The 43,584-nt window shown below is 63.0% G+C and carries 47 protein-coding genes, 1 tRNA gene, 1 pseudogene and 1 riboswitch; of the genes and pseudogenes, 5 read left to right on the top strand and 44 right to left on the bottom strand.

The features are described from left to right. Nucleotides 1-25: 25 nt before the first annotated feature. Nucleotides 26-391: a plasmid replication initiator TrfA gene (gene trfA, locus BGP02_RS15100; RefSeq protein WP_353744111.1), complete on the bottom strand. Its 366-nt coding sequence runs from the start codon at nucleotides 389-391 to the stop codon at nucleotides 26-28. Between the two features lie 620 nt (nucleotides 392-1,011). On the opposite strand from trfA, the gene BGP02_RS15090 reads away from it, so the two are divergent. Further along, complete coding sequence (locus tag BGP02_RS15090) at nucleotides 1,012-1,716, top strand: helix-turn-helix transcriptional regulator (RefSeq protein WP_286798797.1); 705 nt, start codon at nucleotides 1,012-1,014, stop codon at nucleotides 1,714-1,716. Nucleotides 1,717-1,764: 48 nt separating this feature from the next. Here the strand turns inward: BGP02_RS15090 and BGP02_RS15085 are convergent, their stop codons facing one another. The 8 genes and pseudogenes from BGP02_RS15085 to petA all read right to left on the bottom strand — a co-directional run bounded on the left by BGP02_RS15085 (nucleotide 1,765) and on the right by petA (nucleotide 7,094). After that, entirely contained in the window at nucleotides 1,765-2,811 is a 1,047-nt protein-coding gene (locus BGP02_RS15085; RefSeq protein WP_286798796.1) for a tyrosine-type recombinase/integrase, read from the bottom strand. Between the two features lie 97 nt (nucleotides 2,812-2,908). Continuing rightward, nucleotides 2,909-2,984: transfer RNA gene (locus BGP02_RS15080), tRNA-Thr, on the bottom strand. 126 nt (nucleotides 2,985-3,110) lie between these two features. Next, nucleotides 3,111-3,569, bottom strand: coding sequence for a ClpXP protease specificity-enhancing factor (locus BGP02_RS15075; RefSeq protein WP_026132067.1), 459 nt, complete (start codon nucleotides 3,567-3,569; stop codon nucleotides 3,111-3,113). Between the two features lie 76 nt (nucleotides 3,570-3,645). Further along, a complete protein-coding gene (locus BGP02_RS15070) occupies nucleotides 3,646-4,257 on the bottom strand; it encodes a glutathione S-transferase N-terminal domain-containing protein (RefSeq protein WP_023593906.1) in 612 nt (203 codons plus the stop codon). A gap of 83 nt (nucleotides 4,258-4,340) precedes the next feature. Then, entirely contained in the window at nucleotides 4,341-5,060 is a 720-nt protein-coding gene (locus BGP02_RS15065; RefSeq protein ID WP_026132066.1) for a cytochrome c1, read from the bottom strand. Then, complete coding sequence (locus tag BGP02_RS22440) at nucleotides 5,057-5,296, bottom strand: Bbp19 family protein (RefSeq protein ID WP_502688485.1); 240 nt, start codon at nucleotides 5,294-5,296, stop codon at nucleotides 5,057-5,059. Before BGP02_RS22440 ends, BGP02_RS15065 begins: the two co-directional genes overlap by 4 nt. Next, nucleotides 5,236-6,330: pseudogene (locus BGP02_RS15060) on the bottom strand (cytochrome b); the annotation flags it as partial. The pseudogene BGP02_RS15060 and the gene BGP02_RS22440, both read right to left, overlap by 61 nt. A 149-nt stretch (nucleotides 6,331-6,479) precedes the next feature. Further along, on the bottom strand, nucleotides 6,480-7,094 hold the full coding sequence (gene petA, locus BGP02_RS15055; protein WP_017234586.1) for a ubiquinol-cytochrome c reductase iron-sulfur subunit: 615 nt from the start codon (nucleotides 7,092-7,094) through the stop codon (nucleotides 6,480-6,482). Nucleotides 7,095-7,511: 417 nt separating this feature from the next. Here petA and mscL point away from each other — a divergent pair, with 417 nt between their 5' ends. Continuing rightward, a complete protein-coding gene (mscL, locus tag BGP02_RS15050) occupies nucleotides 7,512-7,958 on the top strand; it encodes a large conductance mechanosensitive channel protein MscL (protein ID WP_017234585.1) in 447 nt (148 codons plus the stop codon). Nucleotides 7,959-8,003: 45 nt separating this feature from the next. On the opposite strand, the gene BGP02_RS15045 is transcribed toward mscL, so the two are convergent. Next, the gene (locus BGP02_RS15045) at nucleotides 8,004-8,753 is read right to left on the bottom strand and encodes a Nif3-like dinuclear metal center hexameric protein (RefSeq protein WP_017234584.1); all 750 of its coding nucleotides are present in this window, start codon (nucleotides 8,751-8,753) and stop codon (nucleotides 8,004-8,006) included. Nucleotides 8,754-8,771: 18 nt separating this feature from the next. Here BGP02_RS15045 and BGP02_RS15040 point away from each other — a divergent pair, with 18 nt between their 5' ends. Continuing rightward, nucleotides 8,772-10,016 (top strand): Do family serine endopeptidase, encoded by a 1,245-nt coding sequence (locus BGP02_RS15040; RefSeq protein ID WP_017234583.1) that lies wholly within the window; start codon nucleotides 8,772-8,774, stop codon nucleotides 10,014-10,016. A gap of 227 nt (nucleotides 10,017-10,243) precedes the next feature. Here the strand turns inward: BGP02_RS15040 and tatC are convergent, their stop codons facing one another. The 26 genes from tatC to BGP02_RS14910 all read right to left on the bottom strand — a co-directional run bounded on the left by tatC (nucleotide 10,244) and on the right by BGP02_RS14910 (nucleotide 29,044). Further along, on the bottom strand, nucleotides 10,244-11,035 hold the full coding sequence (tatC, locus tag BGP02_RS15035; protein ID WP_017234582.1) for a twin-arginine translocase subunit TatC: 792 nt from the start codon (nucleotides 11,033-11,035) through the stop codon (nucleotides 10,244-10,246). 65 nt (nucleotides 11,036-11,100) lie between these two features. Next, a complete protein-coding gene (tatB, locus tag BGP02_RS15030; protein ID WP_017234581.1) occupies nucleotides 11,101-11,643 on the bottom strand; it encodes a Sec-independent protein translocase protein TatB in 543 nt (180 codons plus the stop codon). A 12-nt stretch (nucleotides 11,644-11,655) separates the two neighbouring features. Further along, nucleotides 11,656-11,901: a Sec-independent protein translocase subunit TatA gene (tatA, locus tag BGP02_RS15025; protein WP_017234580.1), complete on the bottom strand. Its 246-nt coding sequence runs from the start codon at nucleotides 11,899-11,901 to the stop codon at nucleotides 11,656-11,658. A gap of 279 nt (nucleotides 11,902-12,180) precedes the next feature. Continuing rightward, entirely contained in the window at nucleotides 12,181-12,555 is a 375-nt protein-coding gene (locus BGP02_RS15020; RefSeq protein ID WP_017234579.1) for a histidine triad nucleotide-binding protein, read from the bottom strand. 55 nt (nucleotides 12,556-12,610) lie between these two features. Beyond that, nucleotides 12,611-13,033 (bottom strand): DUF4870 family protein, encoded by a 423-nt coding sequence (locus BGP02_RS15015; protein WP_017234578.1) that lies wholly within the window; start codon nucleotides 13,031-13,033, stop codon nucleotides 12,611-12,613. Between the two features lie 65 nt (nucleotides 13,034-13,098). Next, nucleotides 13,099-13,455 carry a phosphoribosyl-ATP diphosphatase gene (locus tag BGP02_RS15010; protein ID WP_130027390.1) on the bottom strand — a complete coding sequence of 119 codons (357 nt, stop codon included), beginning with the start codon at nucleotides 13,453-13,455 and terminating at the stop codon, nucleotides 13,099-13,101. Between the two features lie 5 nt (nucleotides 13,456-13,460). Then, nucleotides 13,461-13,859 carry a phosphoribosyl-AMP cyclohydrolase gene (hisI, locus tag BGP02_RS15005; protein WP_286798795.1) on the bottom strand — a complete coding sequence of 133 codons (399 nt, stop codon included), beginning with the start codon at nucleotides 13,857-13,859 and terminating at the stop codon, nucleotides 13,461-13,463. 17 nt (nucleotides 13,860-13,876) lie between these two features. Next, the gene (hisF, locus tag BGP02_RS15000; protein WP_286798794.1) at nucleotides 13,877-14,650 is read right to left on the bottom strand and encodes an imidazole glycerol phosphate synthase subunit HisF; all 774 of its coding nucleotides are present in this window, start codon (nucleotides 14,648-14,650) and stop codon (nucleotides 13,877-13,879) included. 38 nt (nucleotides 14,651-14,688) lie between these two features. Then, nucleotides 14,689-15,438: a 1-(5-phosphoribosyl)-5-[(5-phosphoribosylamino)methylideneamino]imidazole-4-carboxamide isomerase gene (gene hisA, locus BGP02_RS14995; RefSeq protein WP_017234574.1), complete on the bottom strand. Its 750-nt coding sequence runs from the start codon at nucleotides 15,436-15,438 to the stop codon at nucleotides 14,689-14,691. A gap of 193 nt (nucleotides 15,439-15,631) precedes the next feature. After that, nucleotides 15,632-16,270 (bottom strand): imidazole glycerol phosphate synthase subunit HisH, encoded by a 639-nt coding sequence (gene hisH, locus BGP02_RS14990; protein WP_017234573.1) that lies wholly within the window; start codon nucleotides 16,268-16,270, stop codon nucleotides 15,632-15,634. Continuing rightward, the gene (locus BGP02_RS14985; RefSeq protein WP_017234572.1) at nucleotides 16,267-16,893 is read right to left on the bottom strand and encodes a MarC family protein; all 627 of its coding nucleotides are present in this window, start codon (nucleotides 16,891-16,893) and stop codon (nucleotides 16,267-16,269) included. Before BGP02_RS14985 ends, hisH begins: the two co-directional genes overlap by 4 nt. Before the next feature lie 112 nt (nucleotides 16,894-17,005). Further along, entirely contained in the window at nucleotides 17,006-17,593 is a 588-nt protein-coding gene (hisB, locus tag BGP02_RS14980; RefSeq protein WP_017234571.1) for an imidazoleglycerol-phosphate dehydratase HisB, read from the bottom strand. A gap of 27 nt (nucleotides 17,594-17,620) precedes the next feature. After that, nucleotides 17,621-18,685 (bottom strand): histidinol-phosphate transaminase, encoded by a 1,065-nt coding sequence (gene hisC, locus BGP02_RS14975; protein WP_017234570.1) that lies wholly within the window; start codon nucleotides 18,683-18,685, stop codon nucleotides 17,621-17,623. A 49-nt stretch (nucleotides 18,686-18,734) separates the two neighbouring features. Next, complete coding sequence (locus BGP02_RS14970) at nucleotides 18,735-19,151, bottom strand: hypothetical protein (RefSeq protein WP_286798793.1); 417 nt, start codon at nucleotides 19,149-19,151, stop codon at nucleotides 18,735-18,737. A gap of 148 nt (nucleotides 19,152-19,299) precedes the next feature. Further along, on the bottom strand, nucleotides 19,300-20,622 hold the full coding sequence (hisD, locus tag BGP02_RS14965; protein WP_150563311.1) for a histidinol dehydrogenase: 1,323 nt from the start codon (nucleotides 20,620-20,622) through the stop codon (nucleotides 19,300-19,302). Next, entirely contained in the window at nucleotides 20,619-21,299 is a 681-nt protein-coding gene (gene hisG, locus BGP02_RS14960) for an ATP phosphoribosyltransferase (protein ID WP_017231788.1), read from the bottom strand. Before hisG ends, hisD begins: the two co-directional genes overlap by 4 nt. Further along, on the bottom strand, nucleotides 21,296-22,621 hold the full coding sequence (gene murA, locus BGP02_RS14955; protein ID WP_286798792.1) for a UDP-N-acetylglucosamine 1-carboxyvinyltransferase: 1,326 nt from the start codon (nucleotides 22,619-22,621) through the stop codon (nucleotides 21,296-21,298). The genes hisG and murA overlap by 4 nt, the downstream gene beginning before the upstream one ends. Then, nucleotides 22,618-22,857 (bottom strand): BolA family protein, encoded by a 240-nt coding sequence (locus BGP02_RS14950; protein WP_017231786.1) that lies wholly within the window; start codon nucleotides 22,855-22,857, stop codon nucleotides 22,618-22,620. Before BGP02_RS14950 ends, murA begins: the two co-directional genes overlap by 4 nt. Before the next feature lie 18 nt (nucleotides 22,858-22,875). Then, nucleotides 22,876-23,643, bottom strand: coding sequence for an ABC transporter permease (locus BGP02_RS14945; RefSeq protein WP_017231785.1), 768 nt, complete (start codon nucleotides 23,641-23,643; stop codon nucleotides 22,876-22,878). Next, a complete protein-coding gene (locus BGP02_RS14940) occupies nucleotides 23,640-24,566 on the bottom strand; it encodes an ABC transporter ATP-binding protein (RefSeq protein ID WP_017231784.1) in 927 nt (308 codons plus the stop codon). Before BGP02_RS14940 ends, BGP02_RS14945 begins: the two co-directional genes overlap by 4 nt. 354 nt (nucleotides 24,567-24,920) lie before the next feature. Further along, nucleotides 24,921-25,178 carry an STAS domain-containing protein gene (locus tag BGP02_RS14935; RefSeq protein ID WP_017231783.1) on the bottom strand — a complete coding sequence of 86 codons (258 nt, stop codon included), beginning with the start codon at nucleotides 25,176-25,178 and terminating at the stop codon, nucleotides 24,921-24,923. Nucleotides 25,179-25,182: 4 nt separating this feature from the next. Beyond that, a complete protein-coding gene (locus BGP02_RS14930; RefSeq protein WP_017231782.1) occupies nucleotides 25,183-25,803 on the bottom strand; it encodes an MlaC/ttg2D family ABC transporter substrate-binding protein in 621 nt (206 codons plus the stop codon). A 188-nt stretch (nucleotides 25,804-25,991) separates the two neighbouring features. After that, entirely contained in the window at nucleotides 25,992-26,858 is an 867-nt protein-coding gene (locus BGP02_RS14925) for an MlaA family lipoprotein (protein ID WP_017231781.1), read from the bottom strand. 5 nt (nucleotides 26,859-26,863) lie between these two features. Beyond that, nucleotides 26,864-27,418 (bottom strand): outer membrane lipid asymmetry maintenance protein MlaD, encoded by a 555-nt coding sequence (gene mlaD, locus BGP02_RS14920; protein WP_017231780.1) that lies wholly within the window; start codon nucleotides 27,416-27,418, stop codon nucleotides 26,864-26,866. A 49-nt stretch (nucleotides 27,419-27,467) separates the two neighbouring features. Further along, complete coding sequence (gene mlaE / locus BGP02_RS14915) at nucleotides 27,468-28,235, bottom strand: lipid asymmetry maintenance ABC transporter permease subunit MlaE (RefSeq protein WP_017231779.1); 768 nt, start codon at nucleotides 28,233-28,235, stop codon at nucleotides 27,468-27,470. Beyond that, on the bottom strand, nucleotides 28,232-29,044 hold the full coding sequence (locus BGP02_RS14910; RefSeq protein ID WP_502688484.1) for an ABC transporter ATP-binding protein: 813 nt from the start codon (nucleotides 29,042-29,044) through the stop codon (nucleotides 28,232-28,234). Before BGP02_RS14910 ends, mlaE begins: the two co-directional genes overlap by 4 nt. A gap of 269 nt (nucleotides 29,045-29,313) precedes the next feature. On the opposite strand from BGP02_RS14910, the gene BGP02_RS14905 reads away from it, so the two are divergent. After that, nucleotides 29,314-29,898 carry a GNAT family N-acetyltransferase gene (locus BGP02_RS14905; RefSeq protein ID WP_315973476.1) on the top strand — a complete coding sequence of 195 codons (585 nt, stop codon included), beginning with the start codon at nucleotides 29,314-29,316 and terminating at the stop codon, nucleotides 29,896-29,898. A gap of 20 nt (nucleotides 29,899-29,918) precedes the next feature. Here the strand turns inward: BGP02_RS14905 and BGP02_RS14900 are convergent, their stop codons facing one another. The 4 genes from BGP02_RS14900 to BGP02_RS14885 form a co-directional block, all read right to left on the bottom strand. Beyond that, nucleotides 29,919-31,112, bottom strand: coding sequence for a thiamine phosphate synthase (locus BGP02_RS14900; RefSeq protein WP_261939640.1), 1,194 nt, complete (start codon nucleotides 31,110-31,112; stop codon nucleotides 29,919-29,921). A 64-nt stretch (nucleotides 31,113-31,176) separates the two neighbouring features. Next, nucleotides 31,177-32,022 carry a thiazole synthase gene (locus BGP02_RS14895; protein ID WP_150563307.1) on the bottom strand — a complete coding sequence of 282 codons (846 nt, stop codon included), beginning with the start codon at nucleotides 32,020-32,022 and terminating at the stop codon, nucleotides 31,177-31,179. A gap of 1 nt (nucleotide 32,023) precedes the next feature. Continuing rightward, nucleotides 32,024-32,221, bottom strand: coding sequence for a sulfur carrier protein ThiS (thiS, locus tag BGP02_RS14890; protein WP_017235755.1), 198 nt, complete (start codon nucleotides 32,219-32,221; stop codon nucleotides 32,024-32,026). A gap of 15 nt (nucleotides 32,222-32,236) precedes the next feature. Then, nucleotides 32,237-33,367, bottom strand: coding sequence for an FAD-dependent oxidoreductase (locus BGP02_RS14885; RefSeq protein WP_286798790.1), 1,131 nt, complete (start codon nucleotides 33,365-33,367; stop codon nucleotides 32,237-32,239). 193 nt (nucleotides 33,368-33,560) lie between these two features. Further along, nucleotides 33,561-33,689: riboswitch (TPP riboswitch) on the bottom strand. A 254-nt stretch (nucleotides 33,690-33,943) separates the two neighbouring features. On the opposite strand from BGP02_RS14885, the gene BGP02_RS14880 reads away from it, so the two are divergent. Continuing rightward, nucleotides 33,944-35,728, top strand: a complete 1,785-nt coding sequence (locus tag BGP02_RS14880; RefSeq protein ID WP_286798789.1) for an ABC transporter ATP-binding protein/permease — start codon at nucleotides 33,944-33,946, stop codon at nucleotides 35,726-35,728. Here the strand turns inward: BGP02_RS14880 and BGP02_RS14875 are convergent. The 4 genes from BGP02_RS14875 to BGP02_RS14860 form a co-directional block, all read right to left on the bottom strand. Continuing rightward, nucleotides 35,725-36,627 carry an SMP-30/gluconolactonase/LRE family protein gene (locus BGP02_RS14875; RefSeq protein ID WP_261939638.1) on the bottom strand — a complete coding sequence of 301 codons (903 nt, stop codon included), beginning with the start codon at nucleotides 36,625-36,627 and terminating at the stop codon, nucleotides 35,725-35,727. The genes BGP02_RS14880 and BGP02_RS14875 overlap by 4 nt on opposite strands. Then, complete coding sequence (locus tag BGP02_RS14870) at nucleotides 36,624-37,448, bottom strand: NAD-dependent epimerase/dehydratase family protein (protein ID WP_017235759.1); 825 nt, start codon at nucleotides 37,446-37,448, stop codon at nucleotides 36,624-36,626. The genes BGP02_RS14875 and BGP02_RS14870 overlap by 4 nt, the downstream gene beginning before the upstream one ends. A 495-nt stretch (nucleotides 37,449-37,943) precedes the next feature. Then, nucleotides 37,944-39,410, bottom strand: coding sequence for a glutamate synthase subunit beta (locus BGP02_RS14865; protein ID WP_268566988.1), 1,467 nt, complete (start codon nucleotides 39,408-39,410; stop codon nucleotides 37,944-37,946). 96 nt (nucleotides 39,411-39,506) lie between these two features. Beyond that, nucleotides 39,507-43,584 (bottom strand): glutamate synthase-related protein (locus BGP02_RS14860; RefSeq protein WP_286798788.1); only part of this gene is annotated, 4,078 nt, incomplete at its 5' end.

Here is a 43,584-nt window from a genome sequence, read left to right as displayed (position 1 = left end):
CGTCTGAGCTGAGGAGCCATTATCTCTAGATTCCTTTGGTACGAAATTTCCCGGACAGGTCATCATCCGACTGCCGGAGTTCTTCGCCCGTGTGGCGGATCTCGATTGACGCATCCATGGTTCCCACCAACTCGTTTCTGAAATACCGTCGAGGTTGCTTTCGGTTGCGGGCATTGAAAAGGGCTGATCGGAGAACATCATTGGGGATGCCGCGAACCGGATCTGGCCAATCCGGTAACCGCGCCAGAGAATCGCATGCTGGTAAAACAACCGGCGCGCTATTTCTTGGAGCAGCCAGCGCTCGGAGACGAATACGCTCCACGAGCGATACCAGGTCATTCTCTCGCCCACCAATACCGCTACCGGAAAGTGATGGCGTGCTCACCGTCATTGGTCGTCGCTCAGAATTTGCGCAATTTGGGACGTTCTGAAATAGACCCTACGCCCGAGACGCAGCCTTGCCGAATTCACTCGCCCTACCCATGCGCCGGAGGATCGCAGGCTAATACGCAACCCCTCAGGTGAGCGGTCCAATATCTGCGCCAATTGGGCGATACTCAAAAGGGGGCCGTAATGCTTGATCAGGGTTTCTTCGATCGTCATTTCGTAGTCAACCTATCGTTTTCGTAATCAATGGTTGAACGATAGCGATCGTTCCGATAAGGTTCAGCCTATTGGGTTACCAACAAGGTTGACACTTTGAAACACCGCAGAGTCCGTGTGTGGAAGCACTGCGCACCTGTCATCGCATCCGCTGTCGAACGTTTTTCTGACGATTGGGGGCCGTACTCATTCAAGTCGCGCCGATACTCCATTTATCGCCTTCTACGGGAATTGATCGATCCGGCCTGGCAGACTTACCTAACGCTCCTTCCGAGCACGCATAGGGCAAGAGACCTATGCACGTCCCATTCGATCAGCGAAACGGCCCGGTCGATAGGTTTTCGCGCTTTGGAAGATCGGATAATTTCGCTTGGCTCGTCACCCCATATGCAGGGCCAAGATAGCGACATGATTGGCCGAGGATCTGCGTCCGAACGGGCCGACGATTGCTCATACAGAACGGCCACGCTGGTCGATGAGATAGAGTTTGACTCGACGATAGACACGCTGCGCGAACTCATCCTGCGTTGCCGCCTGAAGCGACCAGCAAAGGAACGAGTTAGCGATCTAACCGCAAGCTCCTTTTCATCGATCTGCGAGCTATGCGGCCTTCATACGGAGTTCGAAGCATACCGTCGAGGAGCGGATTGGTCGCTGCGCGATTCCGACCTAAAGATGCGACTAAGTAGGCGATATTGCGCACACCATCGACCTAAGAGTCTGGACGGCGCGCTAAACCCATTCTATCGGCGCGCGATGAGAAGCCGACACAAGTTTGAAGAGGAAGCCACGCGGCTCGCGTTTCAGACTACCGGGATGTCGGCAATCCGCACCCGCACTGAAGGCACAGCCACCGAATTGTTTCTCTCCAACGTTGCTGTTAACCAAGCGCTTTACTTCGATGAAGAATCTGAGATACGCACCATAGCGCGGAGCCTGGTAGACGCGAGGCTGAGCGACCGGAAGAAACAAATTGTCATGCTCTCGGCAGCCGGTTTGACACAGCAAGAGATCGCTCTGCGCCTAGGCATTAGTCGCCAAGCCGTTTGGAAAGCTTTGAACTCGATCCCCGACGTTTATCGTCTTGATCGTTTCAGCGTGCCTCGAAAATGATCTGCTGCCGGCGGCACTGTCGCCGCCACCGCAGAAACCTCGACCGATTCATTCGACAGCATCAAGACGATCAAGCTTGCTCACCAAATCCTCTGCGCGAAGGTGCGTATAGCGCTTCAGCATCTGCATCGATTTGTGCCCGCTAATCGCAGCGACCTCCTGGTCACTCATGCCAGCCTCGACTAAACGGCTAACGGCTTCGTGTCGCAGGTCGTGAAAGTGAAGATCGTCGAAGCCCAATTCGTGGACGATGCCCGCCCACAGCTTCTGAAAGACGTAGGGCTTTCTTCGCTTGTCCCTTCCCGGCTCACCGAAAAACACGAGATCCGTATCATTCGGACGCAGCGGATTATCCAACGCCGACTGCAGAACCACAGTCGCGGCCCGCGTTAGCGGAACCAAGCGTGCAGAACCGTTTTTCGTATCCGTCAATCGAACGATTCGTCGCTCCAAATCGATCTGCGAGCGACGTAGTCCCGCGATCTCTGATGAGCGCATGCCAGTCTCTACCGCGAGCCTGACAATCCAGCCGAGCATGGGGTTACTGTGCGCATTCACGGCATCAAATAACAGCTTTTGCTCAGGCACACTCAATCGCCGATCACGACCGGCGCCTGGACTCGGCTTGCGGATGTTAGCAACCGGGTTGAACGTCAGGCCGATTCCCCACTCTTGAATGGCGATTCGAAACAAGTGCCCAAGCATCGCCAACTCGATTCGGACCGTGTTGTTCGATTTTCCCTCGGCAAGCCTCTCATCCCTGTACTTGGCCACCAATTCGGCGCTGACGGCTGCCATCGAGTACTTGCCAAAGAATGCGCCCAAGCGCTGCGCAGAAAACCGCTCGCTCCGCTGCGTCGTTGGCTTCTTGGTGACCGACACCTCTTCCATATAGCGTTTCAGCGCGCCGGCCACGGTCAATTTTTCGGATGGCGCACGCGAAAGGTAAACGCCCCGGACCATCTCATCTTCGGTTCGGCGAGCCCAATCTTCGGCATCACGCTTTGTGCGAAATGTCTTTGCCGTAGTCGGCCATCCGATCGTTCGGATTACGGCCTTCCAAGTACCTGAGGGAGTCTTGACGATGGTTGCCATGTACCGTTCTCGATAGCGCACCGTACCGAAAATGTACCTTTGGCCGACCAGAAAGACAAACGGGTTACGTGAAAATCACGTAACCCGTTGTTTTATTTGGTGCCGGCTGCAGGACTCGAACCCGCCACCTGATGATTACAAATCAACTGCTCTACCAGATGAGCTAAGCCGGCGAAGTCGCGTATTGTAACCGATTCATCGGTTACTGACGACCCCCTGTCAGGGCGAAATCATCCGGCGACGGAGGCCTTTGGGGAAACACGCACAAAGCGCCCACCCCGCTCACCCGCGCTCTCGAATTACTTCACCACCTTCAGGCGAGCCCGTCCGGTGCTGCCACCCGCCGCGCCATTGCCACCTGGGCGCGTCGGATCCGAATCGTCGTCGCTCGCGGCCTGCACCGACGGCACCGCTTCCAACTCGGCACCCTCCTCCGCCGACGCCTGCTTGTCGACCGGGAATGCCATCCCCTGGCCATTCTCGCGAGCATATATCGCCAGCACGTTCGGCACCTGCACTTCCACTTTCTGTGAAATGCCGCCGAAGCGGGCGCTGAATTCAATCCAGTCGTTGCCCATCTGCAATCCGCTCGTGGCATCGAAGCTGATGTTCAGCACGATCTCGCCATCTTTCACAAACTCGCGCGGTACTCGCGTCCTGGCATCGACATGCACGGCCAAATACGGTGTGTACCCGTTGTCGGTACACCACTCGTACAGCGCGCGCAAAAGGTAAGGCTTGGTAGACGTTTCAGGCATATGACCAACTTATCCCGCCGCGAAACCCGCCCACCGCACTCGGCAGGCCAGCCTCGCCAGCGGTTCAATCAACGCATCAGCGACGCATGACCTTTTCGGACGGCGTCAGCGCTTCAATGTAGGCCGGACGGCTGAAAATCCGCTCGGCATACTTCATCAACGGCGCGGCATTCTTCGACAACTCGATGCCATAGTGATCCAGACGCCACAACAACGGCGCAATCGCCACGTCGAGCATCGAGAACTCCTCGCCCAACATGTACTTGTTCTTCACGAAAATCGGCGCAAGCTGCGTCAAACGATCGCGAATCGACGCACGCGCCTTCTCATGCGTCTTCTCCGCCGCCTTGCCCTTTTCGTTCTCGAGCGCGCTCACATGCACGAACAGCTCTTTCTCGAAATTGAACAGGAACAAACGCGCACGCGCACGCTGCACCGGATCGGCCGGCATCAACTGCGGATGCGGGAATCGTTCGTCAATGTACTCATTGATGATGTTCGATTCGTACAGAATCAAGTCGCGTTCAACAAGAATCGGCACCTGACCGTACGGATTCATCACCGCAATGTCTTCCGGCTTGTTGAACAGGTCGACGTCACGGATTTCGAAATCCATGCCTTTTTCGAACAGAACCAGCCGGCAACGCTGGGAGAAGGGGCACGTAGTGCCCGAGTACAAAACCATCATAGCGCGTCTTCCTTAAAAACCAACGGGGCCGGGGCGGGAAATCGACGCTCCCCAAACCCTGGCCCCGTCGTACAGACGTTATTTTACTTCACGTCCTTCCAATAGGCCGCATTCAGGCGCCAGGCAAGTACCGTAAAGAGTCCCAAGAACAACAAAACCCAGACACCCAACTGCCGGCGTGTGCGTTGCGCCGGTTCCGACATCCAATCCAGATAAGATACCAGATCAGCCACGGCAGCATCGAATTCCACCGGTTTCATCGTCCCCTGCGTAATCTGCACGAACTGGGCCGGACCATGCTCCGCCCCCTCCCCATGCTTCAATCCCCGCTGTCCCTGCAACTGCCAAAGCGGGTTTGGCATGCCCACATTCGGGAACACCAGGTTGTTCCACCCCGTCGGCCGCGCATCGTCTCGATAGAACGTACGCAAGTAGGTATACAGCCAGTCCGTCCCCCGCGCCCGGGCCTCGACCGACAGATCCGGCGGCGGTGCACCAAACCACTCCTTGGCATCCGCCGCACGCATGGCCACGGTCATCGTGTCGCCAATCTTGTCCGTCGTGAAAAGCAGATTGTTCTTGATCTCTGCATCCGACAATCCCAGATCCTTCAGGCGCGAATACCGCATCGACGCCGCCGAATGGCAATTCAGGCAGTAGTTCACGAACAGCTTCGCGCCTCGCTGCAGCGAGGCCAGGTCGTCGATCCGATTGGGCGCCGTATCCAGCGCCATACTTTCTTCAGCCAAGACCGGCGCCGCGAAACCACTCAGGAGCGCCAGGACAAGCAACAGTTTTCTCATCGTGATATCCCTAGTCGTCGTTGGCGTGCGCTCAATGCGCCGCGAAGGTCACGCGATCCGGCACCGGCTTGAACGTGCCGCGTTTGCTCCACAGCGGCATCAGCCAGAAGAATCCGAAGTAGTACAGCGCGCCGACCTGCGAAATCGCGGTCTTCATGGGCGTCGGTTCCTGAATGCCCAGATACCCCAGCACCGCAAAAACAACGACGAGAATACCCAACAACACTTTGTGGAATCCCGGACGGTAACGAATCGACTTCACCGGGCTATGGTCCAGCCACGGCAGGAAGAACAGCGTGACCACCGCGCCGCCCATCACCACCACGCCCCAGAACTTGGCCTCAGTCAGATACATCGCCAGCAGCAGCAACACGACACCGCCAGACGCCGCCACCTTCGTGGTCGCGGCCGCTTTGCCCTTGACCCACCAGATCGCCGTAACGATCACCGCCAGCCCCATCAACAAATGCTTGAAGTCGTCGGTCGTGGCGCGCAGCATCGAGTAGAAGGGCGTGAAATACCACACCGGCGCAATGTGCGGCGGCGTTTTGAGCGAGTCGGACGGAATGAAGTTGTTCGCTTCCAGGAAGTAACCGCCCATCGTCGGCGCAAAGAACACGATCGCCGAGAACACCATCAGGAACACGCCCACCCCCATGATGTCGTGCACCGTGTAATACGGATGGAACGGAATGCCATCGAGCGGCCGGCCGTTGGCGTCTTTTTTGTCCTTGATCTCGATGCCGTCAGGGTTGTTGGACCCGACTTCGTGCAACGCGATGATGTGCGCGACGATCAACCCGATGAGCACCAGCGGAACGGCGATCACGTGGAACGCAAAGAAGCGGTTGAGCGTGGCATCCGACACCACGTAGTCGCCGCGAATCCACAGCGACAGGTCCGGACCGATGAACGGAATCGCCGAGAACAGGTTCACGATCACCTGCGCGCCCCAGTATGACATCTGCCCCCACGGCAGCAGATAGCCCATGAACGCTTCAGCCATCAGGCACAGAAAGATCAAGCATCCGAACACCCACACCAGCTCACGCGGCTTGCGGTAGGAACCGTACAACAGCCCGCGGAACATGTGCAGATACACCACGACGAAGAACATCGATGCGCCCGTCGAGTGCATATAGCGAATGAGCCAGCCCCACGGCACTTCGCGCATGATGTACTCGACCGACGCGAACGCGAGATTGGCGTCGGGCTTGTAGTTCATCACCAGGAAAATACCGGTGAGGATCTGAATCACCAGCACCAGCATGGCCAGCGATCCGAAGAAATACCAGAAGTTGAAATTCTTGGGCGCGTAATACTCGGACGCGTGCTCCCTCCAGAGCTGGCTGAGCGGAAACCGGCGATCGATCCAGCCCAGCAAGCCCGTCGTGTCGACCTGTTTGTCGGCGGCCATGATTACGCTTCTCCTTTTTCGTCTTTACCGATCACGAGCTTGGTGTCGTTCACGAACATGAACCGGGGAACGTCGAGATTCTTTGGCGCCGGCTTGTTCTTGAAGACACGGCCAGACATATCGTAGGTCGACCCGTGGCACGGGCACAGGAAACCCGGATCGGGGCCCAGCGCGGCGTTGGCGTTCGCCTGGTAAGGGCCGGAAGGGATGCAACCGAGGTGAGTGCAGATGCCGACGACCACGAGCAGATCCTTGTGCTCGACACGCGCGCGGAACGCGTTCTTGCAATAGTCGGGCATCGGGTAGGAAAACGTTTCCTTGGAGTCCGGATCGGCCAACTCCGCCGTCACTTTGGACAGCGAAGCCATCTCGTCAGGCGTGCGACGCACGATCCACACGGGCAAGCCGCGCCAGGACACGGTCATCTTGTCGCCTGGCTTGAGATTGCTGATGTCTGCCTCGACGGGCGCCCCGCCTGCCTTGGCGCGCTCCGAGGGTTCGAGCGAACTGACAAAGGGAACCAACGTTGCAACGCCGCCCACGCCTCCCGCTACGGACGTTGCAATCAACAGATTCCGACGGCTACTGTCGACGGCCTTTTCTTGATTGTCACTCATCACAAGCCCCACACGGTTGAATTGGTATTTCCGTCAACCTTAAATCATACGCGAGCGTGAATGCCTGAAACAACGGCAAAACGCCCCAGCCTCCTAGTGGTTTTCGCGTATTTTCAAAGGATTAACGTACCCTGCGGGTGGCCAGCGCTCACCCGGGGTTTCGCTTCTGGGATGCTGCACGAGAACCGTCATGATCGCCGCTTTCGTTGACGCGTGCACGACATTTAGTCATCATTTTCCCTGTCTCGTCCCGGTGACATCGTGCGCGGCCTGTGGCATTCGCGTGACATTATTTGACGCGACCCCCGCCGCAGCCGTGCGGCCCGCATGGAATTACCGGTCAATCAATGCCAGTTCATGAGTCCCGGTGTAGCGCGATGCTCCTCCGGGTCACGCAACATAACAGGGAGAAATGGCATGAGCTTCATGTCGGAATTCAAGGAATTTGCCGTCAAGGGCAATGTGATCGATCTGGCCGTCGGCGTGATCATCGGCGGGGCCTTCGGCAAGATCGTTGATTCGGTCGTCAAAGACTTGATCATGCCGATCGTGGGTGCAATCTTCGGTGGCCTAGATTTCTCGAGCAAGTTCATTCTGCTTGGCACCATCCCGCCCGACTTCAAGGGCAACCCGACGTCCTACGCCGATCTGACCAAAGCCGGTGTGGCCGTCTTCGGTTACGGCAACTTCATCACCGTCGCCCTGAACTTCCTGATCCTGGCCGTGATCATTTTCCTGATGGTCAAGCAGATCAACCGGCTCAAGCGTCCGGAGGCGGAAGCCCCGGCAGCCCCCGCGCCCACGCCGGAAGACATCGTTCTGCTGCGCGAAATCCGCGACAGCCTCAAGAAGCAGAACGGGTAAAGCTGCGCAGGGCGGCCTCGTGCCGCCCCCGAAAGGCGCCTCAGGTCAAGCCGGGTTCGGCATATCGAAGAATCGATGCGTGAGCCCGAACCGGGCTGCGACATGCTCGCCAATGGCCTTCGCGCCGCCACGCTCGGTCGCATGATGGCCCGCCGCCAGATAACCCACGCCGCTCTCGAGCGCGAGATGCTGGGTAGGCTCGGAGACTTCGCCGCTGATATACACATCCGCGCCCGCCCCGATGGCAGCCTCGAAGAAGCCCTGCGCGCCGCCGGTGCACCACGCAACACGGCGCACCTCGCGATTCGGGTCGCCCAACAACAGCGGCGCGCGCCCCAGCCTTGCTTCAACGTGGGCCGCAAGCGCCGCCAATGTCGTCGGCGCGGCGGGTGCGCCAAGCCATCCAAGCTGATCCGGGCCAAAACGGCCGCCGTCGTCGGAGAAGCCCAGCAACTTGCCGAGTTGCGCGTTGTTGCCCAGTTCGGGATGGGCATCGAGGGGCAGGTGGTAGGCGAACAGGTTGATGTCGTGACCGATCAACACCCCCAAACGACGTCGCTTCATCCCGGTAATTCGGGCATCTTCGCTCTTCCAGAAGTAACCATGGTGAACGAGGACGGCATCGGCGCCCCAGTCGCGGGCGGCTTCGAGAAAAGCCAGGCTGGCGGTCACGCCGCTGGCGATTTTCTGAATCTCGCCGCGCCCTTCGACCTGTAGGCCATTCGGGCAGTAATCGCGAAATTGCGCGATTTGCAGGGTATCGTTCAGATACAATTCGAGTTCAACACGATTCATATAAGGTCTCGCTCTTTCATGCTCAGACGCTTCTGGCTACTGTTCGCGCAAGCGGTCACCGTGCTGCTTGCGTTGCTCTTCATCGTCGCCACCCTCAAGCCTCAGTGGCTGCAACGCCAGGGTTCGTTCGGCAAGCAACTGGCCAATCCCATCATCGCCCTGCAGGAAGTCGCGCCGAGTCTGTCCGAGAAGCCGTCGACCGGCTCGTACGCCGATGGCGCACAAAAGGCGATGCCTGCGGTCGTCAGCATTTTTTCCAGCAAGGAACAAAAGCAGAATCGCGATCCGCGCCTCGATGATCCGTTGTTCCGGTATTTCTTTGGCGACGGCGGCGGCACAATGCGGCAAGACCCGGTCTCGAGCCTCGGCTCGGGCGTGATTGTGAGCAGCGAAGGCTATATTCTCACGAATCATCACGTGGTGGACGGGGCCGACGAGATCGAAGTCGCCCTTGCCGACGGCCGCAAGGCCCGCGCCAAGCTGGTCGGCAGCGACCCCGAAACCGACCTCGCGGTGCTCAAGATCACGCTCGACAACCTCCCCGCCATCACGCTGGGCCGCATGGAACAGGTGCGCGTGGGTGACGTGGTCCTCGCCATCGGCAACCCGTTCGGCGTCGGCCAGACGGTTACGATGGGCATCATCAGCGCGCTGGGGCGCAATCACCTCGATATCAGCACGTTCGAGAACTTCATCCAGACGGACGCCGCCATCAACCCCGGCAATTCGGGCGGCGCGCTGGTCGACGTCAACGGCAACCTGCTCGGCATCAACACGGCGATCTACTCGCGTAGCGGCGGCAACATGGGCATCGGCTTCGCGATTCCCGTGTCGACGGCGCGCTCGGTGCTCGAGAGCATCATCACCACCGGTTCAGTCACGCGCGGCTGGGTCGGGGTCGAGCCGCAGGACATCACCTCGGATATCGCCGAGTCGTTTGGCCTGCAGCAGGATTCGGGCGTCATCATCGCCGGCGTCGTGCAGGGTGGCCCCGCCGACAAGGCCGGCGTCCAGCCGGGCGACATCCTGACAAAGGTGAACGACGCATCGATTCGCGACACCACCGAACTGCTCAACGTCATCGCCCAGATCAAGCCGGGCACGCAGGCCAAGCTGAACGTCACGCGCAAGAAGAAAGCGATGGATCTTACCGTGACGATCGGCAAGCGCCCGCCGCCGCCCAAGCGACCGGCGCAGGACGGTGCGGACGGTGGAGACGGTACCGACGGCGGCGATGGCACCGACGGGAACAGCGCCGACTGAGGGCATCGGACCGCCCGGAAGGACACAACGGCTGCGCCTGGGCGCGGCCGTTTTCATTTGCGTCGCCGCGACGGGCTTCGCCCATTGTCACGCCTGCCCTCGTGCATCTTCGGCCCTCGCCTGCGGCGATCGCCTACAAAAAAAGCACGGGCCATGAGACCCGTGCTTTTCTGTATCTGCATTATCGATGTCGCGAGCCGACTGTGCCGCGGCAAGCCACGCCAAGGTTACGGCGTCGCTTCGCCGTTCCCCTCGCTGCCTTCGTCTTGCCGATGGCCCTGTTTGACGAACAGCCGCGCCGCGATCAAGCCCAACTCATAAAGGATACAGAGCGGGATCGCCAACATCAGTTGCGAGAGCATGTCCGGCGGCGTCACGACGGCAGCCAGCACAAAGGCACCCACCACCACGTACGGCCGAATCTGCTTGAGCTTCTCGATGCTCACCACGCCCATGCGCGCGAGCACCACGACGACCACCGGCACTTCGAAGGTCACCCCGAAGCATAGGAACATCGTGAGCACAAAACTCAGGTAATTGTCGATATCGGTGTTCATCTCCGCACCCAATGGCGCGTTGTAATGCGCCATGAAGTGGAACACGGTCGGGAACACCAGGAAGTAGGCGAACGACATGCCCAGCAGGAACAGCGTGTAGCTGCTCACGACCAACGGCATCACCAGCTTCTTCTCGTGCTGATACAACCCTGGCGCCACGAACGCCCAGGCCTGGTACAACACCACGGGCAGCGCAATGACGAACGCCACCATCATCGTGACCTTCATCGGCACGAAGAACGAGCCGGTAATATCGGTGACGATCATCTTGCCGCCCGCGGGCAGCGATTGCATCAGCGGGCGAGAGAGCAGGCGGAAGATGTCCGGTGCCCAGTAGACCAGCGAGAGGAACGCCACGATCACCGCCGCGCCCGCGCGAATGATGCGATTGCGCAGCTCGATCAGATGCGAGATGAAGGTCTCTTCGGAGCCCCCGTCGGGGATTTGCTTGTCGTCGCTCACGTCGACTTATCCAGGAATGAAGCCGGCACAGTGCCAGATGGCGGGAAGTTCGGTGCGCAAGCGCCTCAGAAGAACTTGACGGGCCGGCGCAACTTGGCCGGTGTGTGACGCGCCACACGCGCCGCCCCCGACTGCACCTGCGTGCGCGTGGCGCTGGCCTGCTTGAACCAGATCGGCGTAGCAGTCCGGCGTACGCGCCAGTTGCGGCGCTTGGTCGACGCGCGGATACCGGACGTCACGACGGGTTCGGAAAGGTAGCTGTCGGAATACCCGGTCGCCGCATCCGTACCGCCGCCGGCGATCTCGCCGGACGACGTGCCCGTGGCACTCGCCCAGGCGTCGTTGAGCGACGCCTCCTGCTCGTGCAGTTGCTTCTGAATGGTGTTCTGTGCGCTGCGGGCCGCGTCCTCGAACTGCGTGCGCATATTGCGCAACTCGTCGAGTTCCATTTCGCGGCTCACCTCAGCCTTCACATCGTTGATATAGCGCTGTGCGCGGCCAAAGAGCGCGCCCGCCGTGCGCGCCACTTTAGGCAAGCGCTCGGGCCCGATTACGACCAGCGCAACAACGCCGATCAACATCAGTTTGGAAAGACCGAGATCGATCATGTCGACGCCGGCTTAGCCTTGCTTGCGATCGCTCGTGTCCTTGGCCTGCACGTCGATCGTGGTCGAGTCGCGCAGTTCCTTGGCAGTCGCCGGGTCATCCTTGGCGGCCGGGGCACCTTCGCCCTCCTTCATGCCGTCCTTGAACCCCTTGACGGCGCCTCCCAGATCGGTGCCGATGTTGCGCAACTTCTTGGTACCGAAAACCATCATCACGATCACCAGCACGATCAGCCAGTGCCAAATACTCAACGAACCCATGACCACTCTCCTTGCGTTTCCCCACCCCTGCCGCGTCGCGACGGGATCTTGTCGTGCACGGTTGCCCCGGCGTGACAGCCAGGAACAAGCGCTCCATGTTTGCCGCCGTGCCCGCAGCAACGTGCCCCATTGTGGCACATTGCGCGGCACGTCCTGCATCGTAACCGGGTCGGACACCGGGTAGAAATAAATGTTTCGTGAAACCGTCGTCGATGCGGAACACTTGCACGCTCCGACAGCACTATGCGGCAACGCGTCGCGTCATGCCGCCGGCGACACTCACATGCGCTTCCACGGCCGCGGTCCGGCCAGAATGTGCATATGAAGATGATAAACCTCCTGGCCGCCACCCGGTCCGGTGTTCATCACAACGCGGAATCCGTTGCCTTCGATGTTCGACGCATCGCCGTCGAAACGATAGCCTTGCTCGGCGGCCAGCTTCGGCGCGAGCAGCATCATCTTGCCCAACAGCGCCTGATCTTCCGGCTGGCAGTCCTGCAATGTGGCGATGTGCTTGCGCGGCACCATGAGCAGGTGCAGGTCGGCCGCCGGATTGATGTCTTTGAACACCACGACATCGTCGTCGGCATGGACCTGCGCGCTCGGGATCTGCCCGGCAATAATCTTGCAGAAGATACAGTTGTCGTGCGTCATGCGTGTGTCTTCCTCTCGAATGCTTGTAGGGAGCTTAGGTGCCGCTCGGTATCGTTCAGGCGCGCGCGGCGTACATGGGCTTGTTGTCGTTCAGGTAGAGCCAGCCCTTGACGATCCGATACAGCGCCCAAATGCCCAGCACCCAGAGAATCGCGAAGCCGACCATCACGATGGCAAGCGCCACGCCGAGTACCCCCCAGACCACCGACCACCAGAACGTGCGGATCTGCCACGTGAAATGCGAGGCGTAGAGCGTGCCGGCGGCGTCATCGCGCTTGATGTAGTTGATGATGATCGCGACGATGGCGGTCACGCCGCCCGTGAGCCAGAACAGCGCATAGAGCGCATAAAGCACGTGCGTGAGCTTGCGCAACGCGCGCTCCTGCTCGGCGCTCGGCGCATTCGGGGGTGTCGCGAGGTAAGGATTGCCGGGGCTGCCGGGCGATCCGGTCGCGCCCGGGGGCTGCGAATCGTTCATGAAGCGTCTCCTCGCGTGAGCCAGCGCGGCATATCGATGATCACGGCCATCGTGGCCAAAGGAAATCAGTCCGCGTGTTCGCCACGGATGCCGCGCTGCGCCTTTTCGACGAGCCCCGACAACCCTTCGCGGCGCGCCAGTTCGGCGAGCACTTCGTTCGGGCTCAGGTCGTGATGCGCGAGCAGTACCATGCAATGAAACCACAGGTCGGCCGTCTCGTTGACGAGCTTCTGGCGCAGGTTGTCGGCCCCGCCAATGCGAATGTCCTTCGCCGCGAGCACCACTTCGGTGGCTTCCTCGCCGATCTTCTTGCAGATGGCGTCGTCACCCTTGTGGAACAGACGGGCAACGTACGACTTGTCGGGGTCGGCTCCCTTGCGCGAGGCGATGACCTCGGCCACACGCTCCAGCGTATCGTTCATGGTGCTCACTTGTAGATCTTGTGCGGGTCCTTGAGCACCGGTTCGACGGATGCCCAATGGCCATCCTCGACGCTGCCCTCGAACTTCTGGAAGAAACAGGAATGGCGACCGGTGTGGCAGGCAATGCCATCGATCTGCTCGACCTTGATCAGCACCACGTCTTCGTCGCAATCGAGACGAATCTCATGCACCTTCTGCACGTGGCCCGACTCCTCGCCCTTGTGCCACAGACGCTTGCGCGAGCGCGAATAATAGACAGCCTCGCCGGTCTCGACCGTACGCGCGAGCGCCTCGCGGTTCATCCACGCGAACATCAGCACATCGTTGCTGCCGAGTTCCTGCGCAATCACGGGCACGAGGCCCTGCCCGTCCCAAGCTACCTTGTCCAGCCAATCTTGCGTCATGATCCGTGGAATTCCGTTCAGAGCCGCACCGAAATGCCCTTGTCGGCCATGAAGCGCTTCGCTTCACCGACCGTGTGCTCGCCGTAGTGGAAGATACTCGCGGCGAGCACGGCATCCGCATGGCCTTCAGTCACGCCGTTGGCCAGATCGGCCAACGACCCCACGCCGCCCGAGGCGATCACCGGGATGCTCACGGCATCGGACACTGCGCGCGTGAGCGCGAGGTCGAAGCCGCTCTTGGTGCCGTCGCGGTCCATGCTGGTGAGCAGGATTTCGCCCGCGCCCAAGGCCTCGATCCGCTTGGCCCAGGCCACGGCGTCGAGGCCCGTGGCTTTGCGACCACCGTGCGTGAAGACTTCCCAGCGCGGCGTTTCGCCTTCGGCGGAGACGCGCTTGGCGTCGATCGCCACGACGATGCACTGCGCGCCGTACTTGGCGGCCGCGTCGGCCACCAACTGCGGATTGGCCACGGCCGACGAGTTCATGCTGACCTTGTCGGCACCGGCGTTGAGCAGGCGGCGCACGTCGGCCACTTCGCGCACGCCACCGCCCACGGTCAGCGGAATGAAGACTTGCGCGGCCACCGCCTCGATGATCGGCAGAATGAGGTCGCGCCCGTCGGAGGTCGCCGTGATGTCGAGGAACGTCAATTCGTCGGCGCCCTGCTCGTCATAGCGGCGGGCGATCTCGACGGGGTCGCCCGCGTCGCGAAGTTCGACGAAATTGACACCCTTGACCACGCGGCCGGCCGTTACGTCCAGACACGGGATGATGCGTTTAGCGAGAGCCATGATGTTGGCAGGCGAGGCGGCCGCAGCCGTGGTCTCGCTTATGCCGCTCCTCCGGAAAGCTCGTCCGCACGCGTTTGCGCCGCCGAGAAATTCAAGTCGCCCGAGTAGATCGCGCGGCCGCAGATGACGCCTTCGACGCCTTCCCGCTCAACCTGGCACAGCGCGTCGATATCGCCCAGGTTCGACAGGCCGCCGCTGGCAATCACCGGCACGGTCACGGCCTGCGCGAGGCGCACGGTCGCGTCGATATTGATGCCCTGGAGCATGCCGTCGCGGCCGATATCGGTGTAGATGATCGATTCGACGCCGTAGTCCTCGAACTTGCGCGCCAGATCCACGACTTCGTGGCCGGTGAGCTTGCTCCAGCCGTCGGTGGCGACCTTGCCATCCTTGGCGTCGAGACCAACGATGATGTGCCCGCCGAATGCGGTGCATGCGTCCCGGAGGAACCCGGGATTCTTCACCGCCGCCGTCCCGATGATGACGTACGACAAACCGTCGTCGAGATAGCGCTCGATGGTGGCCAGGTCGCGAATGCCGCCGCCCAGTTGCACGGGGATATCGGCCCCGACTTCCTGAATGATGGCGCGAATGGCCGCTTCGTTGCGCGGCTTGCCGACGAATGCGCCGTTCAAGTCCACCAGATGGAGGCGGCGAGCGCCTTGCTCGACCCAATGTCGAGCCATGGCCGCGGGGTCCTCCGAGAATACGGTGGCTTGATCCATGTCGCCTTGTTTGAGGCGAACACACTGACCGTCTTTAAGGTCGATGGCCGGAATGAGCAGCATAGGCAATCGTGAAACGTCGCTAGAGGGAGGTAAAAGAAATTCGCAAATTACGCGGACAATACAAAACCGACCCCTGCCTTGCCGGGCATCGGCACGTCGGGATCGGATTCATCAACATGACACACAGTATAAGCCGTGACGCAGGGCATGCTCCGAGTGACATCCGGGCGCGAATACGCGAGACGGGTCACGCTCAAGGCTTCCACTGCGCAAAATTGCGATAAAGGGTAAGGCCCGCCTGAGCGCTCTTTTCCGGGTGGAACTGGGTGGCAAAGATATTATCTTGGGCCACCGCACAGGTAAAGGGCACCCCGTAGACGGTCTCGCCGACGGTCAACTCGGGCCTTGCGGGCACAACGTAGTAGCTGTGCACGAAGTAAAAATAGCTGTCGTCGGGCACGCCGGCCCAGATCGGGTGAGGCCGCGTCTCACGCACGCGGTTCCAACCCATCTGCGGCACCTTGAAGCGCGAGCCGTCGTCCTGCAACTGGCCCTCGAGGTCGAAGCGCACCACGCGGCCCGGCAGCAGGCCGAGCGCGGGCGTGTTGCCCTCGTCGGACATGTCGAACAGCATCTGCTCGCCCACGCACACGCCGAACATCGGCTTGGTCGCGGCGGCCTCGACGACCGCGTCGCGCAGGCCCGACTCGTTCAGGCAGCCCATGCAGTCGCGCATCGCGCCTTGCCCCGGCAGCACCACCCGGTCGGCGGCGCGAATCTCGGCGGCGTCGCTGCTGATGCTCACATCGGCCTCCGGCGCGGCGGCACGCAGCGCCTGATAGACCGAGCGCAGGTTGCCCATTCCGTAGTCGACAATCGCAATCTTATTCATCTCAAACCCGGCAGCAGTATTTTCAAACCATCGATAATGAATTCCACGGCCAGCGCCGAGAGGATCAACCCCATCAGACGCGTGCCGATATTGATGCCCGTACGCCCGAGCCAGCCTTCGAGGCGCCCGGCGCTGCTCAGTGCCACCCAGCACACCGCGCCCAGGCCCACGCCGATCGCCAGGAGCATCAGAATCTGGGCCCAGCCGTGCGCACGCCCCGAGTAGATGATCACGGTACTGATCGTGCCCGGGCCGGTGAGCAGCGGAATCGCGAGCGGCACCACGGCGATGTTCGGCCGCTCCTCCGCTTCGTCGCGCTCTTCCGCCGTCGAGCGCGTGTTCCCGGTCTGTGCGTTGATCATGTTCACCGCCATGAGCAACATGATGACGCCGCCGCCCACTTCAAGCGATGCGATCGAAATACCGAAGAAGCGGATGATGGCTTCACCGAACAACCCCGAGCCCGCGACCACCAGGGCGACCGCAATCGCCGCGACATTGATCGTACGGCGCTTCTCCTCGCGCGTCTGCGAGGACGTCAAGCTGATGAAAAGCGGGATCGCCCCGAGCGGATTGATCAGGGCCAGCAGCGAGATGAAGAACTTGAAGGCGTCGAGCGTCATAGGGGCACGCGGCGCCGGCGGCCGGCCGGTCGGTGAATCGTCGCAGGGGCGCCGGCCTTGCGGGCCGGCGGGCTATCGGGCTACCGGGCCGGCTGCGCCGACCCGTCTCGCGTTACAGGCTTCCCTTCGTGGACGGCACGACACCCGCTGCGCGCGGATCGATCTCGACCGCCATGCGCAGCGCGCGACCGAACGCCTTGAACACCGTTTCGCACTGGTGGTGGGCGTTGATGCCGCGCAGATTGTCGATATGCAGCGTGACGCCCGCATGATTGACGAAGCCACGGAAAAACTCGATGGTCAGATCCACGTCGAAATTGCCGACACGCGCCCGCGTGAACGGCACATGGAATTCGAGACCGGGACGACCCGAGAAATCGATCACGACGCGCGACAGCGCCTCATCGAGCGGCACGTAGCTGTGGCCGTAGCGCACGATGCCCTTACGATCGCCGATCGCCTTGGCCACCGCCATGCCCAGCGTGATGCCGACGTCTTCCACCGTGTGGTGATCGTCGATGAAGGTATCGCCGCGGGCTTCGACATCCATGTCGATAAGGCCATGGCGCGCGATCTGGTCGAGCATGTGGTCCAGGAACGGCACGCCGGTATCGAGGGCCTTGCGGCCAGTGCCGTCCAGGTCGATCTTGACGCGTATTTGCGTTTCGCTGGTATCGCGAACGACTTCCGCAATGCGCATGGTGGTGAGTTCTCGTCGTATGGCTTGTTAGAGTGATGCGGCCAGGGCTTTCACCATTGCCGCATTCTCCGTGGGGGTGCCGACCGTCAATCTCAGGCAATTGGCCAGCAATACGTGCATTTTACCCACGTTTTTGATCAACACCTTGTGTGCGAGCAGACCCGCGTGGGTTTTGTCGGCATCCGGCACGCGAACGAGCAGGAAATTCGCATCGCTCGGGAACACACTCACCCCGGGCAGCGCCGCCACGGCGGCGGCCAGCCGCGTGCGTTCGGCGCGCAATTCGGCCGCCTGGGCGTCGAGCACGCCAAGGTGATCGAGCATGAATTCGGCGCATGCCTGCGTGAGCACATTGATGTTATAGGGCGGACGCACCTTGTCGATCTGGTCGAGCCATTGTGCGCTGCCCGCCACGTAGCCCAGCCGGATGCCCGCCAGCCCGAGCTTCGAGACGGTGCGCATGACCAGCAGTTGAGGGAACTCCGGCAGACGCGGCATCCACGTCTTCCCGGCAAACGGCTGGTACGCCTCGTCGATCACCACGAGGCCGCGGCTGGCGGCACGCACCAGCGTCTCGATGTCGTCGTCGGCGAACAGATTGCCCGTCGGATTGTTCGGATAGGCCAGGTATACGACCGCGCCCGGATGCGCCGCAATGGCGCCTAGCATGGCCGGCATGTCGAGCGAAAAATCGGCGCGCAGCGGCACACCGACGAACTCGATGCCCGCCAAGCGCGCCGACATCTCGTACATGACGAAGCCCGGCATCGGCGCAATCACCGTGGCCCCCGGCCGAGCGGTGGCCATCGCGATCATGCTGATGATCTCGTCCGAGCCGTTGCCCAGCAGCAGCTTGGCCCCGGCCGGCACGCCCATCGTGCGGGCGAGCGTCTCGAGCAGCACATGAGGACGCGGTGCCGGGTAACGATTGAGCGCCACGTCGGCCAGTCGCTGCCCCAGCGCACTGCGCAACGCCGGCGGCAGGCCATACGGATTCTCCATCGCGTCGAGCTTGAGGAAACCGCTCGCGTCAGGCACGGCGTAGGAACTCATGGCGAGCACATCGGAGCGGATCACTGAGTCGACGGACATGGCAGTAGAGGCGGGTTGCGCGACATCGCGCGGAATCATTGATAAAGGATCAGTTGAAGGCGAACGTCAGCCGTCCGGCGTCGGCGCCGTCGATTTTGACGACGCAGCGTCGACCGGTTTCCACACTGCCGAGCGCATCGGTAATGCGCTGCAGCCGCACGCCGGTCTGCCAGGACAGCGCCTGCGCCACCGCCGGGCTCACGCGCGCGTGCGCGGCATCGGCCTCGCAACGCATGGCGACCAGGCGGTTGCCAACGCGGCCGAACACGCCGTGGGCCACTTCGTCGTCCGTGCCGCGCAGCGCAGTCTTGCCGCCGAGTCGCAACACGTAAATATCGTTGTCGAACGCCTGACGGCTCACGCACACGGTCATACGCTCGACCGACGTGCCTTCGAAGGTGGCGTGCTGGCAATACTGACCGGCGGCGTAGGCCGAGGGACTGCCGGCAGCCGCGAGGGCGCACACGACAGCCACTCTGCGCACAGCGCGCGCGAGGCGGGCCGGCAGCGGCCACGACAACGACCCCGGGGACAGCGCGATGGCACGGGGCCGACGCCGAGCGGTGGCCGACGTCGTTGGACAATACGCGGGCCGCAGGGCGTCGTCGCGCATCTCAGGACTCGCGATGCAGACGGTATTCGGCGCTGCGCGCGTGCGCCTGCAGGCCTTCGCCGTAAGCCAATTCCGCGGCGATCTCGCCAAGCATGCGGGCACCACCCTCGCTCACTTCGATCAGGCTCGAACGCTTGATGAAGTCGTACACGCCCAGCGGCGACGAGAACCGCGCCGTGCGCGACGTCGGCAGCACATGGTTGGGACCGGCGCAGTAATCGCCCAGGCTCTCGCTCGTGAACTTGCCGAGGAAGATCGCGCCGGCGTGGCGAATCTTGTCGCCCCACTGCTGCGGGGTTTCGGTGGAGATTTCGAGGTGCTCCGGCGCGATCACGTTGACGATCTCGCACGCTTCGGCCATGTCGCGCACCTTGATCAGCGCGCCGCGGCCTCGCAACGAGGCGGCAATCACTTCGCGGCGCGGCATCTCGTCGATCTGGCGCTCCAGCGAAGCGTGCACGCGCGCGAGATACGCGGCGTCCGGGCACAACAGGATCGACTGCGCGAGTTCGTCGTGTTCCGCCTGCGAGAACAAGTCCATCGCGACCCAGTCGGGATCGGTCGTGCCGTCGCAAATGACAAGAATCTCTGACGGCCCGGCAATCATGTCGATCCCGACCGTGCCGAACACGCGGCGCTTGGCGGCAGCCACGAACGCGTTGCCCGGCCCGACGATCTTGTCGACGGCCGGCACCGTTGCGGTGCCATAGGCCAGCGCGGCGACCGCCTGTGCGCCACCGATGGTGAACACGCGGTCCACCCCGGCGATTTGCGCGGCGGCGAGCACCAGTGGGTTCTGCACGCCATCCGGCGTGGGCACCACCATGACGATCTCTTTCACCCCCGCCACACGCGCCGGAATGGCGTTCATCAGCACCGACGACGGATAAGCCGCCTTGCCGCCCGGCACATAGATGCCCACCCGATCGAGCGGCGTGACCTTCTGGCCCAGCATCGTGCCGTCCGGCTCGGTGTATTGCCAGCTATGACTGCCGCACTCGATGCGCTGCTTCTCGTGATAGGCGCGCACGCGGGCCGCTGCGGCCTCGAGCGCCGCGCGACGCTTCGGCTCAAGGCTCTCGAGCGCAGCCGCCAGCGCTTCGGCGGGCAGCTCCAGCGCCGTCATGTCCGTCGCGCTCAAGCGGTCGAACTTGTTGGTGTATTCGATGACGGCCACATCGCCGCGCGCCTTCACGTCGGCGAGAATATCGGCCGCCGCACGATCGATGGCGGCGTCTTCGCTCGCCTCGAACGCCAGGACATCGCGAAGCTGCGCCGCGAAGCCTTCGGCGGAGGAATCGAGTTTGCGAATATCGAGTTTCATGCTGTTTGCCGGGACGCCCGCTCGAAGGCATCCAGAATAGGCTGCAACGACTCGCGCTTCAACTTGAGTGCAGCCTGATTGATCACGAGGCGGGAGGAGATCTCCATGATCTCTTCCACTTCCACCAGATTGTTGGCCCGCAGCGTGCCGCCGGTGCTCACCAGATCGACAATCGCGTCGGCCAGACCCACGAGCGGGCCCAGCTCCATCGAGCCGTACAGCTTGATCAGGTCGACGTGCACGCCCTTGGCCGCGAAGTGCTCGCGCGCCGTTTGCACGTACTTGGTCGCCACGCGCAAACGTGCCCCTTGACGTACGGCATTCGCGTAATCGAAGCCCTTCGGTACAGCAACAGACATGCGGCAACGCGCAATGTTCAAATCGATTGGCTGATACAGACCGCCGCCGCCGTGTTCGATGAGCACGTCCTTGCCGGCCACGCCGAAGTCGGCGGCACCATATTGCACATAGGTCGGCACGTCGGTCGCGCGCACGATGATGACCTGCAGGTTCGGATCCGTCGTCGGCAGAATCAGCTTGCGGGAGGTCTCGGGGTCTTCCGTGACTTCGATACCGGCGGCCGCCAGCAACGGCAGCGTCTCCGTAAAGATACGCCCTTTCGAGAGCGCCAGCGTCAGCGGTTGAGCAAGCGGCTGGGCGGGCTTGGCGGAATTCATGCAATGTCTCCCTGGCGCGCTTCGACGCGCCGGATTTGCGCACCCACGGCGCACAACTTGGCCTCGATGCGATGATAGCCGCGATCGAGGTGGTGAATACGGTCGACGAGCGTGCGGCCCTCGGCCGTCAGACCCGCGACGATCAGGCTGGCGGAAGCGCGCAGGTCGGTCGCCATCACATGCGCACCCGACAGGCGATTCACGCCGGAAATCCGCGCCGTGTTGCCGTCGATGCCGATGTTCGCGCCCAGACGCGTCAACTCCTGCACGTGCATGAACCGGTTCTCGAAGATCGTTTCGACGACCTGCGATGCCCCTTCGGCAACGCAATTCAACGCCATGAACTGGGCCTGCATATCGGTCGGGAACGCCGGATATTCCGACGTTCGGAAACTGACCGCCCGCGCGCGCCGATCCATCGTCACGCGCAGCCAATCCGCGCCGGCCGTCACGTTCGCGCCGGTTTCGCGCAACTTCTCGATCACCGCGTCGAGGGTACCCGGCACAACGCGATGCAGCGTGATATCGCCACGCGTCGCCACCGCCGCGCACAGGAACGTGCCGGCTTCGATCCGATCGGGCACAACATCGTGTGTCGCGCCGGACAGGCGCGGCACGCCCGTCACGACCAGACGATCAGTGCCGATGCCGTCGATCTTCGCACCCATCTTCACGAGCAGCTCGGCCAGGTCCGTCACTTCGGGTTCGCGGGCGGCATTGGCCAGCACCGTAACGCCGTCGGCCAGCGTGGCCGCCATGAGCAGGTTTTCGGTGCCCGTGACGGTGATCATGTCGGTCACGAGCGTCTCACCACGCAGACGCGTTGCTTTGGCGACGATGTCGCCGTGCGTCAGCGTGATTTCGGCGCCCATCTTCTGCAGGCCCTTGATGTGCTGATCGACAGGTCGCGCCCCGATCGCACACCCGCCCGGCAGCGACACGCGCGCCTCGCCGCAACGCGCCAGCAGGGGGCCGAGCACGAGAATCGACGCGCGCATGGTCTTTACGAGCTCATAGGGGGCCGCCGGCTCGGTGATCTGCGACGCATCGAGCGTCACTGATTCGCCGTGACGCTCGACCTTCACGCCCATGCGTGCGAGCAGCGTCAGCATGGTGCGCACGTCGTGCAGATCGGGCACGTTGCCGAGCACCACCGGCTCGGCCGTCAGCAGGCACGCACACAGGATCGGCAGCGCCGCGTTCTTGGCGCCCGATACGGTAATCTCTCCCGCCAGCCGCTCGCCGCCCTCGATCACCAGGTGGTCCGCGGCCATGCGCTCGCCGGTGGCGGCGACGCCGGCGCTTTCTTGCGTAATCCTCATTGCGCCCGATACTCCGCAGGCGTGAGGGTCTTCATGGACAACGCGTGAATTTCCGCCTTCATGCGATCGCCCAGCGCGGCGTACACGAGTTGATGGCGGGCGATGAGACGCTTGCCGTCGAACTGCTCGCTCACGATGGTCGCGTAGAAGTGCTGACCATCGCCTTCGACGGCCACGTGCTCGCAAGCCAGACCGGCTTCGATGTACTGTTTGATTTGTTCGGGGGTAGGCAGCATGGCCGATCCTAGAGAAGTTCAGTGACGCAATTTATAACCACGGCGCAGCAAAGTCAGCGCGACGGTTGCGAGTATCAGAAAAGTCGCACCCACAACGGCAAGGCTGGTCTGCGGGGCAACGTCGGACACACCGAAGAAGCCGTAACGGAACCCGTCGATCATGTAGAAGAACGGGTTGAAGTGCGAGACAGCCTGCCACAGCGGCGGCAGCGAGTGAATCGAGTAAAACACGCCCGCCAGGAACGTTGCCGGCATGATCAGGAAGTTCTGGAACGCCGCGAGCTGGTCGAACTTCTCCGCCCAAATGCCCGCGATCAGACCCAACGTGCCGAGAATCGCCGCCCCAAGGAACGCGAAGCCGATGATCCACAGCGGCGCGGCGAACGTTAGATGCGTGAACGTGACCGTCACCGCGAAGACGCCTGCGCCCACGCACAACCCACGCACGACCGCGGCGAGCACGTACGCGCCGTACATCTCCCAATGCGACAGCGGCGGCAACAGCACGAACACGAGGTTGCCCGTGATCTTGGACTGGATCAGCGACGACGAGCTGTTTGCGAACGCGTTCTGCAACACGCTCATCATCACCAGGCCCGGCACGAGGAAAGATGTGTACGTGATCTGGTCATAGACCTTCACGCGGTCTTCGAGCACGTGGCCGAAGATCATCAGGTACAGCAGCGCGGTGAGCACCGGCGCGGCCACGGTCTGGAAGCTGACCTTCCAGAAACGCAACACTTCCTTGTAGAACAGCGTGCGGAATCCGACCCATGCCCCGATCATGCTGCCACCTCCTGCGCGCGCGAACCGGACATGATCTGCACGAACACGTCCTCGAGATCGGCCTTCTGGATGTCGATGTCCTCAACGATGCAGCCCGCCGCCCGGCAGGTGGCGAGAATCGATTCGACTTCGTCGCAGCCCGCCAGACGCAGCGCGAACTGAGGTCCACTCGTATTTTGCGGGTCGACCAGCAACGGGCGTAGTGCGTCGGGCAGCGTGCCGTGCTTGAAGCGCAGCACGAGACGCGTGCCCGCGAAACGCTGCAGCAGCGAGGCGGTGCGCTCGAGCGCCACGACTTCGCCGCGCTTGAGCATGGCAATGCGGTCGCACAGCGCTTCCGCTTCTTCGAGATAGTGCGTGGTCAGCACGATGGTGTGGCCTTCGCGGTTCAGGCGCGAGATGAATTTCCAGAGCGTCTGGCGCAGTTCGACGTCGACCCCGGCGGTCGGCTCGTCGAGCACGATCACCGGCGGGCGATGCACGAGCGCCTGCGCAACGAGCACGCGCCGCTTCATGCCGCCCGAGAGCTGGCGCATGTTCGCGTCGGCCTTGTCGGTCAGGTCGAGGTTCGCCATGACTTCGTCGATCCAGTCGTCGTTGCGCGTCAGACCGAAGTAGCCGGACTGGATACGCAGCGTTTCGCGAACGGAGAAGAACGGATCGAAGACGAGTTCCTGCGGCACCACGCCGAGCTTGCGGCGGGCATTGCGGTAGTCGCGCACCACGTCGTGGCCGAGCACACTGACGCTGCCCGCATCCGCGCGCGCGAGGCCGGCGAGAATACTGATCAGCGTGGTTTTGCCGGCACCGTTGGGACCGAGCAGACCGAAGAATTCCCCTTCTTCGATCGAAAAGCTGACGCCTTTGAGCGCCTGCAGTGCCTGATAGCGTTTCTTGACGTTACGGATTTCGATGGCGGCCATGGACTGCACGCACCCGCATTGGCGAGCGCGCCATATAGATTCTCCGGCCACGCCCGCGCGTGGGCGCAACCGCTGGGATCGCGGCAGCAGCCATATCGGCGGCGTGGGTGCCCGGATGAGGGTAACTGCCCAAAAGTCGGCAGAAAACCCCTGATTATAAAGGAAGCCGGTGGCGGCCGTGCTCACGCCCTGTCCAGTGCCCCCCCAAGGGAAACGTCGATCACGGGCGCGACGCCCGCAAGGCCCTTCGGGCCGGGTATGCGTCGCGCTCGGCCGGCATCACCGCATTGCCCATAAAAAAAGCGCCGTTGCGAGACGGCGCTTTCCTGCGGGACGGCGATCCGGCCAGGCGAATCAGATCGAGAGCAACTGGTCGACGCCGTACACCAGCGCAAGGCTGGCCAGCCCCGCTGGCAGGTTAGTGAACGCCAACGTCGCACCACGCCGAACCGCGTGGCGGCGCAGGGCCAGCAACACGGCGAGCGCCGACGAATCGAACTGCTTCAGCCCGGCGCAATCGATCTGGGTCTCGCCCGCGTCGATGCGATCGATGGCCTGCGCGAGGACGTCGCCGGCGGTGTCGTGCGTGAGATCGGTCTGCAACGCGAGCATGCGCTTACTTGCCGCCGGCCAGTTGCTGGTTGCGCTGGGTCAGGAACTGAATCAGACCGTCGACGCCCGACTTGTTCACCTGCTCGGCAAACTGATTGCGGTACGTCTGGATGAGCCAGGCGCCCAGCACGTTCAGGTCATACAGTTTCCATTCGCCGCTGGCCGACTTGTACAGACGATAGTCGAGCTCGATCTGCTGACCGTTGTTGAGGACATCGGTATAGACCACGGCGTCGGTGTCGCCCGGCTGACCACGGAACGGCTTGTAGTTGACCTGCTGGTCGCGAATCTGCGCGATGGCGCCCGCGTACGTACGCAGCAGCAGCGTCTTGAACTGCTCGGTCAGTTGCTGCCGTTGCTGCGGCGTAGCGGTGCGCCATGCGGCGCCAGTCGCCAACTGCGTCGTCTTCGCGAAGTCGGCGTGCGGCAAGATCTTCTGCTCGACCAGCTTGGTGATGCTGTTCAGATCACCCTTCTGGATGTTCGGATCGGACTTGGCGGCGGCCATCACTTCGTTCACGGTCTGCTTGACCAGAACGTCAGGCGCTTGCGCCTGGGCCACGGCGGCGCCGGCGGCGGTGTACGTCATCAAAGCCATGACGGGAATGAGCCAAAACTTCTTCATTGTGGACTTCCTCTTTCGAGTGACAGGTGTTGCGGGATTGGATACCCGTGTTGTGTCTGGAGTTCGCGAAATACCGGCAGTGTCGTGTAACAAACTGTTGCCCGACAGGCCTGCCAACGGCGCCCCGTAAGGCGGGGCGCCCTGTCATCAGGAGGCATCGATGCCTGGCGGCAGGCGACTCGCGCCGATCACCGGCGGAACGGCAATCCGCCCGGCACGATCTTGCCCGGTACGGGCGAACCTTGCGGCGCGTCCGGTTCGGCTTTCACGCCCGAGGCAGGTTCGGCTTGAACGCCTGAGGCAGGCATCGGCTGCGCGTTCGTGCCGCCGGCGCCGTCTTCCTCTTCGTAATTCGGCAACGCCGCGTTGCCCGCGGCCCCGCCATTGATCAAATACTTGCGTCGTGCGAGATAAGCATCGCGCGTGAACGAGTATGGATCGAGGGCGGCGGCTTCGAGAAGGTTCGATGCGTCGAGCAGGTTCGCTCGCGTATTCACGATGCGAACGCCGAAGATCGAGTAGCTGACCCAAGTCGGATTGATATACGACGTCGGGTCGATGAACATGTTGCCAGCCATGCCGACGCTGTCGCGCACCGTGCTCGGGCCGAGCACCGGCAGCACGAGGTACGGGCCGTCGGGCAGGCCCCACTTGCCGAGCGTCACACCGAAGTCCTGGCTGTGCTTGGGCAAGCCGGCCGGCGTGGCGAAGTCGACCAGACCGCCCACACCGAGGAAGGTGTTGATCGTCAGGCGCATCAGATCCTGCACGGCAGCCGTGACTTCCAGTTGCAGCAGGTTGTTGGCGAAGTTGTACACATCGCCCACGTTCGAGAAGAAGTTCGTGACCATGTCGCGCGCCGGTTGCGGCACGGCGAAGCGGTAGCCCTTGGCCACGGGCGTCATGACCGTCTTGTCGAGCGTGTCATTGAACGTGTACATCGAACGGTTGAACCCTTCGATGGGGTCGGCGGGACTCGGATTCGTGACAGTCGCGCACCCTGCCAGCGCCATCGCGCCGGCGGCCAGCACTGCCGAAGTACGGAAGCGGGTCATCTTTTTTATTTTCCTTGGGTTGCCGTGGCCGCCCCTGACGCCGGCAAAGCAGCGGGTGCGGTCGATGCCGGTGCGGTCGATGCCCCGCCCGGTTGGGCGCCCCCGGCATCTGCCGCCTTGTTGTACAGGAACTGGCCGATCAGATTTTCCAGCACGATTGCGGATTGCGTGAGCGTGATCGTATCACCGGCCTTGAGCATTTGATCGTCGCCGCCCGCCTCGAGCCCGATGTATTGCTCGCCGAGCAGCCCCGACGTCAGGATCTTCGCCGACGAGTCCTTCGGGAAGTGATATTGCGAATCGATGTTGAGCGTCACGTCGGCCACGTACCGCTTGTCGTCGAAGTTGATCGACGCCACGCGTCCGACCACGACGCCCGCGCTCTTGACAGGCGCCCGCGGCTTGAGGCCGCCGATGTTGTCGAAGCGCACCGTCACCGGATACGAACTCGAGAACGACAGCGAACTCATGTTGCCCACCTTGAGCGCGAGGAACAGCAGCGCTGCGAAGCCGAGAACGACGAACAGGCCAACCCAGAAGTCGAGGGGGTGTTTTTTCATTGTGTCAGTGTGCGCAATCTATCTATGTCTTGGCGGGCACGCAGGCCCGTTAGCTGAACATGAGGGCCGTGAGCAGGAAGTCGAGACCGAGTACCGCGAGGGACGCCTGCACCACCGTACGGGTGGTCGCACGCGACACGCCCTCTGGCGTCGGCTGCGCCTCGAATCCCTGGTACAGGGCGATAAAGGTGACGGCAATCCCGAACACTACGCTTTTGATGACGCCGTTGGCGACGTCCGACCACACGTCTACGCCGCCTTGCATCTGCGACCAGAACGCGCCGGGGTCCACGCCGATCAACTTCACGCCGACCAGGTAACCGCCAAACACACCCACCGCCGAGAAGATGGCCGCGAGAATCGGCATGGCGATCACGCCTGCCCAGAAGCGGGGGGCCACCACGCGCGCGATCGGATCGATCGCCATCATCTCCATGGCGGTCAATTGCTCCCCCGCCTTCATCAAACCGATTTCGGCGGTGAGCGAGGTTCCAGCGCGTCCCGCGAACAGCAGTGCGGTGACCACCGGCCCCAACTCACGCACCAGCGACAGCGCCACAAGCAGACCCAGCGCCTGTTCCGAGCCGTACCGGTTAAGCGTGTAATAGCCTTGCAGGCCCAGCACGAAGCCGACGAACAGGCCCGAGACCGCAATAATGACGAACGAATAGTTGCCGACGAAATGAATCTGGTCGGTCACCAGACGCGGCCGGCGCAGCATCGCCCCGCTCGACGCGAGCACGCGCCAAAACATTCGCGCACCGTACCCCAGGCGCTCTACGTGACCGCGAACAAAACTACCGAGGGTCGTGATCATGCACGCGCTCCCATCCCAAAATCGTCCGCAAGCGACGGCGCGGGATACTGAAATTTTACGGGCCCGTCCGGTTGCGCATCGATGAACTGGCGCACCGTCGGGTCATTCGAGGCTCGCAGCGCCTCCGGCGTCCCCTCGGCACCGATGCGCCCTTCGCTAATGAAATAGATGTAGTCGGCGATGGCAAAGGTCTCCGTCACATCATGCGAAACAATAATGGACGTGGCGCCCAGCGCGTCGTTGAGCTTGCGGATCAGATTCGCGGTGATACCCAACGAGATCGGGTCGAGCCCAGTGAACGGCTCGTCGTACATGATGAGGTCCGGGTCCAGCGCCATCGTGCGTGCCAGTGCCACACGTCGCGCCATGCCGCCCGAAATCTCGGCCGGCTTCATGTCGCGTGCGCCGCGCAGGCCCACGGCGTTGAGCTTCATCAGCACGAGGTCGCGAATGAGCGCATCGTCGAGCCGGGTGTGTTCGCGCAGCGGAAACGCCACGTTGTCGAACACCGTCATGTCGGTAAAGAGCGCACCGAACTGGAACAACATGCCCATGCGACGCCGCAAGCGGTACCAGCCAGCGTGGTCGAGCGATGCGACATCGGCACCGTCGAATTCGACGGTGCCGCGGCTGGCATGGACGAGCCCGCCGATCAGGCGCAGCACGGTCGTCTTGCCGCAGCCGGACCCCCCCATCACCCCAACGACTTTGCCGCGGGGGAACCGCATATTCAACCCGGAAAGCACCAATCGTTCGCCATAACCAAAGCTGACGTCGCGCAATTCGAGCAAATTTTCCGGATTCGGGATAGGCACGTTTCGGGTCTTATAGTGCGGCGCAAAACGCCAATTATAGGGGGGAATGCCGATTGATGCCGCCCAACGGCGATGGACGAAATCGAGGATTGGCGCTGCCCCGCGGCATTCTACAGGGCCGGCGTCCATTCGCCTTGTCGCGCGCCGACCGGCACAACGAACAAAAAACGTAACGCCAGCAAGGACTTATCGAGACCTCGGGGGTGTCGGGTGTTGCGCCGTTGCTACAATACGCCGTTTCACGCAATAAATCGTTGACCCCGATGCCCCGCGCCCCCCAAACGCCTTTCCATCCCCTTCTGCCGCAAGATACGGAGACGATCGAATTTCGGATTCGTCCGATGCAATCCTGCGATATTCCCCAAGTCCTGACGGTACAGGCAGCAGCGTATGTCGGTCCGATGCGTGAGTCGGAAGCGACATTGGCCTCACGTCATGCGCTGTCGCCGTCAACGTGTTGGGTTGCGGAGGGAACAGGCCCAACGGATACGTCCGTGGTCGGCTATCTACTGACACACCCGTGGCGCATGGCCGCCCCGCCGCCACTGGACACCATCCTCAAGGCCCTGCCTGACGCGGCCGACTGCTGGTACGTGCACGACATGGCGCTGCTCCCTCGCACGCGCGGCGCGGGCGTGGCTTGCCAACTCTACGCGGCGGCTCTGGCGGTGGCACGGTCGTCAGGATTGCGCGCGTCGGCCCTCGTGGCGGTGCAGCAATCGCAGGGGTTCTGGGCGCGCTTCGGTTATGCCGCAACGAGCGATGCCTCGCCGCAGATGGCCGCGAAGTTGGCCGCGAAGTTGGCCGGATACGGCGACGGCGCCATGTTCATGACGCGCACGCTATAACGGGCTGCGCGCGGCAAACATCACGCGCGTTGCGCGAACGCCTGCTGCATTCCCTTCACCGCCGCCGCCACATCGACGGCCTGCGTGACGGCTCGCACCACGGCCGCGCTGGTCACCCCGGTGTCGAGCACTTGCCCGAGGTTGTCCGCATCGATGCCGCCAATGGCGACAAGCGGATAGTGCGGCGCGATGAGCTTCACGTACCGCGCCAACTTCGCGAGTCCCTGCGGGGCGGTCGCGATCACTTTGGTGGTTGTCGGAAACACGGCGCCCACGGCCAGATAGCTGGGCCGGAAGTGATGCGCCGCCAGCATCTCGTAATAGCCGTGCGTGCTGATGCCCAGGCGCATGCCGGTCGCAAACAGCGCCGCGACCTCGTCGGCGGAAAGTGCCGCCATATCTTCCTGTCCGAGGTGCACGCCGTAGGCACCCGCTTGCGCGGCTTCGCGCCAATGGTCGTTGATGAACCAGGCACTGTCGTGCATCACGCGCCGCCCGGCCGCCACCGTCCGTTCGATCTCAGAGCGCAGCGTCGGATCCGCGGGATCCTTGATCCGCAACTGCACGGTGCCGACCTGAAGATCGGCCATGCGCTCGCAAGCACCGGCATCTGGCAGCACCGGATACAGACCGAGGCGTGACGGGCAGGCCGGGAACCGGCCGGGTGACGGCACTTGGCCGAGCACGACCGGGAAGGTTTCGAGCACCGTCGGCCATGCCCCGAGCGTGTCGGCATCGGCCGCGCGCGCGTGGCTGCCGTCGGTGCGCCATGCGCGCGCGAGCACGAGCGCGTCGTGTGGGGCGAATCCGCAGTCGAGGAACGCAGCGAACGCGGGGAAGAAGGCCGGATCGTCCGCGCCCGCAACGCGATAAACGGTGTCGTGCGTGTACAAGGTGTCTTCCACCTGTCCCGCCGCCAGCGCCCGCGAGCAAAGGACAACGGCGTGCGCCGCCCGCCATGCGTCGATCTGCACGGTGGCTTCGGTTCCGGGAGCGCCCTGCGGCGAGAGCGGCCACCAGACCACGTCCCCAGCCCCCGCGCGGTCCGGCGTCTGCGCGTGCACACGCCAACTTGGCGTAGCGGGGTCGTCCGGCCACGGCGCGAGGCGCGCGCGGATGCCGGCGGCGGCCTGTTGCCATGCTGTGGCGAGGGGTGCGTTAGCCGGCAGGCATTGCACGTGAGACAGGGTGGCGCCGCCGCTATGCGTCGTCATGAAGCTTCCCGGTGGGTCAGGCGGTGCGAGGTTGCGGTGGAATTCAAGCGCGTCTCCTCGGGGATCACGCGCCCGACTGATGCCAGAACGGCACCCCGACGACCGGCGTGCTGGCTTCGGCGCTCTCGCGCTCGGCCATCGGTCCGGCGAGCCACGCCGCGCGGCCCGCCTTGATCGCGGCGGCGAACGCGCCGGCCATCTCCACCGGCTGGGCGGCAAGCGCCACGGCCGTGTTGAGCAACACGCCGTCGAAGCCCCACTCCATCACCTGACACGCGTGCGACGGCAGACCGAGCCCGGCATCGACGATAAGCGGCGTATCCGGCAGACGGTCGCGCAGCAGTCGCAGGCCGTACGGATTGATCACGCCCTTGCCAGTGCCGATCGGCGCACCCCAGGGCATCAGCGCCTGACAGCCCACGTCGAGCAAGCGACGGCACAGCACCAGGTCTTCCGTGCAATACGGCAGCACCTTGAAGCCGTCGCGAATCAGTTGTTCGGCGGCCGTCACCAGACCGAACGGGTCGGGCTGGAGCGTGTAGTCGTCGCCAATCAGTTCGAGCTTGATCCAGTCGGTCTCGAAGACTTCGCGCGCCATTTGCGCCGTCGTCACCGCTTCCTGCACCGAGTGGCAACCGGCTGTATTGGGCAGCACCGGCACCGCGAGGCGGCGCAGCGTTTCCCAGAAATGGCCTTCCGACGCCTGCGCCCCGGTGCCCGAGAGTTGTCGGCGCAACGCCACCGTCACCATGCCCGGGCGGGCGGCGTCGATGGAATCATTGAGCGCCTGCAGCGACGGGTAGCGCGCCGTGCCGAGCAGGAAGCGACTGCCGAAGCGCGTGTCATACAGCGTGAGCGCATCGCGCACGCTGCCTGCGGCCACGTTGGCCGATTCGGTGAATGCGTTCATGTCAGCCTCCGGCCACCGGTTGCACTACATCGATTTTGTCGCCATGCGCGAGCGCGCGGGCGGCATATTGTGTCTTGGGCACGAACTGCCCGTTGATCGCCGCGGCGAACGGCGGCTTGGCGCCGTAGGCGGCGAGCGCCTCGGCCAGCGTCGCCGCCTCGGCCACGCTCAGTGTCTGTTGATTGATATGAATATCCATGGTGTCCCTCCCCTCTCATGCCCGACGGAACAGGTCCGGCCACGGCCGGCTGGCTCGCCACATCTCCCAGTCGAACGCGTGCCCAAGGCCCACTCGCGCGCTCGTCGCTTGCATCAATGCCTGCGCCAGCGCGCACGCCTCTCCCGTGACCGCCGGCGCGAGCAAATAACCGTGCCGGTACAAACCGTTCACGCGCAGCACCCGCGCACCGTCCCACTGCACCCGCGGCAGATGGTCGGGCAATGCCGGACGGCAGTTGACATTCAGCTCGACAATGCGCGCCTCGCCGAACGCCGGGTTCAGCGAATGGGCCGCCGAGAGCAGTTCGAGCGCGGAGCGCACGGTCATCGGCGACATATCTTCCGACTCGAGTTCGGTCGCGCCGATCACATACAGATCGTTTTCCTTGGGCGCGATATAGATCGGATAGCGCGGATGCAGCAACCGCACCGGCCGGCGCAGCCCAATGCCCGGCGCGTGAATTCGCACCACCTCACCCCGCACACCGCGCAATTGCGTGAGCGCGGCACGCGCGCCCAGCCCGCGGCAATCGACGACCAGACCGGCGTCCGGATACGCGCCCTCGGCGATCTCGGTATGCCAATGCAGCGCCGCCCCCGCCTTAGCAAGACCTGCCGCCAGCGCGCGCAACAGTTGCCGGTTGTCGAGCTGGCCCTCGTTCGGCAGCCACCAGCCTTCCTGAAACCGTCCGGCCAGCGCCGGCTCGACCTCGGCCAATTGCGCGCCCGACACGCGTCGCACACCGTCACGCAGCAAGGCCGGTGGGGCATTGGCGCGCATGCGTCGGTCGAACATCACCGCCTCGGCGCGATCGGGCTGGTGCCACACGACCAGCGTGCCGTTGCGTTGGAAGAAGACGTGTTCGGGCAGGCCGTCGATCAATGCCGGCCAACGTTCCAGGCCGACGGCGCCCATCTCGACGATGCTCGGCTCGGCCACGGCCGCTTCGGCCAAGGGCGCGAGCATGGCCGCTGCCACCCAGCCGGCAGCCGACGCCCCGTCGGCATCGCCACGCTCGTAGAGCGCCACGCGTGCGCCGGCACGAATCAGTTGCCACGCCAGCAGACGCCCGGACAGGCCGCCGCCGAGCACGGCGACGTCGGGACGCGAAGTGGAAGCGCTCATACGCGTTCTGCCGCGCAAGCCGGGACGGCGCGCAGGCACTCGAAAGCAGGCAAAGGATGACTCGCGAGCGGAATCTCGGAAGTCGTTGCGGCGAAAACCGCAGGGATAAGCGCAGGAATCTGCGGAAGGCAGCGCATGGGGTCCTTTCCTCATGAAAGCAAAAGGACGAAACGGTGTTGAACACCTTACCCCACTGGAGTAGTCGGAAACTTCCCACGCCGGTATTACCCGGGTCGGGTGCAAAGGGTCTCTCTCAGCCCCGCGTCGTATGGTTACGCATGGTCAACCCTGCGTTCGACACGGAGCACCCCTGTTTCGCCCGCAGCCATTACAACATAGATGCCGATGCCCGTGCAAGCCGGGGCATCGGGCGATTGCACGCGCGATGCGTCTCGTTTTTTGACGAATCCCCCGGGCCGTGTAACCCCACGTAAACTGAAAACCGACGTGACAAGCGCCCCCAATCCGGAAATTGTGCAACGCACCCGCCGGAACTGCGGTCAAATGGGCCGTCGACCCTAATAACACGTTGCATTTCCGCGGCAACCCCGCCAGACGATCATGGCCCACACGCCGATGTCTTCCCCGCCTCCCGAGGCGCCGCCCGCCGGCAACCCGGCCGTCCCTGCCCCCAAGCCACCGAAGCACCCCACTGCGTGGCAGTTGATCCGGCCCTACTGGGCCTCGGAGAAGCGCTGGGAGGGCCGTCGGTTGCTCGCACTCGTCGTGGCGCTCAATCTTGCCGTCGTGTTTATCAACGTACGACTGAATGCGTGGAACGCCGGCTTCTATGACGCGCTCGACAAGCGCGATTGGCCCATCTTCAAGTCGTCGCTGATCGAATTCGCGGTACTCGCATTCAGCTTCATCGTCATTGCGACGTTCCGCACCTACTTCCGCCAGATGCTCGAAATTCGCTGGCGGCAGTGGGTCACCGATGCCAACCTGTCGAAGTGGTTCTCGCATCAAGCCTATTACCGCATCGAGCGCGACCATCTGGCGGACAACCCGGACCAACGTATTTCGGAAGACATCCGCACGCTGATCAGCGCATCGCTGGCGCTGTCGCTCGATTTGCTCACGACGCTGGTCTCGCTGTTTTCGTTCATCACCATTCTCTGGACGATCTCAGGCGCCGTGTCATTTGTGCTGGGCGGCATGAACGTGACGATTCCCGGCTACATGGTCTGGGTCGCGGCGCTCTACGCCCTGGTGGGATCGTTCTTCATCTTCAAGGTCGGTCGGCCACTCGTGGGGCTGAGCTACCGTCAGCAGCAGGTGGAAGCGGATTTCCGCTTTCTGCTGGTGCGTCTGCGCGAGTCGGCGGAGCAGGTCGCGCTCTATCGCGGCGAAGGCGCTGAATTGTCGCGCCTGACGTCGGCCTTCGGGGCCGTGCGCGACAACTGGTGGCAGATCATGGTCGTGACGAAACGGCTGATCTTCGCGAATTCGATCTACGGGCAGATCGCCATCGTGTTCCCGATCATGGCGGCCGCACCGCGCTACTTCGCCGGCGCGTTCACGCTCGGCGTGCTCATGCAGATCATCGGTGCGTTCGGGCAAGTGAGCGACGGTTTTTCGTGGTTCGTGAACAGCTTCTCGACGTTGGCCGACTGGAAAGCGACGATCAACCGGCTGCGCGAATTCACCCGCGTAATCGACGCACCGCCGCAAGCACCGAGCACCGGTGGCATTGCGCTCGTGACGACCGCCCATTCGCCCTCGGCAGCCTTCACGGCCACCGATCTTCGCCTGGCGCTACCCGACGGTGCACCGCTCGCGGTCGCCGGGTCGTTTGCCTTTGCGCCTGGCTCGCGATGGCTCATCCGTGGCCGCTCGGGCTGCGGCAAGAGCACCATGCTGCGCGCGTTCGCCGGCCTGTGGCCGTTCGGCAGCGGACGCATCGAAGTTCCCGCCGACGCCCGCGTGCTGTTCCTGTCACAACAAAGCTATTTGCCGATCGACACACTGAAGGCGGCCCTGGCCTTTCCTTCGCATGCCGATACTTTTACCGACGACGAATGCCGAGACGTGCTCAGCGCCGTCAACCTCGAGCAGTATCGTGACGAGTTACTGACCGTCGCTCACTGGGCCCGCCGCTTGTCCGGCGGCGAGCAACAACGGCTCGCCACCGCGCGCGCCTTGCTGCAAAAGCCGGATTATCTGTTCCTCGACGAAGCGACCAGTGCGCTCGACGTAGAAACCGAGGAGGCGGTGTATGAAGCGCTGCATGCGCGCCTACCGGGCACCACGATGGTCAGCGTGGCCCATAGGGAAACGCTCGGCCGCTTCCATCAACACACCATGACGCTGCATGCCGCGGGCGACGTCGCGCCGCCACGGGTGGTCGACGCGGCCTAGCCGGCGTAAGGCACCTCCGGCAATCCCTGCGCGCCGCAACGCACTGCCAACACATGGCCGTCGTGTTCGGTCGCGCCGGTTGCCGGACGAATCGACGTAACAAACAACGTGTCGAAGTCGCGCCCGCCGAACGCGCACATCGACGGCTTCGACACCGGCAGCACGATCTCGCGGTCCAGCACGCCTGCGGGCGTGAAGCGAAGCAAGCGGCTACCGTCGTTGGCGCACGTCCAGTAAGCGCCGTCGGCATCGACGGCCGCGCCGTCCGGACGGCCCGGATAGTCATTCATGTCGACGAACAGCCGCTGCCCGCTGATCGCACCGCACTCGGCATCGAAGTCGAACGCCCACACGCGGCGGCGCGTCGGATGCGAATCGCTCAGGTACATCGTGCGGCTGTCCGGCGAGAAGCCCAAACCGTTCTGCGTCACCAGGCCCTCGACGAGCGGCGCCGACAGACGGCCGTGCGTGTCGAAACAGAAGAGCACGCCTGCGTCGCTCGCGAGCGACATATCCTGCACCATCGTGCCCGCCCAGAAGCGGCCCTGCCGATCGCAGCGTCCGTCGTTGAAGCGCATGCCCGGCAACGGGAACACCGGCGCGGCCAGTCGCTGCCAATCAGACGCCGCAAGCGTGCCCGGCGGCCCCAGGCGCACCGCGAACAGCCCGGTCTCGCAGCCCGCCAGCAGCATGCCCGAGGCGTCGAAGGTAAAGCACGCGATCTGCTCGGGGAATGTCCATTGACGATGATCGCCGTCGGCGGGCGTTACGCGATGCAGTTGCTTCGCGGGGATGTCCACCCAGTAGAGCGCCTGCTCGTCGGCACGCCACAACGGGCTCTCGCCAACGGCGTGAGGCGTCTGTCGCGACGGTTCGAGCCGTTCGATCGACACCTTCATGCCTTGGGTTCCATCGGCCCCAGCAGCACGAACGGTCCGCCTTGGTAGCGCTGCGTCACATCGTCCATGCGCGGATCGGGCGCCTGCGCCGGAAACAGGCCGGCGAATTGCGCCGAGCTGTCTTGCGCACGGAAGCCAAGAAACGCGGCCTTCGTATTGTTGACCCACAGCGTCGGGTTGTTCGACACGCCGTAGACGATGGCATGGCCCACGCGATTCGTGAACAACGAGCAGCGCACGAGTTCGACGAAATCGCGATAGCTCAGGTATGTCACCATCATGCGCGGATTCTTGGGCTGCTCGAACGACGAGCCGATGCGCAGGCACACGGTCTCCAGACCGAAGCGATCGAAGTAGTAGCGGGACAGGTCTTCACCGAAACATTTCGAGATACCGTACATGCTGTCCGGACGGTGCGGCGCGTCGACATCTAGCACTTCCGTCACGGGATGGAAACCCACCGCATGATTCGAGCTGGCGTAGACGATGCGCTTCACCCCCTGCTTCTGCGCTGCGCTATAGACGTTGTACATGCCGAGAATATTGGCTTGCATGATGTCGTCGAACGGCGCCTCGACGGAGATGCCGCCCAGATGCACCAGCGCGTCGACGCCTTCGAGCAGCGCGTGCACGGCGGCGCGATCCGCGAGGTCGACCTGCATGGCTTCTTCGTGCGGCGCATCAGCCGTGAGCGGCACGATGTCGCTCACGCGCACGATATCCGCCCACTCGGCGAGCTTGCCGCGCAGTTGTTTGCCAAGATTGCCCGCTGCGCCGGTCAGCAGCAGACGGCGGAAGGGTTTGCCGGATGTCTGGCTCATATCAGTCCTTGTTCGTCGGTAGATCGCAGTGCATGCGACGACGCCTTGCCACAACAAACCCGGCGCCGCGTCGGCGCGCCCGACGCTCATCGAAAACGTGGGGGTCGCATGGAGAGGCATCCTACGTCAGACGATGTACGATGACAATGGCCAATTGGTCGGTTTACGGAGAATCCCTAGTATTTCACTCGATGCCTTGCATCGACGCGACAAGCCTTATATTCATTGGCGTCCACCTATACCAGGGGTGTTTCCCTGAAGGCCGATGACGCAAGATCGGCCATGTCATATGACATCTTATATTTATCGATCTTGTGCATGTTCCGGTCGCCCGAATACCGTGCAAACAAAGACACGCAAAGCGATCGGGCAAGAAAAAACCGCCCGGACGTTGTCGCCCGGACGGTTTCTTCACGGCAACGCAGAGACCTACCTCCGCGCCCCTCCTCTCAACCCCGTATTTGTGGTTTTGGCAGGCATTACTCTTTCACGCGCTCAGCGCGGCAGTTCCGAGTAGCCCATCAGGAACTCGTCCACCGCACGGGCGCACTGACGGCCTTCGCGAATCGCCCACACCACCAGCGACTGACCGCGACGCACGTCACCGGCCGCGAACACCTTCGGCAGGTTCGTCGTGTAGGCGCGCTCGCCTTCGGTCGAGGCACGCACGTTGCCGCGCGCGTCCTTGTCCACGCCGAACGCGTCGAGCACGGTCTGCAACGGCGACACGAAGCCCATCGCGAGCAGCACCAGGTCGGCCTTGAGTTCGAATTCCGAGCCCGGCACTTCCTGCATTTTGCCGTCCTTCCATTCGAGACGCACGGCAATCAGCTTCTCGACCTTGCCGTTTTTGCCTTCGAAGCGCTTCGTTGCCACCGACCAGTCACGCTCGCAACCCTCTTCGTGGCTCGACGATGTACGCAGCTTGGTCGGCCAGTACGGCCACACCATCGGCTTGTTTTCCTGCTCGGGCGGCTGCGGCAGCAGTTCGAACTGCGTCACGCTCTTTGCGCCGTGACGGTTCGACGTGCCCACGCAGTCGGAACCGGTATCACCGCCCCCGATCACGATCACCTGCTTGCCCGTGGCCAACAACTGGTTGGCCAGCTTGTCGCCCGCATTGACCTTGTTCTGCTGGGGCAGGAATTCCATCGCGTAATGGATGCCTTCCAGCTCGCGCCCCGGCACCGGCAGATCGCGCGGCTGTTCTGCACCGCCCGCGATCACCACGGCGTCGAATTGCGCCTGCAACTGCTCCGGCGAGATCGTCTCTTTGGAGAAGTTGTTGACGTGGGCTTCCGGCGCGTCCTTGCCGACGTAGACACCCGTGCGGAACGTCACGCCCTCGGCTTCCATCTGGCGCATGCGGCGATCGATCAGCCACTTCTCCAGTTTGAAGTCGGGAATGCCGTAGCGCAGCAGTCCGCCCACACGGTCGTTCTTTTCGAACACGGTGACGTCGTGACCGGCGCGCGCAAGTTGCTGCGCCACGGCCATGCCCGCCGGGCCCGAGCCGACGACGGCGACCGTCTTGCCGGTCTTGTGCTTCGCGGGCTGCGGCTCGACCCAACCTTCGCTCCACGCCTTGTCGATGATCGCGTGTTCGATCGACTTGATGCCCACCGCGTCGCTGTTGATGTTCAGCGTACAGGCGGCTTCACACGGCGCCGGGCAGATACGGCCCGTGAACTCGGGGAAGTTGTTCGTCGAGTGCAGTACCGCGATGGCCGACTTCCAGTCCTGGCGATACACCAGGTCGTTGAAGTCGGGAATGATGTTGTTGACCGGGCAACCGTTGGTGCAGAACGGAATGCCGCAGTCCATGCAGCGCGCGCCCTGCACCTTTGCCTGCTCGTCGGAGAGCGCGAGCACGAACTCCTTGTAATGCTTTACGCGTGCCAGCGGTGCTTCGTAAGACTCGCCCTGGCGCTCGAATTCGAGAAAACCTGTGACCTTGCCCATGTTTCTTCAGTCGGAAAGTTTTGTGGTTACCGTGCCTCACCCGCGCGCGGCACGCCATCGGGGCCCTCACCCCGTGGCGCCGCCGCGCTAGCGGCTTCAGGCCGCCAGTGCTTGTTTTTCGTTGGCCTTGGCCATATCGCCGAGGGCCCGCTTGTATTCGCTCGGGAACACCTTCACGAACTTGCGGCGCGCGCCGTCCCAGTCTTCGAGCAGCGCCTTGGCGCGTGTCGAGCCCGTGAACTGGAAGTGACGCTCGATCAGCTCGCGCAGTTGCGCCTCGTCGGTCTGGCCGCGATGCCACAATCCCTGGCTCACCGTGCGCTCCTGCTCGCCGTGCGGCAGCACCGGGTCGAGAGCGACCATCGCGGTGTTGCACTTGGCGGCGAACGTGCCGTCAGCGTCGTACACGTAGGCCACACCGCCCGACATCCCCGCCGCGAAGTTACGCCCGGTCTCGCCCAACACGACCACCGTACCGCCGGTCATGTATTCGCAACCGTGATCGCCTGAGCCTTCCACCACGGCGGTGGCGCCCGAGTTCCGCACGCAGAAGCGTTCGCCGGCCACGCCATTGAAGAAGGCTTCGCCTTCGATGGCGCCAATCATCACGGTGTTGCCCACGATGATGTTGTCTTCGGCGTTGCCGCGGAAGTCGTTGGTCGGACGCACGATGATGCGCCCGCCCGACAGGCCCTTACCCACATAGTCGTTGCCGTCGCCTACCAGATCGAGCGTGATGCCGCGTGCGAGGAACGCCCCGAAGCTCTGGCCGGCCGTGCCCTTGAGCTGCACGTGGATCGTGTCGTCCGGCAGACCGTCATGGCCGTAACGCCTGGCCACTTCGCCCGAAAGCATTGCGCCGACCGTACGGTTACGGTTGCGCACCGGCTGAATGAACGAGACATGCTCGCCCTTCTCGAGCGCCGGCAGCGCCTTTTCGATGAGCGCGTGATCGAGTGCGGCGGCCAGACCGTGATCTTGCGTTTCGACATGCAGACGCGGTACGTCCGCTTCCATTTCCGGCAGATGGAAGATGCGCGCGAAGTCCAGGCCCTTCGCCTTCCAGTGCTCCACGCCCGCGCGGGTGTTGAGCAGGTCAGCGCGGCCGATCAGATCGTCGAACTTCGAGATGCCCAGTTGCGCCATGATTTCGCGCACTTCTTCGGCCACGAAGAAGAAGTAATTGACCACGTGCTCCGGCTTGCCCTGGAATTTCTTGCGCAACACCGGGTCTTGCGTCGCCACGCCCACCGGGCAGGTGTTCAGGTGGCACTTGCGCATCATGATGCAGCCCTCGACGACGAGCGGCGCCGTCGCGAAGCCGAATTCGTCGGCACCCAGCAGTGCGCCGATCACCACGTCGCGACCGGTCTTCATCTGACCGTCGGCTTGCACACGGATACGACCGCGCAAGCGATTGAGCACCAGCGTCTGTTGCGTCTCGGCCAGGCCCAGCTCCCACGGCGTGCCGGCGTACTTCACCGACGACAGGGGCGAAGCGCCCGTGCCACCGTCGTGACCGGCGATCACCACGTGATCGGCCTTGGCCTTCGCGACACCGGCGGCGACCGTCCCCACGCCCACCTCGGACACGAGCTTCACCGAAATCGACGACGAGGCATTCACGTTCTTCAGATCGTGGATGAGCTGCGCCAGATCTTCGATCGAGTAGATGTCGTGGTGCGGGGGCGGCGAAATCAGGCCGACGCCCGGCACCGAGTAACGCAGCTTGCCGATGTATTCGGTCACCTTGTGACCCGGCAGCTGACCGCCTTCGCCCGGCTTGGCGCCCTGCGCCATCTTGATCTGGATCTGATCGGCCGAGACCAGATAGTCAGCCGTCACGCCAAAGCGGCCCGAGGCCACCTGCTTGATCTTCGAGCGCAGCGAATCGCCATCCTGAAGTTCGATATCGGCCTCGATGACGTCGTGCCCCACGATCGATGCGAGCGATTCGCCCTTCTTGATCGGAATTCCCTTCAGCTCGTTGCGATAACGGCGCGCATCTTCGCCGCCTTCGCCCGTGTTCGACTTGCCGCCGATACGGTTCATGGCAACGGCCAGCGTGGCGTGCGCTTCGGTCGAGATCGAGCCGAGCGACATGGCACCGGTGGCGAAACGCTTCACGATGTCCTTGGCCGATTCAACCTGATCGAGCGGAATCGCGCGCTGCGGATCGACGCGGAACTCGAACAGACCGCGCAACGTCATGTGACGCTTGCTCTGGTCGTTGATGAGGTTCGCGTATTCCTTGTACGTCTGGTACGAGTTCGAACGGGTCGAGTGCTGGAGCTTGGCGATGGCATCCGGCGTCCACATATGGTCTTCGCCACGAATGCGGAACGCGTACTCGCCACCGGCGTCGAGCATGTTTGCGAGCACCGGGTTGTCGCTGAAGGCGTCGCGATGCAGACGCACCGCTTCCTCGGCCACTTCGAAAATGCCGATACCGCCGACGTTCGACGCCGTGCCCTGGAAGTACTTCTTGACCAGTTCCTGCGACAAGCCGATGGCTTCGAAGATTTGCGCGCCGGTGTACGACATGTACGTCGAGATGCCCATCTTCGACATGACCTTGTGCAGGCCCTTGCCGACCGCCTTGACGAAGTGCTTGACCGCCTTCTCGGGCGTGAGGTCGCCACCCTGCTTGCGGGCGATCTGTGCGAGCGTCTCCATCGCGAGGTACGGGTGAACGGCTTCCGCGCCGTAGCCCGCGAGCAATGCGAAGTGGTGCACTTCGCGCGCCGAACCGGTTTCGACCACGAGGCCGGTGCTCGTGCGCAGACCTTGCGCGACCAGATGCTGGTGCACGGCCGAGGTCGCGAGCAGCGCCGGGATGGCGACTTGTTCGCGATTCGTCAGGCGGTCCGACACGATGAGGATGTTGTAGCCCGACTTCACCGCGTCGATGGCTTCGGCGCACAGCGACGCGAGGCGCGCTTCAATGCCTTCCTTGCCCCACGCGACCGGATAGCAGATGTTCAGCTCGTACGAGCGGAATTTGCCCCCGGTGTACTTGTCGATGTGACGGATCTTCGCGATTTCCTTGAAGTCCAGCACCGGCTGCGACACTTCGAGACGCATCGGCGGGTTGATGTTGTTCGTGTCGAGCAGGTTCGGCTTCGGGCCGATGAACGACACCAGCGACATCACCATGTTCTCGCGGATCGGATCGATCGGCGGGTTCGTCACCTGGGCGAACAACTGGCGGAAGTAATGATAGAGCGTCTTGTTCTTGTTGCTCATGACCGCGAGCGGGCTGTCGTTGCCCATCGAGCCCACGGCTTCTTCGCCGTTGATCGCCATCGGCGTCATCAGCAGCTTCACTTCTTCCTGCGTGTAGCCGAAGGCCTGCTGCAAATCGAGCAGCGGCGTGGCCGAATCGTGATGCACACCGGCCTCTTCGACCTTCGGCTCGATCTCGTCGAGCTTGATGCGCACGGCGTCGATCCAGCTCTTGTACGGCTTCGCGTTGGCGAGGTTGTCCTTGAGTTCCTTGTCGTCGATGATGCGGCCCTGCTCCATGTCGATCAGGAACATCTTGCCCGGCTGCAGGCGCCACTTCTTGACGATCTTCGACTCGGGAATCGGCAGCACGCCCGATTCCGAGGCCAGGATGACCATGTCGTCGTCGGTAATCACGAAGCGCGCCGGACGCAGACCGTTACGGTCGAGCGTCGCGCCGATCTGACGACCGTCGGTGAAGGCGATGGCGGCGGGGCCGTCCCACGGCTCCATCATCGCGGCGTGATATTCGTAGAACGCGCGGCGGTTGTCGTCCATCAGTGTGTGCTGCTCCCAGGCTTCCGGGATCATCATCATCACGGCGTGGGCGAGCGGATAGCCGGCCATCGTGAGCATTTCGAGGCAGTTGTCGAACGATGCGGTGTCCGACTGGCCCGGGTAGATCAGCGGCCACAGCTTCTGCAGATCGTCGCCGAGCACGGCCGACGAGATCGCGCCCGTGCGGGCGTTGATCCAGTTGACGTTGCCCTTGACGGTGTTGATTTCACCGTTGTGCGCGACCATTCGGTACGGGTGCGCCAGCTCCCATGCCGGGAACGTGTTCGTCGAGAAACGCTGGTGAACGAGGGCGAGCGCCGAGACGGTGCGCGGATCGGCCAGGTCGCGGTAGTAGCGGCCGACCTGGTCGCACAGCAGCAGCCCCTTGTAG

Origin of the sequence: Pandoraea sp. 64-18, assembly GCF_001899225.1 — a bacterium.
GTDB lineage: Bacteria > Pseudomonadota > Gammaproteobacteria > Burkholderiales > Burkholderiaceae > Pandoraea > Pandoraea cepalis.
This window is presented reverse-complemented; position numbering and strand designations above follow the sequence as displayed.

Excerpts from the sequence above, each read along its gene's own strand:
- trfA (WP_353744111.1), bottom strand. The coding sequence starts at position 391 with ATGACGGTGAGCACGCCATCACTTTCCGGTAGCGGTATTGGTGGGCGA.
- BGP02_RS15090 (WP_286798797.1), top strand. The coding sequence starts at position 1,012 with ATGATTGGCCGAGGATCTGCGTCCGAACGGGCCGACGATTGCTCATAC.
- BGP02_RS15085 (WP_286798796.1), bottom strand. The coding sequence starts at position 2,811 with ATGGCAACCATCGTCAAGACTCCCTCAGGTACTTGGAAGGCCGTAATC.
- BGP02_RS15075 (WP_026132067.1), bottom strand. The coding sequence starts at position 3,569 with ATGCCTGAAACGTCTACCAAGCCTTACCTTTTGCGCGCGCTGTACGAG.
- BGP02_RS15070 (WP_023593906.1), bottom strand. The coding sequence starts at position 4,257 with ATGATGGTTTTGTACTCGGGCACTACGTGCCCCTTCTCCCAGCGTTGC.
- BGP02_RS15065 (WP_026132066.1), bottom strand. The coding sequence starts at position 5,060 with ATGAGAAAACTGTTGCTTGTCCTGGCGCTCCTGAGTGGTTTCGCGGCG.
- petA (WP_017234586.1), bottom strand. The coding sequence starts at position 7,094 with ATGAGTGACAATCAAGAAAAGGCCGTCGACAGTAGCCGTCGGAATCTG.
- mscL (WP_017234585.1), top strand. The coding sequence starts at position 7,512 with ATGAGCTTCATGTCGGAATTCAAGGAATTTGCCGTCAAGGGCAATGTG.
- BGP02_RS15045 (WP_017234584.1), bottom strand. The coding sequence starts at position 8,753 with ATGAATCGTGTTGAACTCGAATTGTATCTGAACGATACCCTGCAAATC.
- BGP02_RS15040 (WP_017234583.1), top strand. The coding sequence starts at position 8,772 with ATGCTCAGACGCTTCTGGCTACTGTTCGCGCAAGCGGTCACCGTGCTG.
- tatB (WP_017234581.1), bottom strand. The coding sequence starts at position 11,643 with ATGATCGATCTCGGTCTTTCCAAACTGATGTTGATCGGCGTTGTTGCG.
- tatA (WP_017234580.1), bottom strand. The coding sequence starts at position 11,901 with ATGGGTTCGTTGAGTATTTGGCACTGGCTGATCGTGCTGGTGATCGTG.
- BGP02_RS15020 (WP_017234579.1), bottom strand. The coding sequence starts at position 12,555 with ATGACGCACGACAACTGTATCTTCTGCAAGATTATTGCCGGGCAGATC.
- BGP02_RS15015 (WP_017234578.1), bottom strand. The coding sequence starts at position 13,033 with ATGAACGATTCGCAGCCCCCGGGCGCGACCGGATCGCCCGGCAGCCCC.
- BGP02_RS15010 (WP_130027390.1), bottom strand. The coding sequence starts at position 13,455 with ATGAACGATACGCTGGAGCGTGTGGCCGAGGTCATCGCCTCGCGCAAG.
- hisI (WP_286798795.1), bottom strand. The coding sequence starts at position 13,859 with ATGACGCAAGATTGGCTGGACAAGGTAGCTTGGGACGGGCAGGGCCTC.
- hisF (WP_286798794.1), bottom strand. The coding sequence starts at position 14,650 with ATGGCTCTCGCTAAACGCATCATCCCGTGTCTGGACGTAACGGCCGGC.
- hisA (WP_017234574.1), bottom strand. The coding sequence starts at position 15,438 with ATGCTGCTCATTCCGGCCATCGACCTTAAAGACGGTCAGTGTGTTCGC.
- hisH (WP_017234573.1), bottom strand. The coding sequence starts at position 16,270 with ATGAATAAGATTGCGATTGTCGACTACGGAATGGGCAACCTGCGCTCG.
- BGP02_RS14985 (WP_017234572.1), bottom strand. The coding sequence starts at position 16,893 with ATGACGCTCGACGCCTTCAAGTTCTTCATCTCGCTGCTGGCCCTGATC.
- hisB (WP_017234571.1), bottom strand. The coding sequence starts at position 17,593 with ATGCGCATTGCGGAAGTCGTTCGCGATACCAGCGAAACGCAAATACGC.
- hisC (WP_017234570.1), bottom strand. The coding sequence starts at position 18,685 with ATGTCCGTCGACTCAGTGATCCGCTCCGATGTGCTCGCCATGAGTTCC.
- hisD (WP_150563311.1), bottom strand. The coding sequence starts at position 20,622 with ATGAAACTCGATATTCGCAAACTCGATTCCTCCGCCGAAGGCTTCGCG.
- hisG (WP_017231788.1), bottom strand. The coding sequence starts at position 21,299 with ATGAATTCCGCCAAGCCCGCCCAGCCGCTTGCTCAACCGCTGACGCTG.
- murA (WP_286798792.1), bottom strand. The coding sequence starts at position 22,621 with ATGAGGATTACGCAAGAAAGCGCCGGCGTCGCCGCCACCGGCGAGCGC.
- BGP02_RS14950 (WP_017231786.1), bottom strand. The coding sequence starts at position 22,857 with ATGCTGCCTACCCCCGAACAAATCAAACAGTACATCGAAGCCGGTCTG.
- BGP02_RS14945 (WP_017231785.1), bottom strand. The coding sequence starts at position 23,643 with ATGATCGGGGCATGGGTCGGATTCCGCACGCTGTTCTACAAGGAAGTG.
- BGP02_RS14940 (WP_017231784.1), bottom strand. The coding sequence starts at position 24,566 with ATGGCCGCCATCGAAATCCGTAACGTCAAGAAACGCTATCAGGCACTG.
- BGP02_RS14935 (WP_017231783.1), bottom strand. The coding sequence starts at position 25,178 with ATGCTCGCGTTGCAGACCGATCTCACGCACGACACCGCCGGCGACGTC.
- BGP02_RS14930 (WP_017231782.1), bottom strand. The coding sequence starts at position 25,803 with ATGAAGAAGTTTTGGCTCATTCCCGTCATGGCTTTGATGACGTACACC.
- BGP02_RS14925 (WP_017231781.1), bottom strand. The coding sequence starts at position 26,858 with ATGACCCGCTTCCGTACTTCGGCAGTGCTGGCCGCCGGCGCGATGGCG.
- mlaD (WP_017231780.1), bottom strand. The coding sequence starts at position 27,418 with ATGAAAAAACACCCCCTCGACTTCTGGGTTGGCCTGTTCGTCGTTCTC.
- mlaE (WP_017231779.1), bottom strand. The coding sequence starts at position 28,235 with ATGATCACGACCCTCGGTAGTTTTGTTCGCGGTCACGTAGAGCGCCTG.
- BGP02_RS14905 (WP_315973476.1), top strand. The coding sequence starts at position 29,314 with ATGCCCCGCGCCCCCCAAACGCCTTTCCATCCCCTTCTGCCGCAAGAT.
- BGP02_RS14900 (WP_261939640.1), bottom strand. The coding sequence starts at position 31,112 with ATGACGACGCATAGCGGCGGCGCCACCCTGTCTCACGTGCAATGCCTG.
- BGP02_RS14895 (WP_150563307.1), bottom strand. The coding sequence starts at position 32,022 with ATGAACGCATTCACCGAATCGGCCAACGTGGCCGCAGGCAGCGTGCGC.
- thiS (WP_017235755.1), bottom strand. The coding sequence starts at position 32,221 with ATGGATATTCATATCAATCAACAGACACTGAGCGTGGCCGAGGCGGCG.
- BGP02_RS14885 (WP_286798790.1), bottom strand. The coding sequence starts at position 33,367 with ATGAGCGCTTCCACTTCGCGTCCCGACGTCGCCGTGCTCGGCGGCGGC.
- BGP02_RS14880 (WP_286798789.1), top strand. The coding sequence starts at position 33,944 with ATGTCTTCCCCGCCTCCCGAGGCGCCGCCCGCCGGCAACCCGGCCGTC.
- BGP02_RS14875 (WP_261939638.1), bottom strand. The coding sequence starts at position 36,627 with ATGAAGGTGTCGATCGAACGGCTCGAACCGTCGCGACAGACGCCTCAC.
- BGP02_RS14870 (WP_017235759.1), bottom strand. The coding sequence starts at position 37,448 with ATGAGCCAGACATCCGGCAAACCCTTCCGCCGTCTGCTGCTGACCGGC.
- BGP02_RS14865 (WP_268566988.1), bottom strand. The coding sequence starts at position 39,410 with ATGGGCAAGGTCACAGGTTTTCTCGAATTCGAGCGCCAGGGCGAGTCT.